Below are 54,854 nucleotides of genomic sequence, written 5' to 3' on the forward strand. Positions count from 1 at the left end.
ACCGCCGACGAGGCGGGGCGCTATGTGCTGCCCCCCCAGACCCTGCGCTGGTTCAACACCCAGAGCGGCCGCATCGAGGAGGCGCGCCTGCCCGCACATTCTCTGGTGTTCACGGCAAGGGAGAGCGCCACTCCCGCCTCCCCCGCACCGGGGACCCAGTATCTCTATTGGGTGCTCCTGGCCATCCTGCTGCGGGCATTCATGCGCCGCTGGCCGCGCTGGCGCGCCTTCTATCGCCTGCAACGGGCCCTCGCCACGGGCTCTCCTGACGAGGCCAGGGAAACCCTGCTGACCTGGGCCGTCCTGCGCTGGGACGCCCCCTGTCTGCATCTGGCCAGGCTGCCCTGTCACCGCGACCCCGCCATGGGAGCGCTGCTGGACGGCCTGGATCAGGCCTGTTTTTCCCCCAAGCGAGTCCCTGGCGAACACCTGCCCAGGCAGGCGCTCGCCAGGGAGTTGTGCACCAAGGAGAGCTTTGCGATAGCCTATGGTCTTCGAATACTGGCGTGGATGCGTGCATGATGCGCCCCTCATGAAACAGGACACCCCTTTATGGCGTTAGGTTTTTTCAGAAGAAAAAGGGCCGACACGGGAAAGGATCCCTGCACTTCTCCGGTCTATGGGGAGATGGCTGACAAACAAACCAAGTACGAAGCCCTGGTGCACGCCCTGCACGGGGACATCTACCGCTACGCCTACTGGCTGTGCCGGGATCCGCAAATCGCCGAGGATCTGGTGCAGGAGACTTTCCTGCGCGCCTGGAAGGCGATAGATACCCTGCTGGACGACAAGGCTGCCAAGGCGTGGCTCATCACCATATTGCGGCGGGAGAATGCCCGCCGCTTTGAGCGAAAGCAGTTCGATCTCGTCGACCTCGACGAGCACCCCCTACGGGATCAGGGTGTCCTGCCAAGCGAGCAGGAGATGGAGCACGAATGGCTCAGGCGCCACATCGCCCGCCTGCCTGCCGAGTATCAGGAGCCGCTGCTGCTGCAGGTACTGGGGGGATTCAGCGGGGAGGAGATCGCCGAGCAACTCGGCCTGAACAAGAACACCGTCATGACAAGGCTGTTTCGCGCTCGCAACCAGATAAAAGAGGCCATGGAGTCTGCGAAACAACAGAGAGGACACACCAATGGATGAGCTTGAATTTCGCCGCCGGGCCATCACTCACCCCTCGGACAGGGATCCCGCCTTCTTGAAAGCCGCCGAGGCGTCACCGGCCAATCGCAAGCATCTGGACGAGATGCAGCAGCTCGAGCGCCAGGTGCGCAGCACTCTGGAAGTGGACGTACCGGCCGGTCTTGCGGAGCGGATCCTGCTCAGGCAGGCGATGGCAGCCGAAGAGGAGCAGGTGGTCCCGCTGCCCGTCACTCCTGCACGCACGCAATGGCGCGCTCTGGCCATCGCGGCCTCGGTCGCCTTCCTGCTCGGCATGAGCACCCGCTGGATCAGCTGGCCTGTGGCACCGGACACCCTGTCGCTGGCTCAAGTCGCCATGTCCCACGTTTATGGGGAAGAGCCCTTCATTCATGCGGTGGATGAGCGGGTCAGCCTGCACACCATCAACGCGAAAATGGAGAAATATGGCGCCACCCTGAGCGAGATGCCGGGCATGAAGGTAACCTATGTCAACCACTGCGCCTTCTATCAGGGACCGGCCCTGCACATGGTGCTGCAGGGCAAGATGGGACCGGTCACCCTGTTCCTCGTCCCCAAGCACCTGCCACTGACGATCCAGTCCGATTTTGCAGACGGGACCCTCAAGGGGGAGATACTGCCGCTCAAGGGGGCCAACATGGTGCTCATCGGAGACATGCAGGAGCCCCTCGCCCCGGTTGCCCGCCAGCTTGAGTCACGCCTGCACTGGTCCATTTAACAGACCTTGACCCAGGCTGACTCGTCCTCCGCCTCAGCCACATCACAGGCAGACATCCTCATTGTCTGCCTGTTCATCCCCACATCCCCGCATGTTCCCGCCCATTGCCCGCGCGAAGTCACATTTCTACCATTTATTTTAAATGACGCAAACGGCACCATTTGTGCTTTATTTATCCAATAATAGATAAATCAGCCTAATAAAACGGCAAGTTAAAACAAATGATTAACACAATGGAAACTTTTATGTATTCTGCTGTCACTGGTCTGATTTCTTACCTCCTACCAGATCCATAGAATCACGCCAGCAATGAATGGGAAGAAGCTGACATAACAACAGATCATGTCGTCAATAGCCGCCAAAGAGCCGCGATGTCGACAGAAAATCTGCTTACAAAGAGAGAACACTATGACAACTGCCTTTTTCAAGAAAAGCCTGATCGCTGCGGCCGTGACCCTGGCCAGCACCCAGACCTTCGCCGCTGCGTTCCAGCTGAACGAGCACTCTGCCTCCGGTCTGGGGCGCGCCTACGCAGGTGAAGCAGCCATCGCCGACAACGCGGCCGTGCTGTCCCGCAACCCGGCGGCCATGACCACCTTCGACAAGATGGCACTGTCTGTATCCGGCACCTATATCAAGCCCGACGTGGACGTGGCTGGCGACATCTATGCCGGCTCCACCAAGCTGGCTCCGTCCAGCGAGAGCGACATCGCCCCCGATGCCTTCGTGCCGGCCACCTACTTCATCCAGCCCCTGAACGATCAGTGGGCCTGGGGGATCGGCCTCTTCTCCAACTACGGCCTCTCCACCGAATATTCCAAGACCTTCGCGGCCGGTGCTGGCGCCGGTGACACCGAGCTGCTGACCTTCAACATCAACCCCAACATCGCCTATCGCATCAACTCCAGCTTCAGCGTCGGTGCCGGCATCAATGCCGTCTACGCCGCCGCCGAGCTGAACCGTTATGCCGGTGCGCTCTCCGCTGCCATTCCGGGTGCCAACTCCGATACCCGTCTGGCTCACCTGAAGGGCGACACCTGGGGCTTTGGCTGGAACGTCGGCACCCTGTACGAGATCAACGAAAACAACCGTCTCGCCCTGACCTACCGCTCCCAGGTGGACTTGAGCTTTGACGGCGACTTCCAGGGTGCCACCTCCGGCAACCGCGTCGTCGATGGCAACCTGAAGCTGGATCTGCCGGCCCAGGCCGAATTCGCAGGCTACCACCGCCTGAACCAGCAATTCGCTGTCCACTACTCCGTGAACTGGACCGACTGGAGCGCCTTCCAGGAGCTCAAGGCCACCAGCAGCAACTGCGCCGGCGGCGTGTGTCTGCAAAAAGACGAGAAGTTCAAGGACTCTGCCCGTTACGCCCTGGGCGGTACCTGGTACGTCAACCCGTCCTGGGAAGCCCGTATCGGCTTCGCCTACGACAACAGCCCCATCGAGCCGGAATACCGTAGCCTGAGCATTCCTGACTCCGACCGTATCTGGTACAGCGCCGGTGCCACCTACCACATCAATCCGGACATGAGCCTCGACTTCGGCATGGCCTATCTGGACGGCAAGGAAGTGGACGTGAACGAAGGCCTGCGCAACCACAGCGATGCGCTGCGCTGGAAGGGCACCTCCCACGGCAACGCCCTGCTGGCTTCCGCCCAGTTCAACATGAAATTCTGATTTTCATATCATCATCGAGAGCGCCCCAGGGCGCTCTTTTTTTATCCAATTTCACCAACTGAGCGCACAGTTGTAGTAAACAGCTGTACTCTTTTCTTTTTTTATCAAGCTGTTATGGGTATTTCTTCCAGCATTTAATCCCGTTTTGCCGCACGTTCCCCTCTCCCCGTTGCCTTACTGGTCATACCATATAAAATCCCGGCCCCAACCGAATAACAGAATGAACACCCAGTTCATCCCGAGGAAAGACCATGCATCCGACGTTCAAACCCTCCCTCATAGCCTTCTTGCTGCTGTCGAGCCAGGTGCAGGCTGCTGGCTTCCAGCTCGCGGAGCAATCCGCCACCGGCATGGGGCGTGCCTTCGCGGGTGAGGCCGCCATCGCCGACAATGCCAGCGTGCTCTCCCGCAATGCCGCCGCCATGACCCGGTTCGATACTCTGGCCTTCTCCGGCGGCGTCATCCATGTGCACCCCGACGTCAACATAGAGGGCACCACCCGGGTGCCTACCCCCCAGGGGCCGGTCAGTCTGGATGCCGGAGCCCACGACATTGCGGGTGACGCCTGGGTGCCCAACGCCTATCTCATCGTGCCCCTCAGCGAGCAATGGCGCCTCGGGCTTGCCGCCACCTCCTATTACGGACTCGGGGTCAAGATGCCGGACAACTACAACGCCGGTCACTTCGGCAACGTCTCCGACATCAAGACAGTGGATCTGGGGGCCTCCCTGGCCTATCGCATCAGCCGCATCTGGTCCGTCGGGGCAGGTCTCTCCGCCATTCAGGGGGAAGGGGAAGTGGGCGGCACTTTCCCCTCCAACAACCAGATAGCCAAGCACCTGAAAGGGGATGGCTGGGCCATGGGCTGGAACCTGGGCACCCTGCTTGAGTTGTCGCAGGCAACCCGCATCGGTCTCTCCTATCGCCACGACGTAACCCTGACCCTCTCCGGTGACGCCATCGGCATCGATCAAAGGGGCCAGCCCTTCACCGATACCGGCAGCCTGGATCTGCCCTTGCCCGCCACCGCCGAGCTGGCCCTGTTCCATCAGCTCACCCCGGCCCTGGCGCTGCATTCGAGCATCAACTGGACCAACTGGAGCAAGTTCGTGCAGCTCGAATCCGAACTCGACCACCACGGCACCATGCACATCAAGGAGGAGCACTGGGAAGACAGTTGGCGCTATGCGCTGGGGATGACCTACCAGCTGGCCCCCCAGTGGCAACTGCGCTCCGGTATCGCCTACGACCGCAGCCCGGTCCCGGCGGATCGCCGCACCATCTCCATCCCCGACTCGGATCGGGTCTGGTACAGCGCTGGCGTGGGCTACCAGATTGACCGCCACCTCTCGCTGGATCTGGGGCTGACCCTGATCGACGGCAAGAAGGTGGACGTGAGCGAAACCATGCAGCTCAGGCCCGGCATCCCGCAGACCACCTCCACTTTCAATGGCACCTCGGAAGGGGATGCCTGGCTCGCCGGCCTGCAGCTCAACTACCTGTTCTGACACCCCGGGTTTCCTGACAAATAGTATGCCAGTTGTTGACCTTCCCGACCGGTCGGCACTGGCATAGTGATCCGCTTCACCATAGAATCAAGCCTGTAACCATGGTGGAGAGATGCATGTATTCCTATGTAGCAAGGCAGCCCATTCTGGATCGGGAGTTGAACACCCAAGCCTATGAGCTGCTGTTTCGCGACAGCCTGGACAATGTATTTCCCTCCGTCTCCGCACAGCAGGCCACTTCCAGGCTGGTTGCCGAGCAGTTCTTGCAGCAGAACATCGATCATCTCATCGGAGATCACCCCTGCTACATCAATTTCCCCCACTCCCTGTTGCTGGATGGATTGGCCGAATGCCTCCCCCGTGACAAGGTGGTGATCGAGATCCTGGAGGATGCCGAGCCCGACGATGCGCTGCTGGAAAAAGTGATCCAGCTCTATGGGCTGGGCTATCGGTTGGCGCTGGATGACTTCACCATGGTCTCAGACTGGGACAGGTTCCTCCCCTACATCCATATCATCAAGTTCGACCTGCGCAGCACGCCGCAACCCTGCATCGAGCACTTCATGGCGAATCATCGCCACCTGCCCCTCACCTATCTGGCCGAGAAAGTCGAGGATCAGGCCGAGTTCGAGCGGATGAAGCAGCTCGGCGTCACCCTGTTCCAGGGATTTTTCTTCAGCCGCCCCCAGATGGTGCAACAGCCCACCATACCGCCGGCCCAGCTGGTGGTGATGCAGCTGCTCGAGGTGGTCAATCAGACCGAACCGGATCTGGACAAGATTGAGCAACTGCTCAACCAGGATCTCACCCTCTCCCTCAAGCTGCTGCGCTACATCAACCACCTCAAGCGTTTCCCCCAGCCCATCGCCTCGTTTCGCCAGGCCGCAAGTTCCCTGGGGCACGCCCAGCTCAAGCGCTTCGTCGCCCTGATCGCCGCCACCAGTGCGGGAAGTGAAAAGAGCGCCGAACTCCACCAGATGTCCCTCATCAGAGCCCGGTTCTGCGAACTGCTGGCCCAGACCCATGCGCCCGCAGAGCAGGCACAGCAAGCCTTTGTCACCGGCCTCTTCTCCCTGCTGGACGTGCTCATGGGCGAACCGCTGGATCAGCTGCTCGGCTCCATTCCCCTGACCGACGACATTCGTGCCGCCCTGCTCACCCGCAAGGGCAAGCTCGGGTTCTACCTGGCGTTCTGTGAAGATTTCGAGAAAGCCGACTGGCAGCGGGTCGCCGCCAACACCGTCCGGCTCGGCCTCAACGAAGAGAAGGTCAGCCACCTCTATCTGAGCGCCACCGCCTGGGTCAACCAGCAGCTTCAGGCCATGGAAGAGCAACCGGTCCACTCCCACCAGAAATGACAACGTCCCTCTTGAAGGGACGTTGTCATTTCATCAAGCCGCAGCAATCTCACCCACGCATTCAGCCTGCCTCGATGGCGATGGCCGTTGCCTCCCCTCCCCCGATGCACAGGCTCGCCACCCCTCGTCTGAGCCCGCGGGCACGCAGGGCATGGATCAGGGTCACCAGGATGCGGGCGCCACTGGCGCCAAGAGGGTGCCCCAGCGCACAGGCCCCGCCGTTCACGTTCAACTTGTGATGGGGAATGCCGCACCCTGCCATGGCCAGCATGCTCACCATGGCGAATGCCTCGTTCACCTCGAACAGGTCCACCTCCTCCACCGACCAGCCCACCCGGGCCAGCAACTTGTCGATGGCGCCGACGGGGGCACTGGTAAACTCCGCCGGCAAGGCGGCGTGACTCTGGTAACCCACTACCCTGGCCAGCACCGGCAATCCGAGCCGGGCAGCGCTCTCGCCCCGCATCACTACCAGGACTGCCGCCCCGTCCGAGATGGAGCTGGCATTGGCCGCCGTGATGGTACCGTGCTTGCTGAAGGCCGGCTTGAGGCCGGGGATCTTGTCGGGCCTGGCTTTGCCCGGTTGCTCATCCTCGGCCAGCAGCAGGGTATCCTCAGAGGTCATGACGGGAGCCAGTTCCGCGGCAAAGGCACCGCTGCGCTGCGCCGTCAGCGCCCGCTCCAGGGAGGCGATGGCAAAGGCATCCATGTCGGCCCGGGTCAGTCCGCTGCGATCGGCACTCAACTGGGCGTAATGTCCCATGAGATGGCCTTCGTAGGCATCCTGCAAGCCGTCCAGGAACATGTGATCGAGCACGCTCTGGTGCCCCATGCGAAAACCGCTGCGCGCCTTGTCCAGCAGATAGGGGGCGCGGCTCATGCTCTCCATGCCCCCCGCCACCACGACCTCGGCCTCCCCCAGGCGCAGGCTGTCCGCCGCCAGCATCACCGCCTTCATGCCGGAGCCGCACACCTTGTTGATGGTGGTACAGGGCACGCTGTCCGGCAGCCCCCCCTTGAGCGCCGCCTGGCGGGCTGGCGCCTGGCCGACCCCTGCGCTCAGCACGTTACCCATATAGACCTCATTGACCTGCTCCCCCGTCATCCCGGCCTGCGCCAGCGCGGCGCGGATGGCGCAGGCGCCAAGCTCGGGGGCACCGAGCGCGCTCAGGGCCCCCTGGAAGGCCCCCATGGGGGTACGTTTGGCCGCCACAATCACGATATCCATCGATAGCACTCTCCTTGTTACATCGGGATAACATATGCTGCGACCGCGACAGGAACAAGACTTGCGGGGAAGTTGACGTTTGGGTAAGGTGCCAGCCTGCATTGACAACCAGATGGCAGCCAAGACAGCCCCATGACCAAATCCAGGGACGACACCCGCACCTTCAGCATCAGCGAACTGGCTCGCGAGTTCGATGTGACCACCCGCAGCATCCGCTTCTACGAGGATCAGGGCCTGCTCAACCCGACCCGCCAGGGACAGCACAGGATCTACAGCCGTCAGGACAGGGTGCGGCTCAAGCTGACCCTGCGTGGCAAGCGTCTGGGCTTCAGCCTCGCAGAGATCCGGGAGTTGTTCGATCTCTACGATGCGGACAAGAGCAGCCGCTCCCAGTTGCAGACCATGCTGGGGCTGGTGGCCGACAAGCGGGAGACCCTGCAGCAGCAGCTGGAAGATATCCAGATGGTCCTGCTGGAGCTGGAGGCGGCCGAACAGCGCTGCCGCCAGGCCCTGGCACACCTCTCTCCCTGAGTCACGCAGACGGGCGAGGCAAGCGGGGATCACCGCCAGCAAATAGACACAAATGAAAGAGGGAGGCTTGAAGCCTCCCTCTTGTCATGCACGGTGGACGACCCGATATCAGGCCTCCTTGCTCCAGCGGTTCGGATCGTAATCCGGGCTGTAGCGATCGACAATGATGGCGCAGGCCGCATCGCCGGTGATGTTGAGCGCGGTGCGGATCATGTCGAACAGACGATCCAGCGCGAACAGCAGCGGCAGACCCTCGATGGGAATCCCGGCCGCCAGCAGCACGGCAACCACCAGGAAGCTCGGGCCCGGTACACCGGCTTGACCGATAGCACCCAGGGTGGAGGTGACGATGATCGCCGCCCAGGCACCCATGGAAAGATCGATGTTATAGACCTGGGCGAAGAAGATGGCGACCAGGCCGTAATAGATGGCATTGCCGCTCATGTTGATGGTGGCGCCCAGCGGCAGCACGAAGGAAGCGGTGGCGTTGGTCACCTTCAGGTCGCGCTCGCAGGTCTCCATGTTGACCGGCAGGGTCGCCATGGAAGAGGCGGTGGAGAAGGCCACGATCTGCGGCTTCTTCATCGCGGAGAAGTACTTGCGTACCGGCGTGTTGGAGAAGAACGCGATCAGCAGCGGATAGACCACGAAGCCGAAGATGAGGATGGCGGCGACATAGACGACGAACAGCTTGAGCACCAGGGTCAGCACATCGAAGCCGTAGGTGCCGATGGCGTCGGCCATCAGGCCGAAGACGCCGATGGGGGCGATCAGCATCACCTTGTTGATCATCCAGACGAAAGCGTCCACCAGGGTGTTGAGCCCGTCTACCAGCGGCTTGGCGCGCTCACGGGGCTGCTTGGCCAGGGCGACGCCGAGGAACATGCAGAACACCAGGATCTGCAGGATATTGGCCTCGTTCAAGGCGCTGAACACGTTGGTCGGGATCATGCCAAGCAGGGTGGCCACCGCATCGGGCAGTGCACCCTTGTCGGCGTAGTCGCCGGAGAACATGGCCGCGGTGGCGCCAAAGTCAACACCCACACCAGGTTTGAACACCTGACCCATCACCAGCGCCAGGAACACCGCCAGTGCGGAGGTGCCGAGGAAGAAGGCGAGCGTGGTGACGCCAATCTTGCCAGCAGCGGGGCTGGCCCCCAGGTTGGCGGCCCCGGACAGGATGGCCACCGCCACCAGCGGGATCACCAGCATCTTGATCAGCTGGATAAACAGGGTGCCGAGCGGCGCAAACACCGTGGCTTGCTCTCCCATGAGCGCCCCGACCAGCGCGCCCAGCACCATGGCCACCACTACCTGAAAGCCGATGTTTTTGATTAATCCTTTTGTTAACACAGAATGTTCCTTTATTTAGCAATTACTCACACTTTTACAGCGTAAATGACCACCCAGAGCGTCAAATCCTCTCCATTGCTCTGGCGGTGCGCTTTATCTCATATTTGCGCCCCGTTTTACATCAGAATCCGTTAACGAAATGCATTGATAACTTTATGAGAAAGTAAAGCCTCAAAAGAGACACGGCTGTTTTTGCTCCTTTTACCATGACAACATCCAAAACAGTGTGCTACGTTGGCTCTGCAAACGTGCATACAGGGAAGAAAAGATGCTGAAAGTTAACGAGTATTTTGACGGAAATGTTAAATCCATCGGTTTCGAGCAAAAAGGCGAGAAAGCTACCGTTGGTGTGATGGAAGCGGGCGAGTACCTGTTCAATACCGCCGCCCCGGAGCGCATGACGGTGATCAAGGGCGCCCTCACCATCCAGCTGGCCGACGAAGATGAGTGGCACACCTACCAGCAGGGGGAATCCTTCGACGTGGCCGGTCACTCCTCCTTCAAGCTGGAAGTGAAGATCGCCTCCGCCTATCTGTGCGAGTTCCTCGACTGATGTATCACGGGCGCCATGGGATACCGAGCGGCTCCCCCATGGCGCGCCTCTCCCGCGCCCATTTCCCTACCGCCATCACACCCCGCTATCTCCCCCCTTTTCAACGACTACAAAAAATTTACAATGTTTAGACGAAATCCATAATTGGAGTACGTCATGATCAGTGTCTTCGACATGTTTTCCATCGGGATAGGCCCCTCCTCCTCCCATACCGTGGGACCGATGCGGGCCGCCTGCGCCTTCATCCAGACCCTCAAAGCGAACGCACTCCTCTCCCGTACCGGACGCGTCGTCGTCGAGTGCTACGGCTCACTGGGCCAGACCGGCAAGGGGCACGGCACCGGCAAGGCCATCATCCTGGGACTGGCCGGATTTGAACCCGAATCCGTGGACATCGAGGCCATTCCCGCCTTCCTCGCCCAGGTAGAGCAGACCCAGACCCTCTGCCTGGGCGGCGAGCAACCCAGCGAATTTCCCCGCATCGGCGCCATCCTCTTCAATCGACGCAAGACCCTTCCCGCCCACTCCAACGGCATGACACTGCGCGCCTATGAGGGTGACACCCTTGTGTTCGAGCAGACCTACTACTCCATCGGGGGCGGTTTCATCATCGAGGAGAGTCACTTCGCCAACGCCCGGGAAGAGGCGGCCCGCTTCGATGCCGCCCACCCCATCCCCTATCCCTTCGAGAGCGGCGCCGAACTGCTGGCCCAGTGCCAGGAGAGCGGCCTCTCCATCTCGGGGCTGATGCTGGCCAACGAGAAGGTGTTTCGCTCGGAAGCGGAGATCAAGGCCGGGCTTCGCAAGATCTGGCAGGCGATGCAGGGGTGTGTGGAGCGTGGCTGCAAGAGCGAGGGGGTGCTGCCAGGCGGTCTCAAGGTCAAGCGCCGGGCTCCCGCCCTCTATCGCCAGCTCTGTGGCGAGACCAATTTCAACAAGGATCCGCTGATGGTGATGGAGTGGGTGGACCTCTTTGCGCTGGCCGTCAACGAGGAGAACGCCGCCGGGGGCCGGGTGGTGACGGCGCCGACCAACGGCGCAGCGGGCATCATCCCCGCGGTGTTGCACTATTACGATCGCTTCGTGCGCAAGGTGGATGACGAGCTGCTGATGCAGTACTTCCTCACTGCCGCCGCCATCGGCATCCTCTACAAGAAGAATGCCTCCCTCTCGGGGGCCGAGGTCGGCTGTCAGGGCGAGGTCGGTGTGGCCTGCTCCATGGCCGCTGGTGCCCTGGCCGAGCTGCTGGGCGCCAGCCCCGCCATCGTCGAGAACGCCGCCGAGATCGGCATGGAGCACAATCTCGGGCTGACCTGTGATCCCGTCGGTGGTCTGGTGCAGGTGCCCTGCATCGAGCGCAACGCCATGGGCGCAGTCAAGGCGATCAATGCCGCCCGCCTCGCCCTGCGTGGCACCGGCGAGCACAAGGTCTCACTGGACAAGGTGATCAGAACCATGTGGGAAACCGGCAACGACATGAAGACCAAGTACAAGGAGACCGCACGGGGCGGCCTTGCCGTCAACATCACCGAGTGTTAAGCCGCTGTGATAAAGCCGCATATGGCACTCGAATACCCGGCATCGCCGGGTATTTTTTTGCAAAACGTTTGTCTGGCGCTTAACAAAATGGATAACCATCAAAATAAATTTTATACTCGCGCCACGAATTCAACAAAAATAGATCTGTTTCAACTTTTTTTAGGCATTGAACCGTTACACTGTGGTTATCCGGTTCCCTGGCCTTTGTGACGACAGACCCGTCCCATGGATCCCTTTTCTGCGAGTGGGCATGGCGCCCCCTTCTACCCTGAGGTAATTGTTACATGATCAGCGTTTTTGATATCTTCAAAATCGGTGTTGGCCCCTCCTCTTCCCACACTGTCGGCCCCATGAAGGCAGCCAAACAGTTCGTGGATGAACTGCGTGCTGGCGGCAAGATCCGTGACATCACCCGGATCCAGGTCGATGTCTATGGCTCCCTCTCCTGGACCGGCAAAGGCCACCACACGGATACCGCCATCATCATGGGTCTGGCGGGCAACCTGCCGGAGAACGTCGACATCGACGCCATCCCCGAATTCATCTCCCGCGTGGAGCAGACCGGTCGTCTGCCCATCGGCCTGCACTGCCACACCGTCAGCTTCCCCAAGGGCGCCATGATCTTCCATGACGAGGCCCTGCCCCTGCACGAAAACGGCATGAGGCTGACTGCCTTCATCGAAGATGACGCCGTCTACAGCAAGACCTACTACTCCATCGGCGGTGGCTTCATCGTCGACGAAGAGAACTTTGGCAAGGGTGACAGCGGCGACATGTCCGTCAGCTATCCCTTCAAGAGTGCCGCCGAGCTCATCGCCCACTGCAGCCAGAGCGGTCTCTCCATCTCCGCCCTGATGATGGAAAACGAGAAGTGCTTCAACACCCCGGAAGAGATCTACAAGAAGCTTGGCAAGATCTGGACCACCATGCGGGAAGGGATCGAGCGCGGCTGCCGCACCGAGGGCGTCCTCTCCGGCCCGCTGCGCGTACCGCGCCGCGCCGCGCCGCTCTACCGCCAGCTGACCACCAACGAGAACCTCTCCAACGATCCCATGAACATCGTGGACTGGGTCAACATGTTCGCCCTGGCGGTGAGTGAAGAGAACGCCGCCGGTGGCCGCGTCGTCACCGCACCGACCAACGGCGCCGCCGGGATCATCCCGGCCGTGCTGGCCTACTACGACAAGTTCATCCAGCCGGTGGGCCGCGACGAGTACACCCGCTTCTATCTGGCCGCTGCCGCCGTCGGCATGCTCTACAAGATGAACGCGTCCATCTCCGGCGCCGAAGTGGGCTGCCAGGGTGAAGTGGGCGTCTCCTGCTCCATGGCCGCCGCCGGCCTGACCGAGCTGATGGGCGGCAGCCCCGAGCACGTCTGTGAAGCCGCCGAGATCGGCATGGAACACAACCTGGGTCTGACCTGCGACCCGGTGGCCGGCCAGGTACAGGTACCCTGCATCGAGCGCAACGCCATCGCCGCCATGAAGGCGGTCAACGCCTCCCGCATGGCCCTGCGTCGCACCTCCAAGCCGCGCGTGTCGCTGGACAAGGTGATCGAGACCATGTACATCACCGGCAAGGACATGGACTCCAAGTACCGCGAGACCTCCCGCGGTGGCCTGGCCATCAAGGTGATGCAGGTCGCCTGCGACTAACGCCGAGTCGCGATGACATGAAAAAAGCGGGATATATTCCCGCTTTTTTTTGGGTCGCGATTTAAAGGGCAGCGTTAGTGGATAAAGGGAGGCCGACAAGGGATAAAAAGAGACGGGCATATCACCTCCACTCGTTCGCCGTGACAGGAGAACGGGGGAGAGCTATTTCACGATGCGATCGGCCAGGGTGCCGACGGCCACCACGAAATAGGGGGAGCGATTCCAGTGACGCAGTACCCGGTAATTGTCATAGGCAAGGTAGCTTCGCCCGTGAATATCGTCAGGGCGGATGAGGGAGGCCTGCATGTCGACCACAGGCAGAGGTGAGCCGTCCTGCTGGCGAACCCCGAGGGCCTGCCAGGTCGCCAGTGACTTGCGGGTCTCAAGCCCCAGCAAGGCGGGGTCCAAGCGTTCTGGCACCCTCACCCGCCGTCCCCAGGTCTGGTCTTCACGCCAGCCGTTCTGGCTCAAATAATTGGCAGCCGATCCAAATACATCCGCTAGATTGCCCCAGAGATCCTTCTTGCCGTCCCCGTCCTGATCCACCGCGTATCGCAGGAATGACGAGGGCATGAACTGCACCTGTCCCATGGCCCCCGCCCAGGATCCCTTGAAGTTGGCGGGGTTCACATGTCCCTGCTCCAGAATGCGCAGGGCATCGAACAACTCGCCTTTGAAGAAGGCTTCACGGCGACCGTCCCAGGCCAGGGTCGAGAGAGAAGAGATAAGGGGATAATGGCCGGTTATTTTGCCGAAATTGGTTTCAATTCCCCACAAGGCAACAATAAAGCGGGGCTGTACCCCATATTCCCGGCCTATTTTTGTGAGCAGCGGCAAATGCTGGCGATATAAGGTTTGGGCTTGCTTGACTTTCCATTCCGGCACCGCCCGGGGAATATATGTGTCCAGGGTCAGTTTGAATTCCGGCTGATTTTTGTCGTGCCTGATGGCGGCATCGACAAGGTGGACATCCGCAAAGGCCACACTCACCGTCTCGGGCAACATGCCCGCCGCCAGCGCCTGCTCTTTGAGGCTTGCCACGTACTGGTCAAAATCGGGGCCGGCCTGCACCGGCGATCCCGACAGGGCGCCTGACAACAGCAGTGCCAGCCGCCCCGCCCTCATCGTGCGCCCTTTAATTGCGCCTTGTGCTGCTCCAGCAGGTTTTCCGGTGGCGGTGGCACCTGCAGATAAAAGCCCTGGCTCTTCAGGGCGGCCATCACCCGCTCCGTGGAGGCCAGCCCCAGGGGCTTGGCCGGGTCCAGCTTGGTCATCAGGACCAGTTCGGGACGCCCGAAGGTACTCATCAGCACCTCGGGAACGCGGGAAAAGTCCTCTCTTCGTTCAATAAAGAGATAGGTCTCGGCTTTTTTGCGACTTTTATAGACTGCACACAACATGGAAATTGATATAATCCGACGGGTTTATTGCCTCTGGTGGTGGCAAACTATAACATCAGGAATTGAATAACAATAACGTATTACCGTCTCGGTTCGGGGAAGATTCATGGTTGAACGCGATAACGAATTGAAAGGGACCACCTTCACTATTTCTGTGTTGCATCTCAGCGATGGCAATCCGGCCCGGATCCGACAACTGCTGGAGGCCAAGGTCGCGCAGGCCCCCCAGTTTTTTAATTGTGCCCCCCTCGTCCTCAATGTGGAACGCCTCGAGGCGATCCCCGATTTCGAACAGCTCAGGGAGCTGGTCGAGTCGGAAGACTTCGTGCTGGTCGGGATCACGGGGGCGCGGGACGAGGCGATGAAGACGGCCGCCAAGGCGGCAGGCCTCGCCGTCATGGTGTCAGGCAAGAGCCGCAAGGCAGAACCTGAGCCGACGCCGCCAGCACCTGAGCCCAAGCCAGTGGAGGCCGCACCGGTTCCCCCGGTGCCAGCGCCCGTGGAGGCAAGCAAGGTCCACGTGGGCCCGGTGCGCTCCGGTCAGCAGATCTATGCAGCCGGCACCTCGCTGGTGGTGCTGGGCTCGGTGAGCCCTGGCGCCGAAGTCATCGCCGATGACAGCATCCATGTTTATGGTGCCCTGCGTGGCCGAGCCATCGCAGGGGCCAAGGGCAATCCCAAGGCCCGCATTTATTGCCAGCAATTGCAGGCCGAGCTGCTCTCCATCGCGGGCACCTTCCAGCTCAGCGATGCATTGCCTGCAGGCGTGATACAAGAGCCGGTCCATATCCGGCTCGACAATGAACAACTTCGTATAGACCGAATCAAATAGAGTTACAAGGAAGCGAGAATGGCGCGAATCATAGTCGTTACATCGGGCAAGGGTGGCGTTGGCAAGACGACAACCAGCGCGGCACTGAGCACCGGTCTGGCCCAGCGTGGCCACAAGACCGTGGTCATCGATTTTGACATTGGTCTGAGAAACCTGGATCTCATCATGGGTTGCGAGCGGCGCGTGGTCTATGACTTCGTCAACGTCATCAACGGGGAAGCCAACCTCAACCAGGCCCTCATCAAGGACAAGCGTTGCGAAAACCTGTTCATCCTGCCCGCCTCCCAGACCCGGGACAAGGATGCCCTGACCCGTGAAGGGGTGGAGAAGATCCTGGATCAGCTGGCGGAGATGCAGTTTGACTACATCGTCTGCGACTCCCCCGCCGGTATCGAATCCGGTGCCCTGATGGCGCTCTATTTCGCCGACGAAGCCATCGTCACCACCAATCCGGAAGTCTCTTCCGTGCGTGACTCGGATCGCATCCTCGGTATCCTGGCCTCCAAGTCCCGCCGTGCCGAGCGCGGTGAGGATCCCATCAAGGAGCACCTGCTGCTGACCCGCTACTGCCCGACCCGCGTCAACCGCGGCGACATGCTGAGCGTGCAGGACGTACAGGAGATCCTGGCCATCAAACTGCTCGGGGTGATCCCGGAGTCCCAGGCGGTGCTGCGCGCCTCCAACTCCGGCGAGCCGGTCATTCTGGACAAGGAGTCCGATGCCGGTCAGGCCTACGAGGACGCCGTCGCCCGCCTCTTGGGTGACACCAAGGATTTCCGTTTTCTGGAAGAAGAGAAGAAGGGCTTCTTTAGCCGACTGTTCGGGAGTTAAGCATGTCATTATTGGATTATTTTCGTTCCAACAAGAAACAGAACACCGCACAACTGGCCAAAGAGCGGTTGCAGATCATCGTGGCTCACGAGCGTTCATCCAGAGGGGGGCCGGATTACCTGCCCCAGCTCAAGCAGGACATCCTCGACGTGATCCGCAAATACGTGCAGATCGACCCGGACAAGATCACCGTCCAGCTTGATCAGAAGAGTGACGAGTTGTCGGTGCTGGAGCTCAACATCACCTTTGCCGACGACCAGAAGAAGGGATGAGCTGACGCACCATGCGCGACCCCTTCCCCCAATGAAGACCGGATCCTTTCCCAGGATCCGGTTTTTTAATGCCTGGCGTCCCCGCATCTCGCCAAGGGCATCAGGGCCAGCTAGAATACCGCGCACCCCGAGGCGCTGCCGACGGGCTTTCCCTCCCCCTTATCTGGAACACGGCTTTTATGTCTTTGAATGACGAAATGCACAGCGTCGAGGAACTGCTCGACACCGCCCTCGAACTCTTCATGGAGCTGGCCTCCGACAACCTGCCCGAGCAGGAGATCGTCCGCTTCAATCAGGAGTTCAACGACCGCGGCCTGCTGGCGGAGACCGATCCCGCCGACGACTGGGCGGCCGACGTGGGGTTTGAGGTGAGCGACGCCGACTATGCCGAGATCTGGGTCGGCCTTGGCAACGAACAAGAAGAGTACGAGCACCTGTTTGCCCGCATGCTGCTCTCCCGCCGCGTCGACGAGAAGTTCTGCCACATCGAATGGCTGCCCCAATAATTCCGGATCCCGATGATCCTGGCCACTATGACTGGGACGGCAGGCCCGAGCCCGTGAGGCCTTCGCGCAGACGGCGACTGCTGGGCTGGCTCGGCAAGCTGCTGCTGGCCGCCTTTGCGAGCACCATCGTCTCGGTCGCGCTGCTGCGCTTCATCGACCCTCCCATGTGGACCTGGCGCCTCGAACGCGCCCTGTTTCCCCCTGCCAAGGTGGCCGAGGTGAAGCACGACTGGGTGCCGCTTGAGCAGATTTCCCGGGAGCTGCAACTGGCGGTGATCGCCGCCGAGGATCAGCGCTTTGCCGAACATCACGGTTTTGACATGGATGCCATCAGCTCGGCCCTCAGGCACAACCAGCAAAGCGGGCGGGTGCGCGGTGCCAGCACCCTCAGCCAGCAGACCGCCAAGAACCTCTTCATGTGGAGCGATCGCAGCTTCCTGCGCAAGGGGATAGAGGCCTGGTTCACCCTGTTGATGGAGCTGGGCTGGGACAAGTCCCGCATTCTCGAGGTGTATCTCAACATCGTGGAGTTCGGACCCGGCATCTATGGCGCCGAGGCGGCCGCCAGGCACTACTTCGGCAAGCCGGCGATACGCCTCACCCGCTACGAGGCCTCCCTGCTCGCCGCCGCCCTGCCCAACCCCTGGCGTTATCGGGTCAAGCCCCCCTCACCCTATGTGCAGCAGCGCTCGGCCTGGATCCGTCGTCAGATGGGTCAACTCGGGCAAGTCACCCTGAACCGGGTCCACGGCACAGAGTAGCGCCATCCTGCGGATCAGAGGCGGGCCCCAGATGGCCGCCGACGGTTTCCCGATGAAGGGGCAGATAGTGCCACCACCAGGTTTCGCGCCGCCGCTTGATCTGCCTTCTGTACTGTCGTCGCTTCATCTTGCCAGGCCGCCCCGTCACGCCGCCCTGCTGGCGGCTCTGTTAACCTTATCCCCTGATCCCGCCATTTGACAGCACGGCGTCACCGCCCCCGGGCTGGCTGCCCATCCCAATACTTGTTAAAGTGGCGAACCTGGACGTATCTGGAGTGATTTCATGGAACAACGTAGCCCGGATCAGCTGGTCGAGTGGGCCTATGATCAGTTTCTGGAGCAGGCCGCCGACATGCTGGCCCCCGAACAAATCGTCGACATCACCCTCGAGTTCGAGCAACGTGGCGCGGTGGAGGCAACCCTGCCCAATGCCGACTGGTCGACCGAACTCGGCGAGCCGGTGGACATGGCACGTTGGGCCGAGGTCTGGGTCGGCTTGCTGGATCATCAGGACGAGTTCGAGGTGATCTACGCCACCTTCCTCCTCCCACGGGATCAGAGCGAGCACGACGTGCATATCCGCTGGCACCGCCAGCAACAGGCATAAGAAAAGGCGCCCCAGGCGCCTTTTTCGTTTTTTGCGATGCCCGAGTCAGGGGCGTGCCGCGATGGCCTTGGCCAGACAGCGGCGACACCAGCAGGCGCTGGCATCGCTCATGGGCAGCGCGGGAAGCTGGCTGCACCAGCAGCGCTCGATGGGTTCCCCCGCCGACACGGCGCAGAACGCCGGCTCGCCGCAGCCCGGGCAGGCATGGGTGCTCTTCGAGCCATCGAGCTCGGCCATGCGGGCCAGCTGGGCCTCGCTGTCCATGACGGACCACTGGCCTATCTCGGTCAGGGTGCGGCCACAGCCGAGACAGAGCCCCTCCTTGGCCCGGCAGTCACCGATGCAGGGACTCGGCACCTTATTCGTCCCCTGCCGGCGTGTCGGAGCCCACGAGGCGGATGCTGTGCTCCTCGATGACGATCTTGCCCTGCTTGTAGAGGCCGCCGATCGCTTTCTTGAAGGTGCCCTTGCTCATGCTGAACATCTTGTAGATGACGTCAGGATCGCTCTTGTCTCCCACCGCAAGGCTGCCCCCCTGCTTTTGCAGGCGCAGCAGGATGCGCGCACCGGCGTCATCCATCCGGGCCAGCCCCGGCTTTTGCAGGGTCAGGTCCAGCTTGCCATCTTCGCGCACCTGCTTGACCCAGGCGGTCAGCGGTCGGCCCGTCATCACGCGGCCGAACACCTCGTTCTTGAACAGCATGCCGGCGTACTGGCCATTGACCACGGCCTTGATGCCAAGGGGGGTGTGCTCCCCCGGCAGCACCGTCACCTCGTCACCGCTCTTGAAAGGAGGGTCGATGCGCAGGAAGCGCTCCAGACGGCTGGTGCCGACCATGCGCCCTTCGTTGTCCAGCATCAGGTGCACCAGATAGACATGGCCCACCTGCATCGGCTTGTTCTGCTCGCGGCTTGGTACGAAGAGATCCTTTTTCATGCCCCAGTCGAGGAAGGCACCAATCTTGTTGGCGTTGACCACCTTGAGACCGACGATGTCCCCCACCATGGCGAAGGGCTTGTCGGTGGTGATCACCGGCTCGCAATCCGCATCCAGATAGAGGAAGACGGACACCTCGCTCTCCTCGGCGACGCCTTCCGGCAACTGGCGCCTGGGCAGCAGCAGCTCGCCGTATTCCCCCGCCGCCAGCCAGGCGCCGCGCTCCTCGATCTCGACGACGGTCAGGGTGTTCATCTTGCCAATCTGTAACATGGTGATCTCTTCTTTCAATATCCGGATGGGCCCATCTCATGGAAGACCCGTCATATAGAGGTGCATCGCCTCCGTCGGATGAGAGAGGACGGGGCCGATTTATGTCATGCAGGCGCGCATGTTACCCCAGAGCGGCAGCAGGACCTAGCCCCTCCCCCTGTGTCTGACCTCTTTTCCCGCTCCCGGGCGGCCAGATTGACGATATTAGCAGCATTCAGTTCCCCCTTTGCTGCAAATAACCCCACTTTTAGGTAGACTTCGCGGCCGTCAAATCCAGAGGAAGCGTCGATGAACCCAGCCACTCGAACCCGTCATCTCAATCAATGGATCCAGACCCACAGCCAGCAGGAGATGAGTTACCCCGCCCTGCACGGCTTCCTGTGCGCCCGTCTGACGGGGCCCGTAGCCCCCGACTGGCAAGATCCGCTGGCCGGCCTGCTGCCTCATGATACGGCGCTGGACGAGAAGAGTGCCGAGGCGCTGCATCACCTGATCGCCGAGCTGGAAGCCCAGGCCGACGACGCGCAGCTAGCCCTGCCGAGCCAGTGTCGCCTCTCTACCGACAACCCGGAGCAGGTGTTTGACAAGCGCCATCCTCTGGGCCAATGGAGCTATGGCTTCAGTCAGGGGGTAGCCTGCTGGCCGGCGCCGACCGACCTGAACGATCCGGCGACCCGCCATCGCTTCAGCCTGGTGGCCGAGCTCTGCCTGTTTCGCGACAAGCCCATGGCCATGATGCTGCACCAGGCTGCGGCCAGCGAGCTCCCCTTCCTCGATTTTTGCAAGCGTCAACGCCAGCAGATGAAGACGGCCCTCAACCTCCTGCTCGGCCAGGATCACTACGAGGCCGAGCCTGAAGAGAGCCCGTCCCTGGACAACGAGCAGACTCGCCAGTGGCAGCAGTGGTTCGAGCTGGCGGCAGGGAGCCGCGATCCCCTCGCTCGCCTTGGCTGGTTCGAGCGCATCATTGCCGATGCCAACCTCCTGTTCGATGAGGCATTCTGGCAAGCCCACGCGGGCCATGGCTGGCAGGTCCCCGAGGCACGCCCTCTGATCGCGGCCAGGGCCGGTCGAGCCGATTGCCTGCTGCGACTTGGACAGCTTGGGCAGGCACGGGATGAGTACCTGGCCCTGCTCGCCCTCTGTCGCGCCGACGAGCCCGCTTGCCGCCACCCCCTCTCCACCCTATATGCCTGGCAAGGGGAATGGGATGCCCTGCAACAACTGCTGGTGCGCTTTGATGAAGCCTCCTGCTGGCTGCTCTACAACAAGGCCTTGATGAGCTTTGTCTGCGAAGGGGAAGCGGCGGCGCGCCCTCATCTGGCGGCGGCAATGGAGGTCAATCCCCATGTGCCCGCCACTTTGCTGGGCCAGCGCCGCTTGCCCAAGCAGGAGCCTCGCCGCTGGCAGGGAGGCAGCCGTGACGAGGCGGCGCTCTACGCCTTGCAGAGTCGCGAGGCCTGGCTGACCCACAACGCCTTGATATGGCTGCGAAAGAGTGCGGGCAAGCAGGCCAGTTGAGACCCCAATTGCCGATTCGATGACAGAACACGTGCGCAAACGCACATTTTTCTGGTGACTGGTCAGACAAATGCCCCTGTGTTACGTATCATCAAGGCCAAAGTATCAAGAGAAACTGCACCCGATGCAGCCGCCACAGCAGGATGTCATATGTCGAAGATCATTGAGCTGCTCGCGCACTACCCTCCTTATCAGCTGGTTCACGCCGCTGAGATGGTGCGCGATACCTTTGAACAGTTTTATCAGCAGCGGTACCAACTCACCGTGCCCCAGTGGCGCCTGATGATGGTGCTCGGCCCCCACTACCCCATCAGCCAGAAGGAACTGGTGGAGGCGAGCGGCATGGACAAGGTACGGATCTCCCGCGAGATCCATCGTCTGGTGGAGAAAGGCATCCTGTTCACCGAGAACAGCGTGCAGGACAAGCGCATCAGCCTGGTCTCCTTCACCCCGGCGGGGCTCACCCTGTTCCAGCAGCTCAAGACGGAGGCGGGAAGCTGGCAGCACACCCTCACCGACTATCTGCCGGCCGAGGCGCGCCAGAGCATTCGCCTGCACCTGCAGAGCGTCAGCGATGCCATCGAACAACTTCACCTGCTGGACAACGAGCAACCCTCATGAAGCTGAACAACTTTGCCACCATGGATGTCAACATGCTGCTGAGCCTGGTCAACATGCAGCTGCGTGATCACTACGAGGATCTCGATGATCTTTGCCGGGCGCAGGATCTCGACAAGGAGGCCCTGGTCGCCAGGCTGGCCAGCGGCGATTTCCACTATCAGGAAGATCAGAAGCAGTTCAGATAGGGATCCGGATCACAACCCGACCCATGCCGCTGGCTCCGTCGGCAAAAGCTGCTAAGGTGGTGGCTACCCGGTCAGTTGATGTTCGCAAGAGGTATGGATACATCTTGTTGTCACAGACCGCGGTTAGCCTCTTGTTCACCACCCGCAGCCAAGGATGACCCATGATGCGCCTCATTCGACCAACCAGCCTGATCACCCTCTGCACATTGCTGGTGATCAGCCTCTTCCTCCCCCAGGTCCCCAACAGCGCCGAGCAGTGGCTCACCACCCTGCTGCTGGCCTCCCTGGTGGCGGTCTTTCTGATGGTCGGCAGCGGCTGCCGCCACTTCCTGCGCGAATAACGACGCCAGAGCGTGATGCCTGCGCAAAAACAACAACGCAGCCCGAGGGCTGCGTTGTTGTTTCAGGATACTGGGGGCCAAGGCCCCGAGTCGCATCAGTAAGCCAGGGTTTCCAGCTGCTCCTTGGCCTGCTCGATCCCCTTGGCTTGCGCCTCCGGACCCATGCCCATGCCTTCGGCATAGATGAAGTCCACTTCGGTGATGCCGATGAAGCCCAGCACGGTACGCATGTAGGGGGTCACCAGGTCGGTGGCATTGCCCACGTGCATGCCGCCACGGGGGCTGACCACCAGGGCGCGGGTGTTCTCCACCAGGCCGACCGGACCGGTCTCGGTGTAACGGAAGGTCACGCCGGCACGGGCCACCAGATCGATCCAGTTTTTCAGCTGGGTCGGGATGTTGAAGTTGTACATGGGGGCCGCGATGATCACCAGATCGCTCGCCTTGAGCTCGGCGACCAGCTCGTCGGACTGGGCCAGCACCGCTTGCTGACGCTCGTTCAGGTTCTCGCCACCACGCAGGCCCATGGCCAGCTCGCCGTCCAGCACCGGCAGGTTCAGGGTCGCCAGATCGCGTACCTGGATGGTGTCACCCTGGCGCTCGGCCAGGTAGCCGTCGATCAGGGCGTTGGATTGGGAATACTGGCCCAGGATGCTGGACTTCAGAACGAGGATATTGGCCATGGTGAAACTCCATTTGATTGTCAATTGAACAGCCAGGCTGTCGATGGAGGTCACTATAAAGACTGGCATTAAAGCCTGATAGCGAAAATAGATGCTCAAGTCATTCAAAAAATTTGATGTCTGTGCATTTCCTCGGCAGAGAGGGGCTCATCAAACTCCGCACCCTTGGCATGACAAACGATTGCCGTTATGATCCGCCGCACTTTTTGTACGTGATCCGGATCTCATGACCTCCTCCCGCAGGCACTCCCCCTTTGCCGGCGCCGTCTGGATGATGGTGGCAGGCCTCTGCTTCGCCGCCGTCAACAGCCTGAGCCAGTATGTCAGCTTCACGCTCGGCCTTCCCTCGACCCAGGTCGCCTTTCACCAATATCTGATCGCCCTGGTCTGCCTGCTGCCCTGGCTGGTGCGCCACGGTCTGCGCCAGTCCCTGATGACGAACCAGCTGCGCCTGCACCTGCTGCGGGTCGCCCTGGCGGTGACCGGCATCCAGTTCTGGCTCTGGGCCCTGGCGGTCCCCGTCCCCATCTGGCAGGGGATCGCGCTCTTGATGACCTCCCCCCTGTTTGCCACCCTGGGATCAGCCCTCTTTCTCAAAGAGCAGGTGAGCCGGGCCCGCATTCTCGCGACCCTGGCGGGGTTTGTGGGCGCCATGCTGATCCTGGCTCCCTGGACCGACGACTTCACCCTGGCCTCCCTGCTGCCGGTGGCGGCCGCCCTCTTCTGGGCAGGCTACTCCTTGCTGGTGCGCTATCAGGCGGCCAGCGAGTCGTCCCACACCATCGTCGTCTACCTGCTCGTCTTCAGCACCCCGTTCAACGCCATGCTGGCGATCCCTGAATGGCAGTGGCCGAGCGAAACCCAGTGGCTGCTGGTGGCCGCCTCGGGCGTACTGTCGGCACTGGCCCAGATGTCCATCGCCCGCGCCTACAGCGTGGCGGAGGCCTCCTTCGTGCAACCTTTCGATTTTGCCAAGCTGCCCATGAACGTGCTGGCCGGCTGGCTGGTATTTGGCTGGGCGCCCCCCGGTCGCTTGTGGCTGGGGGCGGCCATCATCATCGGCGCCATCACCCTGCTCACCCATCTGGAGCAGCGCGCCCACCCACCCACTTCCTGAGGTACGCCATGCGTGCCTCTTTTTTTGCTCACCCGGATCAGCCCTGCTGACCACCGACCTCAGGAGAGATCAGATGTTTGGAACCGCCACCCGCCCCACTGCGACCCGCGCCCTGCTGCTGGGATCAGGCGAACTCGGCAAGGAGGTCGCCATCGAGCTGCAGCGGCTCGGTATCGAGGTGATCGCCGCCGACCGCTATGCCAACGCCCCCGCCATGCAGGTGGCCCACCAGGCCCGCGTGCTGGACATGCTGGATGGCGCCGCCCTGCGCGCCCTGGTGGCCGAGGTCAAGCCCGACCTCATCATCCCCGAGATTGAAGCCATCGCCACCGACACCCTGGCCGCCCTCGAGCAGGAAGGGGTCAAGGTGGTGCCCAATGCCCGCGCCACCCAGCTCACCATGAACCGGGAGGGGATCCGTCGCCTCGCCGCCGAAACCCTGGGGCTGCCCACCTCTGCCTACCGCTTTGCCCAGAGCAAGGAGGAGTTTGTGGCCGCCGTCGAGGCCATCGGCTTGCCCTGCGTGGTAAAACCGGTGATGAGCTCCTCCGGCAAGGGGCAGAGCCTGCTGCGCGACCTCGCCAGGCTGGATGAAAGCTGGACCTATGCCCAGGAGGGGGGCCGTGCCGGTCGTGGCAAGGTGATTGTCGAAGGCTTCGTTCCTTTCGAGTACGAGATCACCCTGCTCACGGTGCGCGCCGTCGATGGCATCCACTTCTGCGAGCCTATCGGCCATCGTCAGGAGGATGGCGACTACCGCGAATCCTGGCAGCCCCAGGCCATGAGCGAGCTGGCCCTGGCCCGCTCCAAGGAGGTGGCGGCCAAGGTGGTTGAAGCCCTTGGCGGCTACGGTCTGTTCGGGGTCGAGCTCTTCATCAGGGGTGACGAGGTGTGGTTCAGCGAAGTCTCCCCCCGCCCCCACGACACCGGCATGGTGACCCTGATCTCCCAGGATCTCTCCGAGTTCGCCCTGCACGTGCGCGCCATCCTGGGGCTGCCCGTCGGCACCATCACCCAGTACGGCCCGAGCGCCTCTGCCGTGGTGCTGCGGGAAGGCCACAGCCAGGATATCCGCTATCAGGGGATTGGCGAGGCACTGGCCCTGGTGCCCGGTGCCCAGTTGCGTCTCTTTGGCAAGCCGGAGATCGCCGGTCGTCGTCGCCTCGGGGTGGCGCTCGCCCGTGGGCAGGATTGCCAGGAAGCCGTGGAGCAGGCCAAGACGGTGGCAGCCCGGGTAGAAGTACTGTTCTAGGCACTCCGCTTTACCACGCAAAAACAAACGTTTATCTGCGTGATCCGGCGCAAGGGGCAGGTGACTGCCCCTTTCCCATTGAAGCACCGGGCTTATAATCCCCCCTTCACCTATGTCAGGAGTACAAGATGTTAACTGCCGTGATCTTCGATATGGATGGTGTTCTGATCGACTCGGAACCCTTCTGGCAACGGGCACAGATGGCCGTCTTCGCCGAACTGGGCCACTTCCACACCGAGGAGGACTGCAACTCCACCATAGGGGTGCGCATCGATCAGCTGGTGGCCCACTGGTACCGGATCCGCCCCTGGAGCAGCCCCAGCCAGGAAGAGGTGGTACAGCGCATTCTGGATCAGGTGATCGCACTCATCCTGCAAGAGGGACAGCCCAAGGCCGGGGTGCTGGAAGCGCTCGACCTCATCGAGGCCCAAGGGCTCAAGATCGGGCTCGCCACCTCCTCCCCGTTTGCCATGGTCGAGGCGGTGCTCGGCAAACTCGGCATCCAGGACCGTTTCATGGCGGTCCACTCCGCCGAGGTGGAGCGCTTTGGCAAACCCCACCCGGATGTCTATATCCACGCCGCCGAGAAGCTCGGCGTCGAGCCTGTGCACTGTCTCGCCATTGAGGACAGCTTCACCGGCCTGCTGGCGGCCAAGGCAGCCTCCATGACGGCGCTGATCGTGCCGGACCCGGCGCTGGTCGGCGATCCCCGTCTGGCCATCGCCAACCACGAGCTGCGCTCTCTTGCCGAGCTGAACGCAGAGATGCTGGCCGGCTGGGTCAAGTAGGCAACACCCTGGCGGACTGACCTCCTGCCTCCCTTGAGCCCGCTCATAAACGTGCGCTTGCTCGCGGTTGCGCCGCCCTGTGGCGACTAGAATCAGCAGGAGCACAGAGACGGCCCACGGGCCCGAGGAGGTCACCATGATCGAATACACCAGCAAGCGTATCGTCTGCCCCCACTGCGGCCACCACACCCGGGTCGAGCTGGATGCCAGCCAGGGGGATCAGGAGTTCTACGAAGATTGCATGGCCTGCTGCAACCCCATCCACCTGCGGCTGCACCGGGATGAAGCCCGCGACTGCCTGCAACTCTTCGTGGATGCCGACGACGAGCAGCTGTTCTGAATCCCCCTGTCCAGACACAGACAAAAACAAACGGGACCCTGTGGGTCCCGTTTGTTCTGGTGCCATCGTCAGGCTGGATCACGCCTCCCTCAAGCACGCCGCCTTCGCCGACGTCATGGTCGGAACAAACTCCACCACCTGATAATCAGCCGCCTCTGCCTGCTTGAAGGGATCCTCTGCCAGCATCGCCTCCAGGGCGTCTCGGCTCACTCCCTGCGCCAGTATGACGCCCCCGACTCGGGGTACCCGACGCCCGGACGCCAGAAAATGGCCTGCGGCATACTGCCGCTCCAGCCACGCAATGTGGGCCGGGATCAGGGCATCAATCTCCGCCAGCGGTTTCACATAGGTCAATGTCACGACAAACATAGAGAAGTCTCCAAGGCTCTGGGGCGGCGCCTCTGCCACAAGAGGGCGCCTTTCCCGTGATGCCGCCCTCCTCTTCGAACCCTGGGGGCAGCGCTCAGGTGGTTACTGGCGCGCCGCCAGCACCCGCTCCACCGTGTCGACGATGGCCTGGGTCTGGGGGTCAATCTCGATGTTGGTCTGCCAGCCGGCCTTGACCCAGCCCAGGTTGGTCCGGGCCAGGGTCTCGGGGATCAGGTTGACGCAGAACTCCCTGGCGCGCACCTCGCCCACGGTGAGGCTGATGCCGTCGATGCCGATGTAGCCCTTGGTCAGCACGTACTTCATGAGCGCAGGATCGAGGCGATACCACACCTGGCGGTTGTTGGGGGTGTCGATGACCGAGGTCACCTCGGCCGTCCCCATGATGTGGCCGGACATGGCGTGACCGCCAATCTCGTCCCCAAAGCGGGCGGCCCGCTCCACGTTGACCTTGTCACCCACCACCAGTTGCCCAAGGTTGGTGAGGCGCAGAGTCTCCTGCATCAGATCGAAGCTGACCAGATCCCCCTCCACCCGGGTGACGGTCAGGCAGCAGCCGTTGTGGGCCACCGAGGCCCCCAGGGCCAGCCCCTCGCCCCAGGCCGGGCTCGGCATGCGGATCACGTGGGTGCGAAAATTGGGCAGTGAATCGATGGCCACCAGTTCGGCGGTCCCTTGTACGATGCCGGTGAACATGAGTCTCTCCAGGCTGTGAAAATTGTCGGCAGGTTACCCCCGGCCACCTTGCAAGACAAGGGTGCCGGCTGACAAGGAGAGGCGCGATCGCTATAGTGACCCCAATCAATCCAGACTGAACGAGGAAACAAAAATGCAGGTATATCAATGCTGTGAAGCCATTCGCATCGCCTACAACCAGATTGGCTCCGGTGAGCAGGGTTATGTGCCCCAGGCCATCGCCGCCAGCATACGGGCGCTCAACGCCGTGGCCTCCGACGAGCGGGTACCGGCGGATCTGCGCGAGCAGGCGGCCTATGCCGCGGCCAACCTGCTGATCAGCGATCACGAAGACGCCTGATCCCGGCTACAAATCTGCCGCCGACCTTCCCCGTTGGCGGTTTTTCAGGCTAGAATGACACCCCCGCATTTTGTCTCCTCAGGACGAGGAGGCAAAAGCCCATCTCTCTTGCCCGCTCTTTCTCTTTTATCTGATCCACTCGGAGGTGTCAGTGCAACGTTATTGGTCCGAGGCGAAGCAGCTCGTTCGTCTAGCCAGCCCCATTCTGGTCGCCCAGGTGGCCCAGATCGCCATGAACTTCGTCGATACCGTGATGGCGGGACAGGTGAGCGCCGTGGATCTTGCCGCCGTGTCGGTGGCGTCCAGCTTCTGGCTGCCGATCATCTTGCTGGTGCAGGGCATCATCATGGCCCTCACCCCCATCGTTTCCCAGCTCAACGGCGCCCGCAAGCAGGACGAGGTGCGCCCCGCCGTGCACCAGGGCTTCTGGCTCGCCCTCATCGTCACGCCCATCGCCATGGTGGCACTCTACTTCAGCCCCCTGGCACTGCAGTTCATGGACGTGGATCCCGTCATGGCGGCCAAGACTGCCGGCTACCTGCACGCCATCCTGTGGGGCCTGCCCGCCTTCGTGATGTTCCAGGTGCTGCGCAACTTCAGTGAGGGGCTCTCCCACACCATGCCGACCATGGTGATCGGTTTCGTGGGGCTTGCGGTCAACATCCCCGCCAACTACATCTTCATTCACGGCCACTTTGGCATGCCGAAACTCGGCGGCGTCGGCTGCGGCGTGGCCACTGCCATCGTGCTCTGGGCCATGCTGCTGGCGATGATCGTCTATGTGAAGTGCTCTGCCCATTTCAAGCGCATCAACCTGTTCGCCCAACTGGCACGCCCCAACGGCAGCCGGATCTGGCGCCTGTTCCGCCTGGGGTTTCCCATCGCCATGGCCATCTTCTGCGAGGTGACTCTGTTTACCGTGGTGGCCCTGATGCTGGCACCCTTCGGCGCGGAGACGGTGGCGAGTCACCAGATTGCGCTCAACTTCTCCAGCCTGGTCTTCATGCTGCCCCTCTCCATCGGTGTCGGCGTGACCATCCGGGTCGGTCACAACATAGGGGAAGGTCAACCGGATCAGGCCAGGGTCGCCGCCCGCACCGGCCTGATGCTGGGCATGGGAGTCGCCGCCGCAACCGCCGCCCTCACCGTGCTGCTGCGCGACCCCATCGCGGGGATCTACACCGACGACCTGCAGGTGATCGGCCTCGCCGCCACCCTGCTCTTCTTCGCCGCCATCTACCAGATCTCCGACTCGGTGCAGGTGGTGGCCGCGGCGGCTCTGCGCGGTTACAAGGACACCCAGGCCATCTTCTACGTCACCATCGTCGCCTATTGGGGGCTGGGTCTGCCCACCGGCATGATCCTGGGGCTGACCGACTGGGTGGTACCGCGCATGGGCCCGCAGGGCTTCTGGATAGGCTTCATCGTCGGTCTCACCTCCGCCGCCCTGATGCTGGGCGCACGGCTGCGCGTCATCTACGGCCGCTTCGCCAGCCCCGCGGCCTGCACCGCCCTCTCCCGGACGCAATAGGGCGCGGCCAGGGGCACGGGGAGCCGCACTTTTGGGGCGGCTCGCCTGTAAAATCAACAGGCTGCACAAGAACTGGGCAAACAGTCTCCTTTGTGCATGTCCCTTGTTGACAGCCTTGGGGGCCATGGGTAGTATGCCGACCACGCCAGCAGTGCTGGCGGGATAAAACGGGTCTTCAGCCCGGTTTATGAAGTGGGTTTATAGCTCAGTTGGTTAGAGCACTACCTTGACATGGTAGGGGTCGTTGGTTCGAATCCAATTAAACCCACCACTTTTCGTGATGCGTCCTTAGCTCAGCTGGTTAGAGCACCACCTTGACATGGTGGGGGTCGGTGGTTCGAATCCACTAGGACGCACCATCACGAAACCCTGTTATGCGTCCTTAGCTCAGCTGGTTAGAGCATCACCTTGACATGGTGGGGGTCGGTGGTTCGAATCCACTAGGACGCACCATAACAGTTTGAATAAATTGCAGATATGAATTTGATACGGGTTTATAGCTCAGTCGGTTAGAACAGTACTTTGACATGGCGTAGGCAATGTCGTTGGTTCGAATCCGGTTGAACACAGATGTGGGTTTATAGCTCAGTTGGTTAGAGCACTACCTTGACATGGTAGGGGTCGTTGGTTCGAATCCAATTAAACCCACCACTCCCCTGCAATGACACACAAAGTCGCCTTGCGCACCCTGCGTCCTTAGCTCAGCTGGTTAGAGCATCACCTTGACATGGTGGGGGTCGGTGGTTCGAATCCACTAGGACGCACCAGATTTGAAAAGCCCGCTTGATAGCGGGCTTTTTGCATTGGTCGGCTCTGACAACCGCTCTCCCCCGTCATCTGCCTCCTGTCCCCTCTGGCCCGCGGGCCGCCATTGTCGTGCCATGGCCGCCGCGTTTACCTCGCGTTGTCAGAAGAGATCGAGCTGCTGGCCGCAGATCCGCTCGAACGACTCCCCCACAAAGGGAAGGATGGCGTCGGCGATGGGCCTGAGCTGCTTGTCGATGTAGTGCTCGTAGTCGACGGCGCTGCGCCGGTACTCCAAAGGCTCGGGGCCGTTCAGGGTCATCAGGTAGGCGATGGTGCCCCTGTGCTGATAGCGCTGGGGCAGGCCGCGGCGCAGATTCTCCTCGTCCGCCAGGCGCGCCGCCCGCACATGGGGTGGCACGTTCTTCTGATACTCCTCTAGCTTCTGGCGCAGCCGCTTGCGGTAGATGAGCAGATCGTCGTGACGGCCGGCCCGGGTCTCGTCCACCATGGTGCGCACATAGCTGCTGGGATCCTGGTCGTGGAACACCATTTCGTAGAGCCGGGTCTGGAATGCCTTGGCAAGGGGTGTCCAGTCGGTGCGCACCGTCTCCAGCCCCTTGAACACCAGGTGTTCCCCTTCCCCTTCGCCCACCAGTCCCGCATAGCGTTTCTTGCTCCCCTTCTCCAGCCCGCGAATGGTGGGCATCAGGAAACGGCGGTAGTGGGTCTCGTACTGGATCTCCAGATGGCTCGGCAGGTCGAACTCCCGCCTGATCAGCGCGGCCCAGTTGTCGTTGATCATCTTCGCCAGTCGCTGGCCAATCTCGTCCGCCTGTTCGAGACGGATATCGCTCCCCAGGTGCACGAAGGTGGAATCGGTATCCCCATAGATCACCTCGAACCCTTCTGCCTCTATCCACTCCCGGGTCTGCTGCATGATGCCGTGGCCCCGCAAGGTGATGGAGGAGGCGAGCCTCGGGTCGTAGAAGCGACAACCCCCCGACCCCAACACCCCGTAGAAGGAGTTCATGATGATCTTGATGGCCTGGGAGAGGGCCTTGTTACTGGCGGCCTTGGCCCGATCCCGCGCCGCCCAGAGGGTGGCGATGAGATCCGGCAGGAAGTGGCGGGTTCGGGAGAACAGGGCGCCGCGAAAGCCTGGAATGGCGTTATCCGGGTGTTTGAGCCCCTCCACCAGCCCCATGGGGTCGATGCAGAAGGTGCGGATGATGCTGGGATAGAGGCTCTTGAAGTCGAGCACCAGCACGTGGCGATAGAGCCCCGGCTTGGAGTCCATCACATAGCCGCCGGGGCTTGCGAGCCCGCCGTCTGCCGGCAGGTTGGGCGCCACATAGCCACCGCGGTGCAGCCGTGGCAGATAGAGGTTGGTGAACGCCGCCACCGACCCGCCCACCCGGTCGAGCTCAAGACCGGTGAGGGAGGCGCGTTCGATGACGAAGGGGATGAGGTGGCAGAAATCGAAGATCTCCCACACCAGCCTGCAATCTTCCAGGTTGTAGCGGGCCAGCGCCTCCTTGTCGGAGTGGAACAGTTCGGTGATCTTCTCCCCCCGGTTGGCCACGTCCTCGATGTCCTTGCCCCGCCCGAGCAGCTCGCTCGCCACCGCATCCAGGCTGTAGCTCGGGAACTGCCAGGTGGCGCTCTTGAGGGTATCGATGCCGTCCAGCACCATGCGCCCCGGGATGATGACGTTGCCGCTCTGGGGGTCGTTTCGGGACGAGCGCCAGAAGCAGAGCTCCCGCCCGCGCCCGAGCCGCAGCCGCCGCTTGTGGAGTTCGGCGCGGCGCAGCAGCAGGCGAAAGTCGAAATTCACCACGTTCCAGCCGATGACGAGATCAGGATCGTGCAGGCTGAACCAGCCCTCCAGGGCAGCGAGCAGGGCTGGCTCGTCCGCCACCCACTCGACGGGGGTCTCCCAGTCCTGCGAGTCCGGCTCCGGGGCACCAATCATGATGACCCGCGCGTCCTCTTCGCTATGAAGCCCCACCGAGAAGAGAGTGCCATCCATGGCGCACTCCACATCCAGGGAGACCCAGGAGAGGGTCGGCGTCACCGCCTGCGGCGCACAGCGCGCCTCGTTTACCTCCCAGTAACCCTGCCTGCCCCCCTTTCGCCTCGCCTTGCCGTCAAAGCGCATCCCGGCGGTGATGAAGCGCTCCATGAGAAAGCGCTCGGGCAGGCGGATATCCGCCTCGAAGTGCTCCAATCCGCGGATGAGCAGCAGCTCGATGGCGCGGTGAAAGGCGCTCAGGGTGGCAAAGTAGCAGCCCACCACCCGACTCCCCTCGAAGGTGTGCATGGGGAGGCGGCGAAAACGCCCCCTCACCCCGGCCCCCTTGAAGAGCTCTGCCGCCTCCTCCAGGTGGCGTTCCGGCAGGAAGAAGACCGGCTCCTGCCCCGGCACCACCACCCGTACCGGTCCCTGTGCGCTCCAGAGCCACATCACGATCTCGGTACGCCCCTGCACATCCCGACCATGGCGGGTCAGGATGAAGCCGTCGAGCGGCGGGGTCACGGGAGGGAGGGGCTGGATGTCGGTCATGCAGGTGGTCGGGCTCAAGAGTGGGATGGGACTATTGTACGTTCATACAGTACCCGGCTGCAATTGCCGGGCTAGGCCCTCAGGGCAGGCGCTGTGCCCCGTCTTTGCCATCCGGCGCCGGATTGGGGCATAGTAACCTCGGCATCACTCACCGGCACCGGGCAAGACGGCATGTCCAACTCCCGGCAGACGCAGCCACCTGCGCGCGTGCGCCAACCTTTTCCTCGACAAGGAGCACCCCATGACACAACAGTGGCAACGCATTGCCTCCCGCCTCACCGATGTGGGCGGCATCCCGGTGGCTCGCGCCATCCCGGTCAAGGAGCGGCGCACCATCGGGCCCTGGTGTTTTCTCGATCATATCGGCCCGACCCGCTTTGCCCCCGGCGCCCCCGGCATGGATGTGGGGCCCCACCCCCACATCGCCCTGCAGACCTTCACCTGGATGCTGGAGGGGGAGATCCTCCACCGGGACAGCCTGGGCAGCAAGCAGGTGATCCGTCCGGGCCAGGTGAACCTGATGACCGCAGGACGGGGCATCGCCCACACCGAGGAGTCGGTCCCGAACCAGCCCGATCTGCACGCCGCCCAGCTCTGGATAGCCCTGCCCGAGGCGGATCAGCATACCCCGCCCCGCTTCGATCACTACCCGACTCTTCCCTGCTGGCAGCAAGGGGAGATCACCCTCACCCTGCTCATCGGCGAGCACGGCAGCCAGCGCGCCCCCACCCTGCACTTCTCCCCCATTCTGGGGCTGGATCTGCACGCCCCCGAGGGAGGCGAGATCACCCTCCCCCTGGATCCCGCCTTCGAGCACGGCCTCTTTCCCCTCGCGGGGGAGACCATCGTCGCAGGGGAGGCCCTGGCCCCGGAGCAGCTGCTCTACCTGCCCCCCGGCAACCGGGAGGTAATGCTGACCCTGCGCCCGGGTGCCCGGCTGCTGCTCATTGGCGGCGAACCCCTGCCCAGACCGCTGCAGATCTGGTGGAACTTCGTGAGCGTCGACAAGGAGGCCATTCGCACCGCCGCCGCCGACTGGGAGAGCGGTCATCCGCGCTTTGGCGAGGTGACGGGTTACCAGGGGCCCCGTCTCAAGGCGCCACCCCTGACCGGGCTCTGAGCCAGGGTCCAAAACAAAAGAGCGCCCATGGCGCTCTTTTTGATTGGAATGAAGGCCCGTCAGGACTCCTCTTCCTGCTCCGCCTGCAACCTGGCCCGGCGGGCCATGGCCTCCTCCTGGGCACTCTCTATCTCGTGCAGCACGCCATCCAGATCGATGGCCTCCCGGCTCTCTTCGAACAGGCCGGTGAGCTCGGTCTCGGGGCCCAGCTTGCCATCCTCGAACAAGGACCACATCTCCCGGGCATACCGGGTCTTGAGCAGCTCGGGGGCATACATGCCGTAGTAGTTGCGCATGTTGTCGACATCCCGCTCCAGCATGGCCCTGGCCTGGTTGTTGGCGGCGGCATCCACCACCTGGGGCAGGTCGATGATGACGGGCCCCTCTTCATCCACCAGCACATTGAACTCCGAGAGATCCCCGTGAATGAGCCCGGCGCAGAGCATGCGCACCACGTAGCGGATCACCTTGCCATGATCCACCAGAGCCTGCTCACGGGTCAGGGCCACATCGTTGAGACGGGGAGCGACGTTGCCGTCGGCGTCGGTGATGAGCTCCATCAGCAGCACGCCATCGAGGCAGACATAGGGCCTGGGCACCCGCACCCCGGCCGCCGCCAGCTTGAACAGGGCATCCACCTCGGTGTTCTGCCACACCTCTTCGTGCTGCTTGCGACCGTACTTGGAGCCCTTCTCCATGGCGCGGGCATCGCGGCTGCTGCGCACCCGCCGCCCTTCCTGATAGACCACGGCCTGCTTGAAGCTGCGCTTTGACGCCTCTTTGTAGACCTTGGCGCAGCGGATCTCGTCGCCGCAGCGCACCACATAGACGTCGGCCTCTTTGCCGCTCATCAGCCGGCTGATGACATCGTCCACCAGGCCGTCATCAACCAGAGGTTGGATTCGATTTGGAATTTTCATGACCGCCCTTTTACCCTATTTGCACCTTGTTTGCACCTGTTTGCTGGTGGCCTGCCACCCCTGTCAGAAACGGCCCGCAAGGGGGCCGTGTCGATCAAGGTTCCGGTGGCAGCCCCTGGCGGATGCGGCGGATCCCCGCCTCGTAGAGACCGTCCTCGCCCTGATCGTGCTCCTGGGTTTCGAAGATCTTGAGAAACCACATGTACTGCTCGGGGAAGCGGCCAAGCTGCTGCTCCACCATGCGGTTCATCTGGTTGACGTCCGCCACCAGATCCGCGGTGGGATAAGGATCGAACGGCGCCTCGATCTCCAGCCGGTAGCACCCCTGATCCTCGTCGTAGCAGGCCAGAATGGGCACGGCGCGGGCACCGGTCAGCTTCACCAGCTTGGGCAGGGCCGGCAGGGTCGCCTTGGGGTGGTTGAAGAAGGGCACGAAGAGGCTCGCCTCCCGGCCGTGATCCTGATCCGGCAGATAGAAGAAGCTGTCGCCGCTGCGCAGGGCTTTGATGGCGGGCTTGATGCCGACGCTGCGCTCGTAGATACGCCCGCCCTTGCTGCGCTCACGGTTGATGTACCAGTCGAACACCGCATCCTTGGGGCTTTTCATCATGGTGCACATCTTGATCCCCTGGAGGGGGAAGTAGCGGCCAATCATGTCCACCGCCCAGGTGTGGGGCACCACGAAGATCATGGGGCGACCGGCTGCCCGCTCCGCTTCCACGTGTTCCCAGCCGCTCACCTTGACGCGCCCCTTGAGGAAGTCGGGGCTGCGCCAGGTCAGCTCGCCAAAGCCCAGGAAGGTCTTGAGCCCCACCCGGATGGATTTCAGCAGCAGGGCCTGACGGCCCACCTCGTCGAGATGGGGGAAGCAGATCTTGAGGTTGGTGTCAGCGATGTAGGCCTGCTTCCTGGAGACGCGCAGCAGCAGGGGGGCCAGGTAGTCGGCCAGCTTGTCCCGTGCCCTTGCCGGCACCCAGGCCAGCAGGGAGAGCAGGGCGACGGCCAGCCAGCTGCCCCACAGACGGGGGTGCAGCAGGCGCGGATGAAAAGAGGTATCAAACACCGGATCTTGTGCGGACATGGTCGCCATCGAATCATCAAAACAGACCGTCATTTTAGTGATCCTGACAACTTTTTCTACCCTGCCCTGCACAGCGCCACCGCGCCAAGTCACTGATCAGACAAGTTAGAAATAAAAAGTGGCCCGCTTGGGGCCACATTTTTGCACCGGGTGAGCGCAAGGCTCAGGGATGAGGAGCAAGGCCCCGGCGGATGCGCCGGATCCCCTCTTCGTAGAGGCCATCCGGCCCCACCTGATCCTCACGGGTGTCGAAGATCTTGAGGAACCACATGTACTGGCCCGGGTGGCGGCAGAGCTGGCGCTCCACGCTGTCGTTCATGCGGCAGGTATCCGCCATCAGATCCGCGCTCGGGTAGTCGGCGTAGGGAGCCTCGACCTCCAGCCGGTAGCCGTGCGCCTGCTCGTCATAGCAGGCCAGCACCGGCAGGGCCCGGGCACCGGTCAGCTTCACCAGCCGTGGCAGGGCCGGCAACGTCGCCTTGGGGTGGTTGAAGAAGGGGGCGAACAGGCTCGCCTCCCGGCCGTGATCCTGATCCGGCAGATAGAAGAAGCTCAGACCGGATTTCACCGCCTTGATCACCGGCTTGATGCCGACGCTACGCTCATAGACGCGGCAGCCGTGCCGGGCACGCGCGCCGTTGATGTGCCAGTCGAACACCGGGTTGCGGGCGCTCTTCATCATGGTGCACATGGGCAGGCCCCGCTGGGCGAAGTAGTAGCCCGCCGCGTCGATGGGCCAGCTGTGGGGCACCACCAGGATCACCGGTCGGCCAGCGGCCTGCTCCGCCTCGATATGCTCCCAGCCGCTGACCTGGATCCGCCCCATCACGTGGGCGGGGCTGCGCCAGGTGAACTCGCCAAAGCCCAGCAGGCTCTTGAGGCCGACCCGGATGGAGGTCATCAGGATGGCCTCCCGCTCGGCCTCGCTCTTCTCCTTGAAGCAGATGGCGAGGTTGGTCCTGGCGATGTAGATCTGCTTCTTCGAGATGGCGCATACCAGGGGCGTCAGAGCATCGGCCAGGCGATCCCGCCAGCGCGGAGGAACGAAGGCGAGCACACCGATGGCGCCGAGGGCGAGCCAGCTCAACCAGTAACGGGGGTGCAGCAGACGAGGCTGGAATCGGGCGTCAAACACGGGATCAGATGAGGACATGGGGCACGACAAAACAATGGGAAGATAAAGTGGCGCGCATCGTGACAGGTATTACCAGTTAACGCCAACTGAATGTCGCCTGTATGGGCAACTATTTAAGCCACTTCACGGATTGACAAAAACAATCTGCTTCATTTGATTCCCCTCTGTGTCACTGCATCACGAACGGCAGACCCCGCACGGGCGGGGTCGATGACGAGGGGGGATGAAAACCTTGTGCCTAGCGGCGTGCGGGCTGCCCCGGCAGGTCATCCTGCACGGCCGGCAGGAAGAACATCAGGTAACGCAGGGCCACGTAACCCACCACCAGGGTGGCCACCCCCAGCTCCAGATAGGCCAGCTGATGGAGCTGCTCGGCATAGCGGGCCGCCTGTGGCCACTGCGACAGCAGGTGACTCACCTTGAACAGGGCGGTGGCCCCGATCACCAGGGGGAAGGTGAAAGCGGCGTAACCCGGCGAGAACGGCAGGCGCAGCAGCTTGATGAAGGCCAGGTAGATGATGCCGGTCATCAGCACGGCGATCCCGAGCAGCACCGCCACCAGCAGCAGGGAGGGATCCTGGCTCACGGTGAGGTAGCCGGCCAGCGACAGGCTCGCCGGGGCGGCCAGGATGGCGATGGTGGGCTTGGCGGCATCCGGCACCTCGTGGCTGAAGATGAGGCGATAGAGCATCAGCGGCAGCATCAGGCCGTAGCAGGCCATGCCGAACCAGAGCAGGCCGGTGGCCAGGGATGCGAAGGGACCGCCCGGGTAGGCCACGTCAGCCACGATGATCCCCACCGGCGGCACGAACCAGCTCGGCACCATGTGATGGATTTCGAACGCTCTGGCCCTGTGCCAGACGAAAGTGGCGAGGAAGACGAGGTGGATGATGACCGCAAACAGCCAGAGCCCCTGCCCCAGGGTCGGGGCGAGCAGGCCGACCGCCTTGGAGACCACCATGGTCCCCATGGCGTAGGTGGGCACCACGCTGCCCACCACGGGATGGGCGAGATCCTGCCACAGCAGGCGCGGGTGGATCAGAAACTTGAAGGTCAGGACGAGGAGCAGCACGGCGGCGATGGCGGCCCCCAGCAGTTGCAGACGGCCATCGAACTGACCGGCATTTTCCCAGCACCAGCCGAGGCTGGCGATCCCCAGAGCCAGACCGGCCATGGGGGTCGGGGCGGCGGCCAGGGAGCGGCGGGTTCTTGCGATCATGGCGAATACCCTCTTGATGATGACGATGGGCATAGGATAAAGGGGGTCTATCGTTTACGATATCTAAATGAATTGAACTTAGCGTTTAGGAAAATCAAACGATATGAAGCTCACCCTGCAACAACTCAAGGTGTTTGCCACCATCGCCCGCCACGGCAACCTGGGGGGCGCCGCCAATGAACTCTGCCTGAGCAAGGGGGCCGTCTCCCAGTCGCTGCAGGAGCTGGAGCGCCAGCTCGCCACGCCCCTGTTCGACCGGGTGCACCCGAGGCTTCAGCTCAACAGCGAGGGGCGCCTGCTGCAACCGGCCGCCGAGGAGCTGCTGACCCGGATGCAGGAGATAGAGCAGCTCTTCAGCCCCGATGCCGAGCCGAGCGGCCAGCTGCACCTCGGGGCCAGCCAGACCATAGGCAACTACCTGCTGCCCGCCCTGCTGGCGGAGGGAGCCCAGGAGCTGGGGGCCGCCCCCAGGGTCACCATCGCCAACACCCACCTCCTTTGCCATGCCCTCGCCCACTTCGAACTGGATCTCGCCCTCATCGAGGGGGAGAACCACCACCCGGACCTGGTGAGCGAACCCTGGCTGGAGGACGAGATGCTCATCATCGCCGCCCCCGGTCACCCCCTGGCGGATCAGCTCGAGCTGCCCCTGCGCCGGCTTGCCGGGGAAACCTGGGTGCTGCGCGAGGCGCAATCCGGCAGCCGCGAGCAGTTCGAGCAGCAGCTCCAGCCTCACCTGCCCCGCTGGCAGGCGGGGATAGAGCTCAATACCCTGGAGGCGGTGATGCTGGCGGTGGAGAAGGGGCTCGGCCTCTCCTTCATCTCCCGCCTCGCGGTGGCGGACCGACTGGCACAGGGGCGCCTGGTGGCCCTCACCCCGAGTCGCCGCTTCCCCCGCCAGCTCTCCCTCGTCTGGCACAAGCAGAAGTTCCACTCCGCCGCCCTGCGCCGCTTCCTGGCCTTCTGCCGCGCCCAGACCCTGGCGTGAGAAGCCCTTCGGATACGACAAGGGCGCCATTGGCGCCCTTGTCGTTCAAGCGATGAGCCCTTCGGCCCTCCGCCCTTCCCCGGCCTCAGCCGGCGAGTCCCCCTTCAATCCAGCCGAGCACCTGCCGGGTCACGGCCTGGGGCACCCAGGGGGAGTCCAGCAGCCGGTGGCGCAGGCAATCGGCGAAGTGATCCGCCTCGTGCTGCATGCCGCCCCCCTCCACCGGCAGATAGATGTCCGCCGGCCAGATGACGGGGGCAGGCCCCCCTTGCCAGCGAATGTGCTGGGGATTCCACCACTTGCCCTCGATGACCAGGCGCCACCCCTCCCCGGACAAGGACGCTTCCCGCTCGAGATCCTCGATGATGGAGGCCCCGAGCTCGGCCCGAAACGGCTCATCGAACGTGAAGCTGGCGGTGAGATCCACCTCCCCCGGAGCCCGCGTCAGCGTCACCTCGGGGGCGGGGCAGCCCAGCCCCAGCCGATGGCAGAGGGCGGCATGGAGCCAGAGGGGATAGACCCCCACGTCCCAGGCAGCGCCGCCATCCAGCGCCGGATCGAACAGCTTGCCCACCTTCGGCTGGGCCGAACCGAACGCCGCCCGCAGCTCGCGCGGCGGCGGCAGCAGGGGCAGGCGCTGCAACAGGGCGCGCATGGCGGGGAAGCACATCACCTTCATGGCCTCGAGCAGCAGCAGGCCCCGTGCGTGGGCGAGCGCCACCAGGGCGTCCCAATCCGCTACCCGGGTCACCGCCGGTTTCTCCACCAGTACGTGCTTGCCCGCCAGCAGCATCTGCCTCACCAGACCCGCGTGCTCCGGGTGGATGACCGCCACATAGACGGCCTCCACCTCGGGGCTGGCGGCCAGGGCCTCATAGCTGCCATAGGCGTGGGGCAGCCCCAGATCCCGGGCGAACTCGTCCGCCCGTCCCTGGTCCCGGGCGGCGATGGCCACCACCTCGGCTCCCCTGGCGTGCCCGTTCACATCGCGGCAAAAACGCCGGGCGATGGCCCCCGCCCCGGCAATGCCAAAGCGCAGGGGCGCCCTTGTCTCGTCGTGCATCGTCTCTCCTTGCTACCCAATGGTGGACCCCGGCATCACGCCGGGCGCGGGCTCCCGGCCAGGCTGCGCAGCCAGCTTATCTCCTCGCCCCAGATGGACTCATCGATGGTCTCGAGGATAAGCGGGATGCCGTCGAAACGGTCGTCGTTCATGATGTGGTGGAACACCGCCTCGCCGAGGTTGCCCTCCCGCAGGCTGTGGTGACGGTCGACCCGACTACCGAAGGTACACTTGGCGCCGTTGATATGCATCCCCTTGAGGTACTCGAACCCCACGATGCGGTCGAAGTCGGCAAACACCGCCTCGCACCCCTCGGGGGTACGCAGATCGTAACCGGCGGCGAAGGCGTGGCAGGTGTCAAAGCAGACGCCGACCCGACTCTTGTCCTCTACCCCGTCGATGAGGGTGGCCAGGTGCTCGAACGACCAGCCGAGGTTGGTACCCTGGCCTGCGGTATTCTCGATCACCGCCGTCACCCCTTCACTGCGCTCCAGCGCCCAGTTGATGGACTCGCTCACGAGCTTGAGGCTCACCGCCTCGGGGATCTGCTTGAGATGGCTGCCCGGGTGGAAGTTCAGGTAGCACAGCCCCAGTTGCTCGCAGCGCTTCATCTCGTCCAGAAACGCATCCCGGGACTTGGCGAGGGCGTCGGGGTCGGGATGACCCAGGTTGATGAGGTAGCTGTCGTGGGGCAGGATCTGCTCGGGACGAAAGCCCTCCTTCTCGCAGGCGGCCTTGAAGGCGCGAATACTGGCCTCGGAGAGGGGCGCCGCCTGCCACTGGCGCTGGTTTTTGGTAAACAGGGCGAAGGCGTTGGCCCCGATGGCTTTGGCCCGGGCGATGGTGTTTTCCACCCCGCCCGCCGCACTGACGTGGGCTCCGATAAATTTCATCTCATCTCCTGTGCACTGTGACCGGGTGCCTGCCGCGCTGGCCACCGCACCCGTTGCCGGGGCGCCATTATGCCCAAGCCAACCCCTTGCGCCAAACCGGGATTGTCGATGGGCGCAATGGAAAAGGCGCCCGAAGGCGCCTTGATGAGAGACAGAACATCCCTGTCCGTCAATAGGCCAGACCGGCCCCGTAGGGATAGAGCGGGCTTTGTGAGTCCTTGGCCACGTCCGGGGACTGGGCCAGCACCGCCTGCCAGCTCGAGGGCAGCTCGAAGGGGAGCTTGCCGCGTGCCTTCTGGGTGCCGCTCATGACATCGAACAGGGCCTGATCCAGGGCGCCGAAGTTGGCGAGCAGCACCCGGGCCGCCGGGGCGACCTCGGTCAGGATGGCGGGCCTGTCCAGATAGACGGAGAGCACCAGGGGCACCCCGGCCTGCTCGATGGCCTGGATGGCGGCATAGTCATCCGCGCCGCGGTAGACCCCTTCATGGGCCGTCTCCTGCACCACCTGATCATTGCTTGCAAAACCGAGCTGACCGAAGTGGATGCTGCCAAACGGGAAGCGGGGATCCTGCTCGCCCGGGGCGTTGACCCGCACGATGGCAAGCTCCGCGTCGGCCAGGTTCGTCACCACCGTATAGCCGTTGGTCCTGGCCACCTCGGCGTTGACATTGTGCAGATAGACCCGCTTGCCGTCCGCCTTCAGCGGCAGCAGGGCCCCCTCGTTCTTCAGCAGCACGTGAGACGCCGCCTGGGCGGCCTGGGCCTCCTGCTGGAACTCGGCCTTGCCCACCAGGGCCACCGCGGCCTCGGCATCCACATAGGGATTCTCGAAGAGCCCGAGGGCAAACTTCTGGGCCAGGATCCGCTCGGCCGAGGTGGTGATGGCCGCCTCGGTCACCAGACCGCTCTGCACCGCCGCCAGCAGGGGAGCCGGATCTTCCACGCCACCGAACTGATCCACCCCGGCGTCTATGGCCTTGGCGTAGCGCTCGGCCTTGGTGAGCTTCTCCACGCCCCAGGACATGCCAAAGGGCACGGTCCAGGGGCTCACACCGGCATTGACTTCATCCTGGGTCAACCCCTGCTCGCAGCGGCTGTCACAGTCATTGACGATGCCCCAGTCGCTCAGCACCACACCGTCAAACTTGAAGTGGCCCCGCAACAGATCCGTGATGATCTGGCGGTTGAAGCCAAACCCCACCTCCTCGACGGGCTGCCCATCCTGGGTCAGGCCCAGGGGCATGGCGTAGTAGGGCATCACGGCGGCCACCCTGGCCTCGAAGGCGCCCTCGAAGGGCACCAGGTGGTAGGCAAACTGGCCGCCGGGGTAAATCTGCTCCTTGCCCCAGGGGTTGTGGGCATCCAGCCCGTCCTTCTGGGGACCGGCCCCGGCGAAGTGCTTGACCACGGTGACCACGCTCTCCTTGCCTATCCCCTCGCTCCCCTGCTGGAAGCCCTCGATGTAGGCCTTGACCAGAGACTTGGCGAGCAGGTTGTCTTCCCCGAAGGTGCCGTTGATGCGGCCCCAGCGCGGCTCGGTCGCGAGATCCGCCTGGGGCGAGAGGGCCTCGTGGATGCCGACGGCCCGGTACTCCTGACGGGCGATGTCGCCAAAGCGCTGCACCAGGGCAGCATCGCCGATGGCGGCAAGCCCCAGGGTCTCGGGCCACTGGGAGAAGGCCCCGGCACCGATGCTGGTGGCGTTCGGATCATGGGTGAAGTGGTTGCGGGGATCCGTGCTCACCGTCATGGGGATGCCGAATCCCACCCCTTCCAGCAGGGCCTGCAGGGTGTTGTTGTCCGCGGCGATGGCCGCCGGATCACCGGCCATCCGGGTGATGAAGGTGTTGACCCCGTCCTCGCGCAGCATCTTGTCCATGGCCGCGAGGTTCACCCGCCCCGCCCCGTCCAGCACCAGGGTGCCGTGCATCATCAGCCCTGCCTTCTGGGCCAGGGTGAGCCTGCCCACCAGATCCCGGGCTCGCTCGGCGGCGCCGAGGCGCCAGTCCTCGTAGGGGGTCAGGGTGCCGCTGCCATCGAGATCCTTGAATTGCAGGCCGTCCTGCTCGATGAGGGTGACGGTGCGGTGGCCCAGAACGGGCTGCTCGGGCTTGGGGGTGGAGTCGTTGTCGTTGCACCCTGCCAGCAGCAGGGCCCCGATGGCGAGGGCGACACGGGTTCGGGAGAGCGAGTGGTGTTTCATTGTTGTTATCTTCCTTGTGTGTGTAGGAGTCGCCACTCTATGCAAAAGCGGCCCCTCTCACTTGCCCGTCGGGTGCAGGAAGTTGCCGGTTGGGAGCAGGATTGAAAAGTGTGAAAAGGGTTGCAGGGTTACCCTTGGTTACAAATCTGAAACATGAAAGCGGCGCTGGCTCACGGCAATCCGCCGCCGTTGGCCGATGATGGTGGGCCACCGCTGACAAGGATTTTTGCCGTGAAGACCGTCTCCAACCGGATTGCCCTGCACTGCCTCAACCACTGGCAGGCCCGCGGGCGGGATCCTGCTGCCCTCCTGCACCCCTGCGGCATCGCTCACGAAGAGCTGCTGATCCCCCAGGGGCGGCTCGACACCGGGCGCCACTTCCGGCTGCTGGCCGGGGCAGCCCCCCACGTGGATCTGGCCCTCGACTGGACGCCCCCCGCCCTCCCCGGCCTCTTTGCCGACTTCATGTCGCTGGCGAGCCTGTGCTGCAACGCCGCCACCCTTCGCCAGGCCCTGCACTTCTTCCTCGCCTACCGCCCCCTTATCGGCGAGAGCGACGAGATCCGCCTGCAAGAAGAAGAGGGGCAGGCCAGGATCAGCTACCACTCGGAGTCCGATCACCCGGACGTCATCGCCCTGAGCAGCCTGGCCAACCTCTGCCACCTCTATGCCCTGCTCCAGTTCTACCACCCGGGCCAGGGGCTGCTGGTGCTGCCCACCCCGGTACGCCCCAGGCTGTGGCGTGAGCTGGCAGGCTGGCTGGAAGGGCGGTTGCAACAGGGGGCGGCCTTCGAGCTGCGCTTTCCCGCCGCCTTGCTCGATCTCGCCCACGGGCAGTGCAACCTGCCCCTGCAACCCCTGCTGCTCGGGGAGCTCGACCGGCAGATGGCCCAGCTTCGCCCCAGCAGCCGCTACCGGGACAGGGTGATGGCACTCATCCGCCAGCAGCTGTGGCAAGAGAGCGCCGAGGCCTCCTCTCTGCTCGATGGGGTGTGCGAGCACCTCAAACTGACCCGCTGGACCCTCAACCGCCATCTGCGGGAGGAAGGGTGCCACTTCTCGGGCCTGCTGGAGCGGGTGCGCCGGGAGGAGGCCTGCCGCCTGTTGCAGGATCCCGCCCTCCCCCTGCAGACAGTGGGGGAGCGCCTGGGTTTTGCCCGCCAGAGCAGCTTTACCCGCTTCTTTCGCGAGGCGTTTGCCCTCTCGCCGAGGGAGTTTCGCTCAAGGCGCAGCCGCCTCTGAGGCGCCCCCGAGATGGGCGGCGAGCAACCCCGCCAGCCAGTGGATGAAGAGCTGGACCCTGGGGGCCAGTTGGCGGCGATGGGCATAGAGGGCGTGGATGGGGAGCGGCGGCGGCTGCCACTGGGGCAGGATGCTCACCAGCTCGCCCCCCGCGAGCAGGGATTCGACCCCCACCCGCGGCATCTGGATGATGCCAAGCCCCGCCAGCGCCGCCGCCAGGTAGGTCTCGCTGTCATTGACCATGAGGGCCCCCGCCATGGGCAGCAGGGCGCGGCGGCCATCTTCCGCCAGGTATTCAAAGCCGGGCTCGCTGCGCCCCTGCCCGGCACCAAACCCGGGACCATAGTGCACCAGCCGGTGGCCCGCCAGATCCCCAAGGGTGCGGGGCACCCCGTGGCGAGCCAGGTAGCCTGCGCTGGCACAGTTGATCTGGCGATAGTGACCAAGGGGCCTGGCCACCAGGCTGGAGGGCTCAAGCCCCCCGACCCGCACCACGCAGTCAAACCCCTCGCGCACCAGATCCACCCGCCTGTCCGTGCTGCTCAGCATCAGTTGCAGGGCGGGATGCTGCGCCAGAAAGTCTGGCAGGGCCGGGATCACCAGGTGGCGGGCCATCCGGCTTGGCATGTCGACCCGCAGTTGTCCCGAGATCTGCCCCCCCTGGCGAAACAGGCCGTCAAACTCCTCCATGTCCGCCAAAAGCTCCCGGCATCTGGCATAGCAGAGCTGGCCGTCCGTGGTGAGCTGCACCCGCCGCGTGGTACGCAGCAGGAGCCGGGTCCCCATGCGCTCCTCCAGCCGACGGATGGCGGCAGAGAGGGTCGCCTTGGGGATGCCCGTCTGCTCGGCGCAGCGGGTAAAACTCTCCAGCTCGGCAACCCGCACGAAGGCTCTCATCGCATCCAGTTGATCCATGGTCTGATTGTCTCGATAAACGGAACAGTGATTCTATTATCACGCTATTTATCCAGTTTAAAAGGAACAATACAGTGATCCGGTCGGCTCGTATCGAGCCTGTGTCCGCCACCCTGACAGGAGTCATACCATGACCAGACCCATCGCCCTCATCACCGGGGCCAGCCGCGGCCTTGGCAAGCACGGGGCCCTGGCCCTCGCCGCCAAAGGCGTCGACCTCATCATCACCTACCGCAGCCAGGCCGCAGAGGCGGAGGCGGTGGTGGCCCAGGCCCGCGCCCTCGGCGTTCGGGCCCATGCCCTGGCTCTGGACGTGGGCGAGAGCGCCACCTTCGCGGCCTTTGCAGAGGAGGTGACGCAACTGCTCGCCCGGGAGTGGCAGCGCACCCATTTCAACTTCCTGGTCAACAACGCCGGGATCGGCATTCATGCCAGCTTCGAGCAGACCACGGAGCAGCAGTTCGACACCCTGCTCAACATCCACCTCAAGGGGACCTTCTTCCTGACCCAGGCGCTCCTGCCCCTCCTGGCAGATGGCGGTCGCATCCTCAACCTCTCCACCGGCCTCACCCGCTTCGCCATGCCGGGTTATGCCGCCTATGCCGCCATGAAGGGGGGCGTCGAGGTGCTCACCCAGTATCTGGCCAAGGAGCTGGGCCCCAGGGGCATCGCGGTCAACGTGCTGGCCCCCGGCGCCATCGAGACCGATTTTGGTGGCGGCGTGGTGCGCGACAACAAGGGAGTCAACGACTTTCTCGCGAGCCAGACCGCCCTTGGCCGGGTGGGTCAGCCCGACGACATCGGTGGTGCCATCGCCGCCCTGCTCTCCGATGACTGCCGCTGGATCACCGCCCAGCGCATCGAAGCCTCGGGCGGCATGTTTATCTAGGCGGTCATGGTTGCCTGCTGCACAAACAAGGAAGGCCCCCTCCGATGAGGGGGCCTTCCGGCATTGGGCAGACGAGGTGCGGCGCACCGGGCCCGTTACAGGGTCTTGCCACCGCTTGCAATGACCTGGCTGTACCAGTGGAAGCTCTCTTTCTTGATGCGACGAAGAGACCCTCCCTGCTCGTCCCTGTCCACGTAGACAAAGCCGTAGCGCTTCTGGTAGCCGTTGAGCCAGCTCAGGATGTCGGTGAAGGACCAGGCGCAATATCCAATCAGCTCGACCCCGTCCTGCATCGCCTCCTGGCACGCCTTGAGGTGGCTGTGCAGATAGGCGATACGGTAGTCGTCGTTCACCTTGTCCCCGGCTTCCAGCTTGTCGAACTCCCCCAGGCCGTTCTCGGTGATCATCAGCGGCAGGGCGTAGCGGGAGGAGAGCCGGCGCAGGGCGATGCGCATCCCGGTGGGATCGATGGCCCAGTCCCAGTTGCTGGTCTCAAGGTGCGGATTGGGGGCCGTCTTGTAGAGGCCGGGAATGCCGCTGGAGGGCGTAGTGCCCTTCTTGCCCGTGGTGTTGATGCGCTGCATCGTCTGGCCGCCGAGGGGGTTGTCGGTGAAGGTCAGGGTGTAGTAGTAGTTGACCCCGATGTAGTCGGGGGTGCCTTCGCGCAAGAGCTCGAGATCGCCCGGCAGGATCTCCGGCGCCTCGCCGGTCTCCCGCAGATAGGCGAGCGCCGCCTGGGGGTAACGGCCGAAGCAGTAGGCATCCAGCCACCAGAGGTTGGTGAACTCCTCGGCATTCTCGAACGCCAGCATGTCGCTCGGGGCGCAGGAGGCCGGATAGGCGGGGGAGTACGCAAAGCTCGGCCCGATCAGGCCGTTTGGCACGTGCTGGCGAAACGCCTTGATGACCCGGGCATTGGCGAGAAACGCGATGTGGTTGGCGGCGAAGAAACGCGTTCTGTCCTGCACGGCGGGAGGATGGGTGCCCAGCTGGTAGGCGTTGGTCAGGTTGTAGTTCTGCTCGTTGAGGGACACCCAGTACTTCACCTTGCCGGCGAAGCGCTGATAGAGGGTGACGCAGTAGCGCTCGAAGTCGTCGATGATCCGCCTGTCTTCCCAGCCGCCGTACTCATCCTGCAGGGCCTGGGGGAGATCCCAGTGATAGAGGGTCAGCACAGGCTCGATGCCGTGGGCCAGCAGGGCATCGATGAGCCTGTCGTAGAAGGCGAGCCCCGCCTCGTTCACCTCGCCACGCCCCGTCGGGTAGATGCGCGGCCAGCTCACCGAGAAGCGATAGGCCTTGAGCCCCATCTCGGCCATCAGCGCCACGTCCTCTTCCACCCTGTGGTAGTGATCCACCGCCACGTCTCCGTTGCTCCCGTCAAAGGTCTTGCCCGGCAGCTTGGTGAAGCTGTCCCATACCGAGGGGCCCTTGCCCTCCTCGTTCCAGGCCCCTTCCACCTGATAGGCGGCGGAGGCGGCGCCCCAGAGGAAACCGTTCGGGAAGTCGTTGAACTTGTGATGATGCATCTGGTGTTGCTCCTTCTGCGCGGATGGCGGGGGCCATCCCGTGATACGTCGACCCCGTACAGGGGTCCGAAATGAGTTGGCACCAGCATCCAACACTTCTAGAATTCCGTCCAATGACAAATATGGCCACCTATCATTCCCATCTGGAATCAAGCGAGGCACCATGGAGTTGAGAGATCTGAAAGCCTTCGTCACCCTGGGGGAGGTATTGCACTTTGGTCAGGCGGCGGCGCGCCAGCACGTCACCCAGTCGGCCCTGAGCAAGCAGATCCGCCGGCTGGAGACGGACCTTGGCGGCGAGCTGTTCGAGCGCAACGCCGGCAGCACCCGGCTGACGGTGCTCGGGCGCGCCCTCTACGCCGACGCCTGCACCCTGGTGGCCCAGAGCGAGCAGCTCGCCCGCAGCGCCCGCGACGTGCTGGCGGGCCACGCGGGTACCCTGCGCATCGGCTTCGGGGTCGCCACCAAGCTGCTGGTGCCCGCCGCCATCGCCCGCTTTCGGGCCGGCCGCCCCGGGGTCGCCATCGAGCTCAACGATCTCTCCACCCATCACCAGTTGCTGGCGCTGGCGGAGGGCCGCCTGGATCTCGGCTTCTGCCGCCTGCCCGCCCCCAAGGGCTGGCCGGTGCTGCCCGTGGTGCGCGCCCATTTCGTCGCCGTGCTGCCCGCAGGCTATCAGGGGGTGGCGGGGCTCGCCGATCTGCAGGAGAAGCCGCTCGCCATCCTGCGCCGGGACAAGGCCCCCTCGTTTCACGATCAGTTCGTGCACTATCTGGCCCAGAGCGGGCTGCGCTTCCAGGACATCCAGTACGTCAACGACTTCGCCGCCGGCATCGCCACCGCGGCGGCCGGCATCGCCTGGACCCTGGTCCCCTCCTCCACCACCATTGAGCATCCCGATGTGCTGACCCTGCCCCTCGGGGAGGCCGACGCGAGCTGGATCATCGGGCTCATTCGCCCGCCGGGCAACGACAATCCCCTCGTCGCCCCCTTTTGGCAGACGGTGGCAGAGCTGGCGGATCCCGCCCTCACCGGCCTCATGACGACAGGGGACGGGGCTGCCGCCCGGGACACCCCATGAAAGGGAACCATTCGAGAATCATATTAACGATGGCATTGGGCGGTCACCCCCCTTAAAATTGCCGCACTGCCCCGACGCCACGACAAGGATCCGTTTCGTTCATGCACTCTCACTGGCTGCTGAGGTTTGATCTGCATCGCCTCATCCTTGCGCTGGCCGTCATCGGCGTGCTGGCTACCTTTGGCAACAGCTTTTACGCCATCTATCAGGCACAAAGACAACTGCTCATCGACAGCACCCTGGAGGCAAACCGGGTCTATGCCACCAAGCTCGCCGCCTCCACCGAGACCATGCTGCGCTCGGCCCAGGGACAGCTGGCCTATGGCGCGGCCCGGCTCGCCCCCTTGCTGCAGGGCAACGACCTCCATGGACTCGAGGAGGTGGCAGGCCAGTTGCGCCAGCAGACCAACACCTTCAACTCGGTGGCCATCGTGAACACCGACTCCGTCATCGTCGCCGTCTCTCCCGAGGCATTGCATGTGAAAGGGGTCAAGCTCACCTCGGCCAATGCGAGCCGGACCCTGGCAAGCCAGCAGCCCCTCATCGCGGATCCTCTGGTCTCCCTCACTGGCAACTACCTCATCAGCCTCTCCCACCCCATCTTCTCGGCAGACAAGCGCTACCTCGGCTATGTTGCCGGCACCATCTATCTGGAGTCCGCCAGCGTGCTCTCCAGCCTGCTGGGGCAGCACTACTACCAGGATGGTTCTTATCTTTATGTGGTGGACCGCCAGCGCACCCTCATCTATCACCCGAACCCGGAGCGCATCGGCCAGAGGATTGGCAAGAACCGGGTGGTGGATGCGGTGCTCAAGGGGCAGGATGGCGCGCAAAGCGTACTCAACTCCCGGGGCAGCGAGATGCTGGCAGGCTTTGCCCCGGTGGCGGACGCAGGCTGGGGGGTGGTGGCCCAGCGCCCCCGCAGCGCCACCCTGGCCGGTCTGGATGAACAGATGCTGGAGATCCTCAAGGGGATGATCCCGGTCACCCTCTTCATTCTCTTCGTCATCTGGCTCTCGGCCACCATCATCGCCAGGCCCTTGCGGCAACTGGCCAACCGGGCCGGACTCATGGATCAGCAGGGGGCCGCCACCAGCATCTCGGGGATCCGCGCCTGGTATTTCGAAGCAGCCCAGTTGAAGCAGGCCATCCTCAAGGGGCTGGGGCTGCTCAACACCAAGATCGACAAACTGCACACCGACAGCCACACCGACCCCATGACGGGCCTGTTCAACCGCCGGGCCATGCAGCAGATGCTGGACGAGTACGAGGTCGAGCGTCAGCCCCTGACGGTGATTGCCCTGGACATCGATCACTTCAAGGCCATCAACGACCGCTTCGGTCACGACGTGGGGGATGCCGTCATCGTCTCCCTCGCCACCCTGATGCAACAGGATCTGCGTTCCGATGCCGCCTTGTGTCGAAGCGGCGGCGAAGAGTTCCTGCTGCTGCTGCCCGGGGTCTCCCTTGCACAGGCGCAGAAGATCGCCGAGCGCCTGCGTACCCGGGTGGCGAGCCACGACATGGAGGTAGCTGGCCACATCACCATCTCCCTCGGCGTCGCCCACTGGGGAGCGGATGCCACCAGCATCGCCGCCGTGCTCAAGGAGGCGGACAAGGCGCTCTATGATGCCAAGAGCCAGGGCCGAAACTGCGTGGTGGTGGCCCTGGGCTGATCGGCCCAGGCTTTGCCGGACACCGTTCGGCCATAAAAAAACCCCTGCCATGGCAGGGGTCGGACGGTATCCATGTCAGGAGATCAGAGCGTGACAGCCAGGCTCTCGACCGAGGCGGCGCTCGGGGTCACCAGTACGGGCACCGATTTGGAGGTGGGGGTGAAAGAGCCCTCCCCTATGCTCTCGATGGCCACCAGAGGGTTGGTCTCCGGGTAGTAGGCGGCGATGTTGCCTTTCGGGATCTCGTAGAAGATGACGCTAAAGCCCCGCACCACCCGCTCGCGCCCGTCGTTGCACACCGCACTCATGTCCACCCGCTGCTCCTCGGCGAGCCCCAGCCTCCTGGCATCCTCCTCGTTCATGAAGACCACGTTGCGTCGCCCCTTGATGCCGCGATAGCGGTCATCCATGCCATAGATGGTGGTGTTGTACTGATCGTGGGAGCGCAGGCTCTGAAGCAGCAGCACGGGCTGGTCCACCATCTGCTCTGCGTGGCTGGTGCACTCGGGCAGGATGGAGTCCGGCAAACGGCTCGCCCTGAATTCGGCGCGCCCGCTCGCGGTGTTCCAGCGCAGCAGGGCGGCGCTGTTCTCCAGATGGAAGCCGCAGGGCTCCTCGATGCGGCGGTTGAAGTCGCCAAAGCCCGCGATGGTCTCCTCGATGAGATCCCGCAGCCGCCCGTAGTCATCCCGCAGCGCCAGCCAGTCCACCCGATCACTGCCAAGCGTTGCCTCGGCCATGCGGGCCACGATGTCTATCTCGGAGAGACAGAGCGGCGAGACCGGCTCGTTCATCCCGGTGGAGGCGTGCACCATGCTGAAGGTGTCCTCCACGGTGATCTTCTGCACCCCGGTGCGCTGCTGATCGAGCTCGGTACGGCCCAGGCAGGGCAGGATCAGGGCATCTTTTGACACCATGAGGTGGCTGCGGTTGAGCTTGGTGCTGATCTGCACGTTGAGCTCGCTCCTTCGCATCGCTTCATAGGTGAACTCGGTATCCGGCGCGGCGGCTGCCAGGTTGCCCCCAAGGCAGATGAGCACCTTGCTCTTGCCGCCATGAAGGGCTTTGAGGGCCTCGTAGACGTTGTGCCCCGGCGTGCGCTTGAAGCCCACCGGGAAGCGGCGCTCCAGGCGATCGAGGAAGGCGGCATTGGGTTTCTCGTTGATCCCCATGGTGCGGTTGCCCTGCACGTTGCTGTGACCGCGCACCGGACAGAGTCCGGCCCCCGGCTTGCCAATCTGGCCGCACATCAGGTGCAGGTTGACGATTTCGCGAATGGTGTCGACCGAATGCTTGTGCTGGGTGATCCCCATGGCCCAGCAGCTGATCACGCTCTCGCGGCTTGCGAAGATCTGCGCCGCCCGGGTGATCGCCTCCCGACCGAGGCCGGATTGCGCCTCGATCTGCGTCCACTCCGTGGCCTTCACCTGGGCCACATACTGATCAAACTGCGTCGTATGCTGCTCGATAAAGGCGAGATCGATACGCCCACCCTCCTCTTCCAGGATGTATTTCGCCATGCCGCGAATGGCCGCCATGTCACCGCCCAGCTTTGGCGTGAGGTACTGGTGGCTGATGGTGGTGGCCGCCGGGGTCAGTAGCTCCGCCGGGCTCTGGGGGCTCGCGAAGCGCTCGAGGGCCACCTCTTTGAGGTTGTTGAAGGTGACGATCTGGCACCCCTGGCGCGCCGCCTTGCGCAGGGCGTTCATCATGCGCGGGTGGTTGGTGCCCGGGTTCTGGCCAAAGACGAAGATGGCTTTGGCGGCGTCGAAATCATCGAGCACCACGGTGCCCTTGCCCACCCCGACGGACTGGATGAGCCCCACCCCGCTCGCCTCGTGGCACATGTTGGAGCAGTCGGGGAAGTTGTTGGTGCCATAGAGGCGGCCAAACAGCTGATAGAGGTAGGAGGCTTCGTTGCTGGCGCGTCCCGAGGTGTAGAACTCCACCTCGTCGGGGCTGGCCAGGCTCTTGAGTTTGTCGGCGATGAGGGCAAACGCCTGATCCCAGCTAACCGGCTCGTAGTGATCGGTGGCCGGGTTGTAGCGCAGGGGCTCGGTCAGTCGCCCCTGGTATTCGAGCCAGTAGTCGCTCTGGGTGGCGAGGCGACGCACCGAATGCTCGGCGAAGAAATCGGCCCCCACCGTCTTGCCGGTGGATTCCCAGGCCACCGCCTTAGCGCCATTCTCGCAAAACTGGAAGGCCCCCTGCTTGTTGTCACCCCAGGCGCAGCCGGGACAGTCAAAGCCGTCGGTCTGGTTGACCCGCAGCAGGTTCTTGATGTTCTGGCGGGTCTTCTGGCTGCGCAGCACCTGCTTGAAGGTGGACTGCAGGGAGGAAAAGCCGCCGGCCTTGGCCGGTTTCTCAATATGACTGGACATGGGAATCTCCAACGTGATCCTGGGCACGGGGGCTGGCATAGCAGACCGGGGCATCGGATCGGGGCACATGGATCAGGGTCAGGTTGTACTTCAGGGCCAGTCGCACCGCGAGCTGGCTGGGGGAAGCAAGGCTGATGAGGTGGGCGGCGCCAAATTGCACCGCCTTGTGAATGAGTTCGCTGCCGCAGCGGCTGGTGATGACCAGGGTGGCGGCCTGTACCGGCTGGCGCAGCTGCATGCCGATGAGCTTGTCCAGGGCGTTGTGCCGCCCTATGTCCTCCCGGCAGGCCAGGATCTCGCCGCGATCATCCAGCGCCAGGGCGGCATGAAGGGCGCCGCTCTGGCGGGCCTTGCTCTGCCAGGGGACGATGCGCTCCCGCAGATCCTGCAAAGAGGCGGTGTCGAAGGGGGCACCCGGGGTCAGCGGGGTGAGCACGGGCAACGCATGTTCGATGGCCTCCACGCCGCAGATGCCACAGCCGCTGGCACCGGCCAGGCGGCGCTTGCGCTGGCCAAGCATTGCCAGACAGCGGTTGGCAATGGTGACATCGAGCACGATGCCGTGCTCGGACGGGGTGCTCTGGATATCGTGTACATCGTGGTTGCCCCCGATGATCCCCTCGCCAAACAGAAAACCGATGGCGAAATCGTCGAGATCGTCCGGGGTGGCCATCATGACGGCATGGTTGATGCCGTTGATGTTGACGGACACGGCCACCTCCTCCACCAGCTCATCCAGACTGGGCAACCGTGAATTGAAAGGGATCATGCGAGACGCTTATAAGCTGTATTCGGGCCTCAAGTTTAGATAAGCCGCCGCGCCAAAACCAATGAAACAAATCTATCCACCAATAGATAACTTCTATTGCTATAAGGATGTCGATTGATTAAATTTGTCGCTCATTGCCTTTGTCTGCTGCCATTACCACGATGAATATCAAGCAGTTGCACTATTTCTACGAGCTGGCCCAGCACCGTCACTTCGCCAAGGCGGCCAAGGCTTGCTTCATCACCCAGCCGACCCTGTCGGCCAGCATCACCGCTCTGGAGAAGTCACTTGGCACCGAACTGGTGGTGCGCAACAGCCAGTTCGTGGCCCTGACCCAGGCGGGGGAAGTGGTGCTGCACCACGCCGAGCGGATGCTTCAGGAACAGGATGCCATGCGCCAGGAGCTGAGCCTCTTTCGGGGCGGGCTGTCGGGCGCGCTGCGCATCGGCGTCGTGCCCCAGTCGAGCATCGACATCATGCCGCTGCTCAAGGGGTTCAACGACGCCTACCCCAAGGTGGGCCTACACCTCTGCGTGATGACCCATGCCACCCTGATGGAGCAGCTGGATCTGCATCGCATCGACATCGGGCTCGGCTTTGACGAGTTGCTCACCGAGCATCAGCGCCGGGCCCTCGACGTCCAGCTTCGCCACCCCAACCCCATGGCCCTGCTGGGCCCCCTGCCTGCCCACTGCGCCCCGACCGGGCCGCTGACCCTGGCGGACCTGCAAGATCTCCCCCTGATCCTGCCAAGCACCACCATGCAGTTTCGCCGCTACCTGGACGAGGCCGCCGCCCGCCAGCAGATCAGCCTGCGGGTGGTGCTGGAGACCGACTCCCTGTTCCACCTGGTCAACGGGGTGAGCCACGGCCTGGGCTGCGCCGTGGTCAGCGCCGGCATCGCCGCCACCGCCCAGCAGCTCTTCAAACTG

Annotated in this window: 54 protein-coding genes and 5 tRNA genes (2 of these 59 cut by a window edge); 38 read left to right on the forward strand and 21 right to left on the reverse strand. The window is 63.3% G+C overall.

All coding sequences use genetic code 11. From position 1 onward, the window contains the following. The 6 genes from AB5Y59_RS00830 to AB5Y59_RS00855 form a co-directional block, all read left to right on the forward strand. Positions 1–522, forward strand: the 3' end of a protein-coding gene (locus AB5Y59_RS00830) for a hypothetical protein (RefSeq protein WP_368211447.1). It extends 957 nt beyond the left edge of the window; 522 of the gene's 1,479 nt are visible here — the last part of the coding sequence; its start codon lies beyond the left edge, outside the window; the stop codon is at positions 520–522. Between the two features lie 30 nt (positions 523–552). After that, a complete protein-coding gene (locus AB5Y59_RS00835) occupies positions 553–1,143 on the forward strand; it encodes a sigma-70 family RNA polymerase sigma factor (RefSeq protein ID WP_029314498.1) in 591 nt (196 codons plus the stop codon). Beyond that, the gene (locus AB5Y59_RS00840; protein ID WP_041215209.1) at positions 1,136–1,879 is read left to right on the forward strand and encodes a DUF3379 domain-containing protein; all 744 of its coding nucleotides are present in this window, start codon (positions 1,136–1,138) and stop codon (positions 1,877–1,879) included. The genes AB5Y59_RS00835 and AB5Y59_RS00840 overlap by 8 nt, the downstream gene beginning before the upstream one ends. Before the next feature lie 408 nt (positions 1,880–2,287). Continuing rightward, a complete protein-coding gene (locus tag AB5Y59_RS00845) occupies positions 2,288–3,559 on the forward strand; it encodes an outer membrane protein transport protein (RefSeq protein WP_139737813.1) in 1,272 nt (423 codons plus the stop codon). A gap of 251 nt (positions 3,560–3,810) precedes the next feature. Further along, positions 3,811–5,067 (forward strand): OmpP1/FadL family transporter, encoded by a 1,257-nt coding sequence (locus AB5Y59_RS00850; protein ID WP_139737812.1) that lies wholly within the window; start codon positions 3,811–3,813, stop codon positions 5,065–5,067. Between the two features lie 116 nt (positions 5,068–5,183). Beyond that, entirely contained in the window at positions 5,184–6,425 is a 1,242-nt protein-coding gene (locus AB5Y59_RS00855; RefSeq protein WP_202042508.1) for an EAL and HDOD domain-containing protein, read from the forward strand. 61 nt (positions 6,426–6,486) lie between these two features. Here the strand turns inward: AB5Y59_RS00855 and AB5Y59_RS00860 are convergent, their stop codons facing one another. Continuing rightward, entirely contained in the window at positions 6,487–7,653 is a 1,167-nt protein-coding gene (locus tag AB5Y59_RS00860) for a thiolase family protein (protein ID WP_139737810.1), read from the reverse strand. Positions 7,654–7,785: 132 nt separating this feature from the next. Here AB5Y59_RS00860 and AB5Y59_RS00865 point away from each other — a divergent pair, with 132 nt between their 5' ends. Beyond that, positions 7,786–8,184: a MerR family DNA-binding transcriptional regulator gene (locus AB5Y59_RS00865; RefSeq protein WP_010674655.1), complete on the forward strand. Its 399-nt coding sequence runs from the start codon at positions 7,786–7,788 to the stop codon at positions 8,182–8,184. A 108-nt stretch (positions 8,185–8,292) separates the two neighbouring features. On the opposite strand, the gene AB5Y59_RS00870 is transcribed toward AB5Y59_RS00865, so the two are convergent. Continuing rightward, positions 8,293–9,537, reverse strand: a complete 1,245-nt coding sequence (locus tag AB5Y59_RS00870; RefSeq protein ID WP_368211296.1) for a dicarboxylate/amino acid:cation symporter — start codon at positions 9,535–9,537, stop codon at positions 8,293–8,295. 268 nt (positions 9,538–9,805) lie between these two features. Here AB5Y59_RS00870 and AB5Y59_RS00875 point away from each other — a divergent pair, with 268 nt between their 5' ends. The 3 genes from AB5Y59_RS00875 (at position 9,806) to AB5Y59_RS00885 (ending at position 13,284) form a co-directional block, all read left to right on the forward strand. Further along, positions 9,806–10,090 (forward strand): pyrimidine/purine nucleoside phosphorylase, encoded by a 285-nt coding sequence (locus tag AB5Y59_RS00875; protein ID WP_010674653.1) that lies wholly within the window; start codon positions 9,806–9,808, stop codon positions 10,088–10,090. Positions 10,091–10,246: 156 nt separating this feature from the next. Then, a complete protein-coding gene (locus tag AB5Y59_RS00880) occupies positions 10,247–11,629 on the forward strand; it encodes an L-serine ammonia-lyase (protein WP_010674652.1) in 1,383 nt (460 codons plus the stop codon). A 284-nt stretch (positions 11,630–11,913) separates the two neighbouring features. Continuing rightward, complete coding sequence (locus tag AB5Y59_RS00885) at positions 11,914–13,284, forward strand: L-serine ammonia-lyase (RefSeq protein WP_039039104.1); 1,371 nt, start codon at positions 11,914–11,916, stop codon at positions 13,282–13,284. Positions 13,285–13,446: 162 nt separating this feature from the next. Here AB5Y59_RS00885 and AB5Y59_RS00890 read toward each other — a convergent pair whose 3' ends face one another. Together AB5Y59_RS00890 and AB5Y59_RS00895 are read right to left on the reverse strand one after the other, a co-directional pair. After that, positions 13,447–14,409 carry a lytic transglycosylase domain-containing protein gene (locus tag AB5Y59_RS00890; protein ID WP_368211297.1) on the reverse strand — a complete coding sequence of 321 codons (963 nt, stop codon included), beginning with the start codon at positions 14,407–14,409 and terminating at the stop codon, positions 13,447–13,449. After that, positions 14,406–14,684, reverse strand: coding sequence for a YcgL domain-containing protein (locus AB5Y59_RS00895; RefSeq protein WP_029314494.1), 279 nt, complete (start codon positions 14,682–14,684; stop codon positions 14,406–14,408). The genes AB5Y59_RS00890 and AB5Y59_RS00895 overlap by 4 nt, the downstream gene beginning before the upstream one ends. A gap of 106 nt (positions 14,685–14,790) precedes the next feature. Here AB5Y59_RS00895 and minC point away from each other — a divergent pair, with 106 nt between their 5' ends. The 6 genes from minC to AB5Y59_RS00925 all read left to right on the forward strand — a co-directional run bounded on the left by minC (position 14,791) and on the right by AB5Y59_RS00925 (position 18,493). Further along, positions 14,791–15,516: a septum site-determining protein MinC gene (gene minC, locus AB5Y59_RS00900; RefSeq protein ID WP_029314493.1), complete on the forward strand. Its 726-nt coding sequence runs from the start codon at positions 14,791–14,793 to the stop codon at positions 15,514–15,516. Positions 15,517–15,534: 18 nt separating this feature from the next. Further along, complete coding sequence (gene minD / locus AB5Y59_RS00905; protein WP_010674647.1) at positions 15,535–16,347, forward strand: septum site-determining protein MinD; 813 nt, start codon at positions 15,535–15,537, stop codon at positions 16,345–16,347. 2 nt (positions 16,348–16,349) lie between these two features. Beyond that, on the forward strand, positions 16,350–16,619 hold the full coding sequence (minE, locus tag AB5Y59_RS00910; RefSeq protein WP_010674646.1) for a cell division topological specificity factor MinE: 270 nt from the start codon (positions 16,350–16,352) through the stop codon (positions 16,617–16,619). A 179-nt stretch (positions 16,620–16,798) separates the two neighbouring features. Continuing rightward, positions 16,799–17,125: an HI1450 family dsDNA-mimic protein gene (locus AB5Y59_RS00915; RefSeq protein WP_029314491.1), complete on the forward strand. Its 327-nt coding sequence runs from the start codon at positions 16,799–16,801 to the stop codon at positions 17,123–17,125. A gap of 53 nt (positions 17,126–17,178) precedes the next feature. Beyond that, positions 17,179–17,886 (forward strand): monofunctional biosynthetic peptidoglycan transglycosylase, encoded by a 708-nt coding sequence (mtgA, locus tag AB5Y59_RS00920; RefSeq protein ID WP_080767838.1) that lies wholly within the window; start codon positions 17,179–17,181, stop codon positions 17,884–17,886. 283 nt (positions 17,887–18,169) lie between these two features. After that, complete coding sequence (locus AB5Y59_RS00925; protein WP_010674643.1) at positions 18,170–18,493, forward strand: HI1450 family dsDNA-mimic protein; 324 nt, start codon at positions 18,170–18,172, stop codon at positions 18,491–18,493. 45 nt (positions 18,494–18,538) lie between these two features. On the opposite strand, the gene AB5Y59_RS00930 is transcribed toward AB5Y59_RS00925, so the two are convergent. Beyond that, positions 18,539–18,850, reverse strand: a complete 312-nt coding sequence (locus AB5Y59_RS00930; protein WP_042863822.1) for a DUF1289 domain-containing protein — start codon at positions 18,848–18,850, stop codon at positions 18,539–18,541. Between the two features lies 1 nt (position 18,851). Further along, the gene (locus AB5Y59_RS00935; protein WP_042014378.1) at positions 18,852–19,721 is read right to left on the reverse strand and encodes a S1 RNA-binding domain-containing protein; all 870 of its coding nucleotides are present in this window, start codon (positions 19,719–19,721) and stop codon (positions 18,852–18,854) included. 270 nt (positions 19,722–19,991) lie between these two features. Between AB5Y59_RS00935 and AB5Y59_RS00940 the strand changes: the two genes are divergently transcribed. The 4 genes from AB5Y59_RS00940 (at position 19,992) to AB5Y59_RS00955 (ending at position 22,371) form a co-directional block, all read left to right on the forward strand. Next, the gene (locus tag AB5Y59_RS00940) at positions 19,992–21,224 is read left to right on the forward strand and encodes a UPF0149 family protein (protein WP_268452837.1); all 1,233 of its coding nucleotides are present in this window, start codon (positions 19,992–19,994) and stop codon (positions 21,222–21,224) included. 150 nt (positions 21,225–21,374) lie between these two features. Next, entirely contained in the window at positions 21,375–21,845 is a 471-nt protein-coding gene (locus AB5Y59_RS00945) for a MarR family winged helix-turn-helix transcriptional regulator (RefSeq protein ID WP_010674639.1), read from the forward strand. Beyond that, complete coding sequence (locus AB5Y59_RS00950) at positions 21,842–22,030, forward strand: DUF4250 domain-containing protein (RefSeq protein WP_043155974.1); 189 nt, start codon at positions 21,842–21,844, stop codon at positions 22,028–22,030. Before AB5Y59_RS00945 ends, AB5Y59_RS00950 begins: the two co-directional genes overlap by 4 nt. 161 nt (positions 22,031–22,191) lie before the next feature. After that, a complete protein-coding gene (locus AB5Y59_RS00955) occupies positions 22,192–22,371 on the forward strand; it encodes a hypothetical protein (protein ID WP_010674636.1) in 180 nt (59 codons plus the stop codon). A gap of 95 nt (positions 22,372–22,466) precedes the next feature. Here the strand turns inward: AB5Y59_RS00955 and AB5Y59_RS00960 are convergent, their stop codons facing one another. Next, positions 22,467–23,054 (reverse strand): FMN-dependent NADH-azoreductase, encoded by a 588-nt coding sequence (locus AB5Y59_RS00960; RefSeq protein ID WP_010674635.1) that lies wholly within the window; start codon positions 23,052–23,054, stop codon positions 22,467–22,469. A gap of 226 nt (positions 23,055–23,280) precedes the next feature. Between AB5Y59_RS00960 and AB5Y59_RS00965 the strand changes: the two genes are divergently transcribed. The 4 genes from AB5Y59_RS00965 (at position 23,281) to AB5Y59_RS00980 (ending at position 26,551) form a co-directional block, all read left to right on the forward strand. Beyond that, positions 23,281–24,171 (forward strand): DMT family transporter, encoded by an 891-nt coding sequence (locus tag AB5Y59_RS00965; protein WP_041211382.1) that lies wholly within the window; start codon positions 23,281–23,283, stop codon positions 24,169–24,171. A gap of 73 nt (positions 24,172–24,244) precedes the next feature. Then, positions 24,245–25,423: a formate-dependent phosphoribosylglycinamide formyltransferase gene (purT, locus tag AB5Y59_RS00970; protein WP_041211381.1), complete on the forward strand. Its 1,179-nt coding sequence runs from the start codon at positions 24,245–24,247 to the stop codon at positions 25,421–25,423. A gap of 128 nt (positions 25,424–25,551) precedes the next feature. Continuing rightward, on the forward strand, positions 25,552–26,211 hold the full coding sequence (hxpB, locus tag AB5Y59_RS00975; protein WP_010674632.1) for a hexitol phosphatase HxpB: 660 nt from the start codon (positions 25,552–25,554) through the stop codon (positions 26,209–26,211). Between the two features lie 136 nt (positions 26,212–26,347). Beyond that, on the forward strand, positions 26,348–26,551 hold the full coding sequence (locus tag AB5Y59_RS00980; protein WP_005336871.1) for a CPXCG motif-containing cysteine-rich protein: 204 nt from the start codon (positions 26,348–26,350) through the stop codon (positions 26,549–26,551). 78 nt (positions 26,552–26,629) lie between these two features. On the opposite strand, the gene AB5Y59_RS00985 is transcribed toward AB5Y59_RS00980, so the two are convergent. Together AB5Y59_RS00985 and AB5Y59_RS00990 are read right to left on the reverse strand one after the other, a co-directional pair. Further along, complete coding sequence (locus AB5Y59_RS00985; protein WP_029314482.1) at positions 26,630–26,920, reverse strand: YciI family protein; 291 nt, start codon at positions 26,918–26,920, stop codon at positions 26,630–26,632. Positions 26,921–27,022: 102 nt separating this feature from the next. Then, entirely contained in the window at positions 27,023–27,634 is a 612-nt protein-coding gene (locus AB5Y59_RS00990; protein ID WP_010674630.1) for a riboflavin synthase, read from the reverse strand. A 133-nt stretch (positions 27,635–27,767) separates the two neighbouring features. Here AB5Y59_RS00990 and AB5Y59_RS00995 point away from each other — a divergent pair, with 133 nt between their 5' ends. From AB5Y59_RS00995 to AB5Y59_RS01025, 7 genes are all read left to right on the forward strand, one after another. Further along, entirely contained in the window at positions 27,768–27,974 is a 207-nt protein-coding gene (locus tag AB5Y59_RS00995; RefSeq protein WP_010674629.1) for a YaeP family protein, read from the forward strand. Positions 27,975–28,125: 151 nt separating this feature from the next. Beyond that, positions 28,126–29,505: an MATE family efflux transporter gene (locus AB5Y59_RS01000; protein ID WP_048208689.1), complete on the forward strand. Its 1,380-nt coding sequence runs from the start codon at positions 28,126–28,128 to the stop codon at positions 29,503–29,505. A gap of 194 nt (positions 29,506–29,699) precedes the next feature. Continuing rightward, positions 29,700–29,776, forward strand: a tRNA-Val gene (locus AB5Y59_RS01005). Between the two features lie 11 nt (positions 29,777–29,787). Next, a tRNA-Val gene (locus tag AB5Y59_RS01010) sits at positions 29,788–29,864 on the forward strand. Between the two features lie 17 nt (positions 29,865–29,881). Next, positions 29,882–29,958, forward strand: a tRNA-Val gene (locus AB5Y59_RS01015). Positions 29,959–30,079: 121 nt separating this feature from the next. After that, a tRNA-Val gene (locus AB5Y59_RS01020) sits at positions 30,080–30,156 on the forward strand. Between the two features lie 39 nt (positions 30,157–30,195). Continuing rightward, positions 30,196–30,272, forward strand: a tRNA-Val gene (locus tag AB5Y59_RS01025). A 140-nt stretch (positions 30,273–30,412) separates the two neighbouring features. On the opposite strand, the gene AB5Y59_RS01030 is transcribed toward AB5Y59_RS01025, so the two are convergent. Further along, positions 30,413–32,815, reverse strand: coding sequence for a DNA polymerase II (locus tag AB5Y59_RS01030; protein WP_368211300.1), 2,403 nt, complete (start codon positions 32,813–32,815; stop codon positions 30,413–30,415). Between the two features lie 241 nt (positions 32,816–33,056). Here AB5Y59_RS01030 and AB5Y59_RS01035 point away from each other — a divergent pair, with 241 nt between their 5' ends. Continuing rightward, positions 33,057–33,935 (forward strand): pirin family protein, encoded by an 879-nt coding sequence (locus AB5Y59_RS01035; RefSeq protein ID WP_322131930.1) that lies wholly within the window; start codon positions 33,057–33,059, stop codon positions 33,933–33,935. 59 nt (positions 33,936–33,994) lie between these two features. On the opposite strand, the gene AB5Y59_RS01040 is transcribed toward AB5Y59_RS01035, so the two are convergent. The 4 genes from AB5Y59_RS01040 to AB5Y59_RS01055 all read right to left on the reverse strand — a co-directional run bounded on the left by AB5Y59_RS01040 (position 33,995) and on the right by AB5Y59_RS01055 (position 38,290). Beyond that, positions 33,995–34,855, reverse strand: a complete 861-nt coding sequence (locus tag AB5Y59_RS01040) for a PA4780 family RIO1-like protein kinase (RefSeq protein WP_029314478.1) — start codon at positions 34,853–34,855, stop codon at positions 33,995–33,997. 94 nt (positions 34,856–34,949) lie between these two features. Continuing rightward, a complete protein-coding gene (locus tag AB5Y59_RS01045) occupies positions 34,950–35,945 on the reverse strand; it encodes a lauroyl-Kdo(2)-lipid IV(A) myristoyltransferase (protein WP_322131931.1) in 996 nt (331 codons plus the stop codon). Positions 35,946–36,099: 154 nt separating this feature from the next. After that, on the reverse strand, positions 36,100–37,089 hold the full coding sequence (locus AB5Y59_RS01050) for a lipid A biosynthesis (KDO)2-(lauroyl)-lipid IVA acyltransferase (RefSeq protein WP_319894558.1): 990 nt from the start codon (positions 37,087–37,089) through the stop codon (positions 36,100–36,102). A gap of 220 nt (positions 37,090–37,309) precedes the next feature. Beyond that, positions 37,310–38,290, reverse strand: coding sequence for a TDT family transporter (locus AB5Y59_RS01055; RefSeq protein ID WP_039039171.1), 981 nt, complete (start codon positions 38,288–38,290; stop codon positions 37,310–37,312). A 103-nt stretch (positions 38,291–38,393) separates the two neighbouring features. Here AB5Y59_RS01055 and AB5Y59_RS01060 point away from each other — a divergent pair, with 103 nt between their 5' ends. After that, positions 38,394–39,278 carry a LysR substrate-binding domain-containing protein gene (locus AB5Y59_RS01060; protein ID WP_201969015.1) on the forward strand — a complete coding sequence of 295 codons (885 nt, stop codon included), beginning with the start codon at positions 38,394–38,396 and terminating at the stop codon, positions 39,276–39,278. Positions 39,279–39,363: 85 nt separating this feature from the next. Here AB5Y59_RS01060 and AB5Y59_RS01065 read toward each other — a convergent pair whose 3' ends face one another. From AB5Y59_RS01065 to AB5Y59_RS01075, 3 genes are all read right to left on the reverse strand, one after another. Beyond that, positions 39,364–40,341: a Gfo/Idh/MocA family protein gene (locus AB5Y59_RS01065; RefSeq protein WP_201921845.1), complete on the reverse strand. Its 978-nt coding sequence runs from the start codon at positions 40,339–40,341 to the stop codon at positions 39,364–39,366. 35 nt (positions 40,342–40,376) lie between these two features. Continuing rightward, positions 40,377–41,234, reverse strand: coding sequence for a deoxyribonuclease IV (gene nfo / locus AB5Y59_RS01070; protein WP_041215226.1), 858 nt, complete (start codon positions 41,232–41,234; stop codon positions 40,377–40,379). 169 nt (positions 41,235–41,403) lie between these two features. After that, positions 41,404–43,440 carry a glycoside hydrolase family 3 N-terminal domain-containing protein gene (locus tag AB5Y59_RS01075; RefSeq protein WP_322131928.1) on the reverse strand — a complete coding sequence of 679 codons (2,037 nt, stop codon included), beginning with the start codon at positions 43,438–43,440 and terminating at the stop codon, positions 41,404–41,406. 231 nt (positions 43,441–43,671) lie between these two features. On the opposite strand from AB5Y59_RS01075, the gene AB5Y59_RS01080 reads away from it, so the two are divergent. Continuing rightward, positions 43,672–44,682 (forward strand): AraC family transcriptional regulator, encoded by a 1,011-nt coding sequence (locus AB5Y59_RS01080; RefSeq protein WP_045524801.1) that lies wholly within the window; start codon positions 43,672–43,674, stop codon positions 44,680–44,682. Here AB5Y59_RS01080 and AB5Y59_RS01085 read toward each other — a convergent pair. After that, positions 44,662–45,597 carry a LysR family transcriptional regulator gene (locus tag AB5Y59_RS01085; protein WP_043156112.1) on the reverse strand — a complete coding sequence of 312 codons (936 nt, stop codon included), beginning with the start codon at positions 45,595–45,597 and terminating at the stop codon, positions 44,662–44,664. The genes AB5Y59_RS01080 and AB5Y59_RS01085 overlap by 21 nt on opposite strands. Before the next feature lie 130 nt (positions 45,598–45,727). Here AB5Y59_RS01085 and AB5Y59_RS01090 point away from each other — a divergent pair, with 130 nt between their 5' ends. After that, positions 45,728–46,486: an SDR family NAD(P)-dependent oxidoreductase gene (locus AB5Y59_RS01090; protein WP_368211303.1), complete on the forward strand. Its 759-nt coding sequence runs from the start codon at positions 45,728–45,730 to the stop codon at positions 46,484–46,486. A gap of 95 nt (positions 46,487–46,581) precedes the next feature. On the opposite strand, the gene AB5Y59_RS01095 is transcribed toward AB5Y59_RS01090, so the two are convergent. Then, positions 46,582–48,015, reverse strand: a complete 1,434-nt coding sequence (locus tag AB5Y59_RS01095; RefSeq protein WP_319859709.1) for a glycoside hydrolase family 1 protein — start codon at positions 48,013–48,015, stop codon at positions 46,582–46,584. Between the two features lie 163 nt (positions 48,016–48,178). On the opposite strand from AB5Y59_RS01095, the gene AB5Y59_RS01100 reads away from it, so the two are divergent. Both AB5Y59_RS01100 and AB5Y59_RS01105 read left to right on the forward strand, forming a co-directional pair. Then, positions 48,179–49,096 (forward strand): LysR family transcriptional regulator, encoded by a 918-nt coding sequence (locus AB5Y59_RS01100; protein WP_368211305.1) that lies wholly within the window; start codon positions 48,179–48,181, stop codon positions 49,094–49,096. Positions 49,097–49,197: 101 nt separating this feature from the next. Further along, positions 49,198–50,772 carry a sensor domain-containing diguanylate cyclase gene (locus AB5Y59_RS01105; protein ID WP_045524796.1) on the forward strand — a complete coding sequence of 525 codons (1,575 nt, stop codon included), beginning with the start codon at positions 49,198–49,200 and terminating at the stop codon, positions 50,770–50,772. A gap of 83 nt (positions 50,773–50,855) precedes the next feature. Here AB5Y59_RS01105 and AB5Y59_RS01110 read toward each other — a convergent pair whose 3' ends face one another. Then, positions 50,856–53,153 (reverse strand): FdhF/YdeP family oxidoreductase, encoded by a 2,298-nt coding sequence (locus AB5Y59_RS01110; RefSeq protein ID WP_286700159.1) that lies wholly within the window; start codon positions 53,151–53,153, stop codon positions 50,856–50,858. After that, complete coding sequence (gene fdhD / locus AB5Y59_RS01115) at positions 53,137–53,922, reverse strand: formate dehydrogenase accessory sulfurtransferase FdhD (RefSeq protein ID WP_029314473.1); 786 nt, start codon at positions 53,920–53,922, stop codon at positions 53,137–53,139. The genes AB5Y59_RS01110 and fdhD overlap by 17 nt, the downstream gene beginning before the upstream one ends. A gap of 161 nt (positions 53,923–54,083) precedes the next feature. Here fdhD and AB5Y59_RS01120 point away from each other — a divergent pair, with 161 nt between their 5' ends. Further along, positions 54,084–54,854: the 5' portion of a LysR family transcriptional regulator gene (locus tag AB5Y59_RS01120; RefSeq protein WP_048208684.1), read on the forward strand. 108 nt of this gene lie beyond the right edge of the window; the window shows 771 of its 879 coding nt (coding positions 1–771); its start codon is at positions 54,084–54,086; the stop codon falls past the right edge of the window.

It is taken from the genome of Aeromonas sp. s10 (genome assembly GCF_040907975.1).
Classification (GTDB): domain Bacteria; phylum Pseudomonadota; class Gammaproteobacteria; order Enterobacterales; family Aeromonadaceae; genus Aeromonas; species Aeromonas caviae.

Bases quoted from the DNA above. Each gene is read 5' to 3' on its own strand.
- AB5Y59_RS00835 (WP_029314498.1), top strand. From the start codon at position 553: ATGGCGTTAGGTTTTTTCAGAAGAAAAAGGGCCGACACGGGAAAGGAT.
- AB5Y59_RS00840 (WP_041215209.1), top strand. From the start codon at position 1,136: ATGGATGAGCTTGAATTTCGCCGCCGGGCCATCACTCACCCCTCGGAC.
- AB5Y59_RS00845 (WP_139737813.1), top strand. From the start codon at position 2,288: ATGACAACTGCCTTTTTCAAGAAAAGCCTGATCGCTGCGGCCGTGACC.
- AB5Y59_RS00850 (WP_139737812.1), top strand. From the start codon at position 3,811: ATGCATCCGACGTTCAAACCCTCCCTCATAGCCTTCTTGCTGCTGTCG.
- AB5Y59_RS00855 (WP_202042508.1), top strand. From the start codon at position 5,184: ATGTATTCCTATGTAGCAAGGCAGCCCATTCTGGATCGGGAGTTGAAC.
- AB5Y59_RS00860 (WP_139737810.1), bottom strand. From the start codon at position 7,653: ATGGATATCGTGATTGTGGCGGCCAAACGTACCCCCATGGGGGCCTTC.
- AB5Y59_RS00865 (WP_010674655.1), top strand. From the start codon at position 7,786: ATGACCAAATCCAGGGACGACACCCGCACCTTCAGCATCAGCGAACTG.
- AB5Y59_RS00875 (WP_010674653.1), top strand. From the start codon at position 9,806: ATGCTGAAAGTTAACGAGTATTTTGACGGAAATGTTAAATCCATCGGT.
- AB5Y59_RS00880 (WP_010674652.1), top strand. From the start codon at position 10,247: ATGATCAGTGTCTTCGACATGTTTTCCATCGGGATAGGCCCCTCCTCC.
- AB5Y59_RS00885 (WP_039039104.1), top strand. From the start codon at position 11,914: ATGATCAGCGTTTTTGATATCTTCAAAATCGGTGTTGGCCCCTCCTCT.
- AB5Y59_RS00890 (WP_368211297.1), bottom strand. From the start codon at position 14,409: ATGAGGGCGGGGCGGCTGGCACTGCTGTTGTCAGGCGCCCTGTCGGGA.
- AB5Y59_RS00895 (WP_029314494.1), bottom strand. From the start codon at position 14,684: ATGTTGTGTGCAGTCTATAAAAGTCGCAAAAAAGCCGAGACCTATCTC.
- minC (WP_029314493.1), top strand. From the start codon at position 14,791: ATGGTTGAACGCGATAACGAATTGAAAGGGACCACCTTCACTATTTCT.
- minD (WP_010674647.1), top strand. From the start codon at position 15,535: ATGGCGCGAATCATAGTCGTTACATCGGGCAAGGGTGGCGTTGGCAAG.
- minE (WP_010674646.1), top strand. From the start codon at position 16,350: ATGTCATTATTGGATTATTTTCGTTCCAACAAGAAACAGAACACCGCA.
- AB5Y59_RS00915 (WP_029314491.1), top strand. From the start codon at position 16,799: ATGTCTTTGAATGACGAAATGCACAGCGTCGAGGAACTGCTCGACACC.
- AB5Y59_RS00925 (WP_010674643.1), top strand. From the start codon at position 18,170: ATGGAACAACGTAGCCCGGATCAGCTGGTCGAGTGGGCCTATGATCAG.
- AB5Y59_RS00940 (WP_268452837.1), top strand. From the start codon at position 19,992: ATGAACCCAGCCACTCGAACCCGTCATCTCAATCAATGGATCCAGACC.
- AB5Y59_RS00945 (WP_010674639.1), top strand. From the start codon at position 21,375: ATGTCGAAGATCATTGAGCTGCTCGCGCACTACCCTCCTTATCAGCTG.
- AB5Y59_RS00950 (WP_043155974.1), top strand. From the start codon at position 21,842: ATGAAGCTGAACAACTTTGCCACCATGGATGTCAACATGCTGCTGAGC.
- AB5Y59_RS00955 (WP_010674636.1), top strand. From the start codon at position 22,192: ATGATGCGCCTCATTCGACCAACCAGCCTGATCACCCTCTGCACATTG.
- AB5Y59_RS00960 (WP_010674635.1), bottom strand. From the start codon at position 23,054: ATGGCCAATATCCTCGTTCTGAAGTCCAGCATCCTGGGCCAGTATTCC.
- AB5Y59_RS00965 (WP_041211382.1), top strand. From the start codon at position 23,281: ATGACCTCCTCCCGCAGGCACTCCCCCTTTGCCGGCGCCGTCTGGATG.
- purT (WP_041211381.1), top strand. From the start codon at position 24,245: ATGTTTGGAACCGCCACCCGCCCCACTGCGACCCGCGCCCTGCTGCTG.
- hxpB (WP_010674632.1), top strand. From the start codon at position 25,552: ATGTTAACTGCCGTGATCTTCGATATGGATGGTGTTCTGATCGACTCG.
- AB5Y59_RS00980 (WP_005336871.1), top strand. From the start codon at position 26,348: ATGATCGAATACACCAGCAAGCGTATCGTCTGCCCCCACTGCGGCCAC.
- AB5Y59_RS00985 (WP_029314482.1), bottom strand. From the start codon at position 26,920: ATGTTTGTCGTGACATTGACCTATGTGAAACCGCTGGCGGAGATTGAT.
- AB5Y59_RS00990 (WP_010674630.1), bottom strand. From the start codon at position 27,634: ATGTTCACCGGCATCGTACAAGGGACCGCCGAACTGGTGGCCATCGAT.
- AB5Y59_RS00995 (WP_010674629.1), top strand. From the start codon at position 27,768: ATGCAGGTATATCAATGCTGTGAAGCCATTCGCATCGCCTACAACCAG.
- AB5Y59_RS01030 (WP_368211300.1), bottom strand. From the start codon at position 32,815: ATGACCGACATCCAGCCCCTCCCTCCCGTGACCCCGCCGCTCGACGGC.
- AB5Y59_RS01035 (WP_322131930.1), top strand. From the start codon at position 33,057: ATGACACAACAGTGGCAACGCATTGCCTCCCGCCTCACCGATGTGGGC.
- AB5Y59_RS01040 (WP_029314478.1), bottom strand. From the start codon at position 34,855: ATGAAAATTCCAAATCGAATCCAACCTCTGGTTGATGACGGCCTGGTG.
- AB5Y59_RS01045 (WP_322131931.1), bottom strand. From the start codon at position 35,945: ATGGCGACCATGTCCGCACAAGATCCGGTGTTTGATACCTCTTTTCAT.
- AB5Y59_RS01050 (WP_319894558.1), bottom strand. From the start codon at position 37,089: ATGTCCTCATCTGATCCCGTGTTTGACGCCCGATTCCAGCCTCGTCTG.
- AB5Y59_RS01055 (WP_039039171.1), bottom strand. From the start codon at position 38,290: ATGATCGCAAGAACCCGCCGCTCCCTGGCCGCCGCCCCGACCCCCATG.
- AB5Y59_RS01060 (WP_201969015.1), top strand. From the start codon at position 38,394: ATGAAGCTCACCCTGCAACAACTCAAGGTGTTTGCCACCATCGCCCGC.
- AB5Y59_RS01065 (WP_201921845.1), bottom strand. From the start codon at position 40,341: ATGCACGACGAGACAAGGGCGCCCCTGCGCTTTGGCATTGCCGGGGCG.
- nfo (WP_041215226.1), bottom strand. From the start codon at position 41,234: ATGAAATTTATCGGAGCCCACGTCAGTGCGGCGGGCGGGGTGGAAAAC.
- AB5Y59_RS01075 (WP_322131928.1), bottom strand. From the start codon at position 43,440: ATGAAACACCACTCGCTCTCCCGAACCCGTGTCGCCCTCGCCATCGGG.
- AB5Y59_RS01085 (WP_043156112.1), bottom strand. From the start codon at position 45,597: ATGGATCAACTGGATGCGATGAGAGCCTTCGTGCGGGTTGCCGAGCTG.
- AB5Y59_RS01090 (WP_368211303.1), top strand. From the start codon at position 45,728: ATGACCAGACCCATCGCCCTCATCACCGGGGCCAGCCGCGGCCTTGGC.
- AB5Y59_RS01095 (WP_319859709.1), bottom strand. From the start codon at position 48,015: ATGCATCATCACAAGTTCAACGACTTCCCGAACGGTTTCCTCTGGGGC.
- AB5Y59_RS01100 (WP_368211305.1), top strand. From the start codon at position 48,179: ATGGAGTTGAGAGATCTGAAAGCCTTCGTCACCCTGGGGGAGGTATTG.
- AB5Y59_RS01105 (WP_045524796.1), top strand. From the start codon at position 49,198: ATGCACTCTCACTGGCTGCTGAGGTTTGATCTGCATCGCCTCATCCTT.
- AB5Y59_RS01110 (WP_286700159.1), bottom strand. From the start codon at position 53,153: ATGTCCAGTCATATTGAGAAACCGGCCAAGGCCGGCGGCTTTTCCTCC.
- fdhD (WP_029314473.1), bottom strand. From the start codon at position 53,922: ATGATCCCTTTCAATTCACGGTTGCCCAGTCTGGATGAGCTGGTGGAG.